54 protein-coding genes are annotated in these 54,888 nt (G+C 71.7%); 26 read left to right on the plus strand and 28 right to left on the minus strand.

Annotation, left to right across the window (positions count from 1 at the left end):
- Window positions 1-373: 373 nt before the first annotated feature.
- From Air01nite_RS29505 to Air01nite_RS29515, 3 genes are all read right to left on the minus strand, one after another.
- A complete protein-coding gene (locus tag Air01nite_RS29505) occupies window positions 374-745 on the minus strand; it encodes a WhiB family transcriptional regulator (RefSeq protein ID WP_203706611.1) in 372 nt (123 codons plus the stop codon).
- A gap of 129 nt (window positions 746-874) precedes the next feature.
- Window positions 875-1,126, minus strand: coding sequence for a hypothetical protein (locus Air01nite_RS29510; protein ID WP_239091055.1), 252 nt, complete (start codon window positions 1,124-1,126; stop codon window positions 875-877).
- A gap of 124 nt (window positions 1,127-1,250) precedes the next feature.
- Window positions 1,251-3,422: an ATP-dependent DNA helicase UvrD2 gene (locus tag Air01nite_RS29515; protein WP_203706613.1), complete on the minus strand. Its 2,172-nt coding sequence runs from the start codon at window positions 3,420-3,422 to the stop codon at window positions 1,251-1,253.
- Window positions 3,423-3,495: 73 nt separating this feature from the next.
- Between Air01nite_RS29515 and Air01nite_RS29520 the strand changes: the two genes are divergently transcribed.
- The gene (locus Air01nite_RS29520; RefSeq protein WP_203706614.1) at window positions 3,496-3,741 is read left to right on the plus strand and encodes a mycoredoxin; all 246 of its coding nucleotides are present in this window, start codon (window positions 3,496-3,498) and stop codon (window positions 3,739-3,741) included.
- Between the two features lie 106 nt (window positions 3,742-3,847).
- On the opposite strand, the gene nudC is transcribed toward Air01nite_RS29520, so the two are convergent.
- The 4 genes from nudC to Air01nite_RS29540 are packed head-to-tail and all read right to left on the minus strand — an operon-like array spanning window position 3,848 to window position 8,311.
- On the minus strand, window positions 3,848-4,813 hold the full coding sequence (nudC, locus tag Air01nite_RS29525) for an NAD(+) diphosphatase (RefSeq protein ID WP_203706615.1): 966 nt from the start codon (window positions 4,811-4,813) through the stop codon (window positions 3,848-3,850).
- Window positions 4,810-6,129 (minus strand): M16 family metallopeptidase, encoded by a 1,320-nt coding sequence (locus Air01nite_RS29530; protein ID WP_203706616.1) that lies wholly within the window; start codon window positions 6,127-6,129, stop codon window positions 4,810-4,812. Before Air01nite_RS29530 ends, nudC begins: the two co-directional genes overlap by 4 nt.
- Window positions 6,126-7,421 carry a M16 family metallopeptidase gene (locus Air01nite_RS29535; protein ID WP_203706661.1) on the minus strand — a complete coding sequence of 432 codons (1,296 nt, stop codon included), beginning with the start codon at window positions 7,419-7,421 and terminating at the stop codon, window positions 6,126-6,128. Before Air01nite_RS29535 ends, Air01nite_RS29530 begins: the two co-directional genes overlap by 4 nt.
- Before the next feature lie 50 nt (window positions 7,422-7,471).
- Window positions 7,472-8,311 carry a hypothetical protein gene (locus Air01nite_RS29540; RefSeq protein WP_203706617.1) on the minus strand — a complete coding sequence of 280 codons (840 nt, stop codon included), beginning with the start codon at window positions 8,309-8,311 and terminating at the stop codon, window positions 7,472-7,474.
- Between the two features lie 35 nt (window positions 8,312-8,346).
- Here Air01nite_RS29540 and Air01nite_RS29545 point away from each other — a divergent pair, with 35 nt between their 5' ends.
- Together Air01nite_RS29545 and Air01nite_RS29550 are read left to right on the plus strand one after the other, a co-directional pair.
- The gene (locus tag Air01nite_RS29545; protein WP_203706618.1) at window positions 8,347-8,754 is read left to right on the plus strand and encodes a pilus assembly protein CpaE; all 408 of its coding nucleotides are present in this window, start codon (window positions 8,347-8,349) and stop codon (window positions 8,752-8,754) included.
- Entirely contained in the window at window positions 8,754-9,947 is a 1,194-nt protein-coding gene (locus Air01nite_RS29550; protein WP_203706619.1) for a M20 metallopeptidase family protein, read from the plus strand. Before Air01nite_RS29545 ends, Air01nite_RS29550 begins: the two co-directional genes overlap by 1 nt.
- Here Air01nite_RS29550 and Air01nite_RS29555 read toward each other — a convergent pair.
- Together Air01nite_RS29555 and Air01nite_RS29560 are read right to left on the minus strand one after the other, a co-directional pair.
- Window positions 9,930-13,238: an ATP-dependent helicase gene (locus tag Air01nite_RS29555; RefSeq protein WP_203706620.1), complete on the minus strand. Its 3,309-nt coding sequence runs from the start codon at window positions 13,236-13,238 to the stop codon at window positions 9,930-9,932. The two genes, Air01nite_RS29550 and Air01nite_RS29555, sit on opposite strands and share 18 nt — an antisense overlap.
- Window positions 13,235-16,648, minus strand: coding sequence for an ATP-dependent helicase (locus tag Air01nite_RS29560; RefSeq protein ID WP_203706621.1), 3,414 nt, complete (start codon window positions 16,646-16,648; stop codon window positions 13,235-13,237). Before Air01nite_RS29560 ends, Air01nite_RS29555 begins: the two co-directional genes overlap by 4 nt.
- Before the next feature lie 181 nt (window positions 16,649-16,829).
- Between Air01nite_RS29560 and Air01nite_RS29565 the strand changes: the two genes are divergently transcribed.
- Window positions 16,830-17,642 (plus strand): Fic family protein, encoded by an 813-nt coding sequence (locus Air01nite_RS29565; protein WP_203706622.1) that lies wholly within the window; start codon window positions 16,830-16,832, stop codon window positions 17,640-17,642.
- Here the strand turns inward: Air01nite_RS29565 and Air01nite_RS29570 are convergent.
- Both Air01nite_RS29570 and Air01nite_RS29575 read right to left on the minus strand, forming a co-directional pair.
- On the minus strand, window positions 17,639-18,175 hold the full coding sequence (locus tag Air01nite_RS29570; protein ID WP_203706623.1) for an LOG family protein: 537 nt from the start codon (window positions 18,173-18,175) through the stop codon (window positions 17,639-17,641). The two genes, Air01nite_RS29565 and Air01nite_RS29570, sit on opposite strands and share 4 nt — an antisense overlap.
- Before the next feature lie 4 nt (window positions 18,176-18,179).
- Window positions 18,180-19,001 (minus strand): LOG family protein, encoded by an 822-nt coding sequence (locus Air01nite_RS29575; protein WP_203706624.1) that lies wholly within the window; start codon window positions 18,999-19,001, stop codon window positions 18,180-18,182.
- 219 nt (window positions 19,002-19,220) lie between these two features.
- Here Air01nite_RS29575 and Air01nite_RS29580 point away from each other — a divergent pair, with 219 nt between their 5' ends.
- Window positions 19,221-19,382: a hypothetical protein gene (locus Air01nite_RS29580; RefSeq protein ID WP_203706625.1), complete on the plus strand. Its 162-nt coding sequence runs from the start codon at window positions 19,221-19,223 to the stop codon at window positions 19,380-19,382.
- On the opposite strand, the gene dapE is transcribed toward Air01nite_RS29580, so the two are convergent.
- Entirely contained in the window at window positions 19,379-20,449 is a 1,071-nt protein-coding gene (dapE, locus tag Air01nite_RS29585; RefSeq protein WP_203706626.1) for a succinyl-diaminopimelate desuccinylase, read from the minus strand. The two genes, Air01nite_RS29580 and dapE, sit on opposite strands and share 4 nt — an antisense overlap.
- A 24-nt stretch (window positions 20,450-20,473) precedes the next feature.
- Here dapE and dapD point away from each other — a divergent pair, with 24 nt between their 5' ends.
- Entirely contained in the window at window positions 20,474-21,424 is a 951-nt protein-coding gene (gene dapD / locus Air01nite_RS29590; RefSeq protein ID WP_203706627.1) for a 2,3,4,5-tetrahydropyridine-2,6-dicarboxylate N-succinyltransferase, read from the plus strand.
- A 14-nt stretch (window positions 21,425-21,438) separates the two neighbouring features.
- Here dapD and Air01nite_RS29595 read toward each other — a convergent pair whose 3' ends face one another.
- Window positions 21,439-22,047 carry a nucleoside/nucleotide kinase family protein gene (locus tag Air01nite_RS29595; protein WP_203706662.1) on the minus strand — a complete coding sequence of 203 codons (609 nt, stop codon included), beginning with the start codon at window positions 22,045-22,047 and terminating at the stop codon, window positions 21,439-21,441.
- 114 nt (window positions 22,048-22,161) lie between these two features.
- Here Air01nite_RS29595 and Air01nite_RS29600 point away from each other — a divergent pair, with 114 nt between their 5' ends.
- Window positions 22,162-22,482, plus strand: coding sequence for a nitroreductase/quinone reductase family protein (locus Air01nite_RS29600; protein ID WP_203706628.1), 321 nt, complete (start codon window positions 22,162-22,164; stop codon window positions 22,480-22,482).
- The gene (locus Air01nite_RS29605; protein ID WP_203706629.1) at window positions 22,479-23,117 is read left to right on the plus strand and encodes a DNA-3-methyladenine glycosylase family protein; all 639 of its coding nucleotides are present in this window, start codon (window positions 22,479-22,481) and stop codon (window positions 23,115-23,117) included. Before Air01nite_RS29600 ends, Air01nite_RS29605 begins: the two co-directional genes overlap by 4 nt.
- On the opposite strand, the gene Air01nite_RS29610 is transcribed toward Air01nite_RS29605, so the two are convergent.
- From Air01nite_RS29610 to fdxA, 3 genes are read right to left on the minus strand one after another with little or no spacing between them, the layout of a single operon-like run.
- Window positions 23,100-23,744: an SIMPL domain-containing protein gene (locus Air01nite_RS29610; RefSeq protein WP_203706630.1), complete on the minus strand. Its 645-nt coding sequence runs from the start codon at window positions 23,742-23,744 to the stop codon at window positions 23,100-23,102. The two genes, Air01nite_RS29605 and Air01nite_RS29610, sit on opposite strands and share 18 nt — an antisense overlap.
- Window positions 23,737-24,840 (minus strand): succinyldiaminopimelate transaminase, encoded by a 1,104-nt coding sequence (gene dapC, locus Air01nite_RS29615; protein WP_275408316.1) that lies wholly within the window; start codon window positions 24,838-24,840, stop codon window positions 23,737-23,739. Before dapC ends, Air01nite_RS29610 begins: the two co-directional genes overlap by 8 nt.
- 5 nt (window positions 24,841-24,845) lie before the next feature.
- Window positions 24,846-25,172 carry a ferredoxin gene (gene fdxA / locus Air01nite_RS29620; RefSeq protein WP_239091056.1) on the minus strand — a complete coding sequence of 109 codons (327 nt, stop codon included), beginning with the start codon at window positions 25,170-25,172 and terminating at the stop codon, window positions 24,846-24,848.
- A gap of 81 nt (window positions 25,173-25,253) precedes the next feature.
- Here fdxA and Air01nite_RS29625 point away from each other — a divergent pair, with 81 nt between their 5' ends.
- Window positions 25,254-26,225 carry a GNAT family N-acetyltransferase gene (locus Air01nite_RS29625; protein WP_203706632.1) on the plus strand — a complete coding sequence of 324 codons (972 nt, stop codon included), beginning with the start codon at window positions 25,254-25,256 and terminating at the stop codon, window positions 26,223-26,225.
- On the opposite strand, the gene Air01nite_RS29630 is transcribed toward Air01nite_RS29625, so the two are convergent.
- The 4 genes from Air01nite_RS29630 to mshB form a co-directional block, all read right to left on the minus strand.
- On the minus strand, window positions 26,194-26,658 hold the full coding sequence (locus Air01nite_RS29630) for a hypothetical protein (protein ID WP_203706633.1): 465 nt from the start codon (window positions 26,656-26,658) through the stop codon (window positions 26,194-26,196). The two genes, Air01nite_RS29625 and Air01nite_RS29630, sit on opposite strands and share 32 nt — an antisense overlap.
- Window positions 26,659-26,699: 41 nt before the next feature.
- On the minus strand, window positions 26,700-28,589 hold the full coding sequence (locus Air01nite_RS29635) for a VanW family protein (RefSeq protein WP_203706634.1): 1,890 nt from the start codon (window positions 28,587-28,589) through the stop codon (window positions 26,700-26,702).
- A 114-nt stretch (window positions 28,590-28,703) separates the two neighbouring features.
- Window positions 28,704-29,180, minus strand: a complete 477-nt coding sequence (locus Air01nite_RS29640; RefSeq protein WP_203706635.1) for a hypothetical protein — start codon at window positions 29,178-29,180, stop codon at window positions 28,704-28,706.
- 5 nt (window positions 29,181-29,185) lie between these two features.
- Window positions 29,186-30,079 carry an N-acetyl-1-D-myo-inositol-2-amino-2-deoxy-alpha-D-glucopyranoside deacetylase gene (mshB, locus tag Air01nite_RS29645; protein WP_203706636.1) on the minus strand — a complete coding sequence of 298 codons (894 nt, stop codon included), beginning with the start codon at window positions 30,077-30,079 and terminating at the stop codon, window positions 29,186-29,188.
- 77 nt (window positions 30,080-30,156) lie between these two features.
- Here mshB and Air01nite_RS29650 point away from each other — a divergent pair, with 77 nt between their 5' ends.
- Together Air01nite_RS29650 and Air01nite_RS29655 are read left to right on the plus strand one after the other, a co-directional pair.
- Entirely contained in the window at window positions 30,157-32,157 is a 2,001-nt protein-coding gene (locus Air01nite_RS29650; RefSeq protein WP_203706637.1) for a S9 family peptidase, read from the plus strand.
- Between the two features lie 3 nt (window positions 32,158-32,160).
- On the plus strand, window positions 32,161-32,970 hold the full coding sequence (locus Air01nite_RS29655; RefSeq protein WP_203706638.1) for an Fpg/Nei family DNA glycosylase: 810 nt from the start codon (window positions 32,161-32,163) through the stop codon (window positions 32,968-32,970).
- A gap of 18 nt (window positions 32,971-32,988) precedes the next feature.
- On the opposite strand, the gene Air01nite_RS29660 is transcribed toward Air01nite_RS29655, so the two are convergent.
- From Air01nite_RS29660 to Air01nite_RS29670, 3 genes are all read right to left on the minus strand, one after another.
- On the minus strand, window positions 32,989-34,752 hold the full coding sequence (locus Air01nite_RS29660; protein ID WP_203706639.1) for an ABC transporter substrate-binding protein: 1,764 nt from the start codon (window positions 34,750-34,752) through the stop codon (window positions 32,989-32,991).
- 126 nt (window positions 34,753-34,878) lie between these two features.
- Entirely contained in the window at window positions 34,879-35,874 is a 996-nt protein-coding gene (locus Air01nite_RS29665) for an ABC transporter permease (RefSeq protein WP_203706640.1), read from the minus strand.
- 12 nt (window positions 35,875-35,886) lie between these two features.
- On the minus strand, window positions 35,887-36,906 hold the full coding sequence (locus Air01nite_RS29670) for an ABC transporter permease (RefSeq protein WP_203706641.1): 1,020 nt from the start codon (window positions 36,904-36,906) through the stop codon (window positions 35,887-35,889).
- A 204-nt stretch (window positions 36,907-37,110) separates the two neighbouring features.
- Here Air01nite_RS29670 and Air01nite_RS29675 point away from each other — a divergent pair, with 204 nt between their 5' ends.
- From Air01nite_RS29675 to Air01nite_RS29700, 6 genes are all read left to right on the plus strand, one after another.
- The gene (locus Air01nite_RS29675) at window positions 37,111-38,538 is read left to right on the plus strand and encodes a TldD/PmbA family protein (RefSeq protein WP_203706642.1); all 1,428 of its coding nucleotides are present in this window, start codon (window positions 37,111-37,113) and stop codon (window positions 38,536-38,538) included.
- Window positions 38,538-39,920 (plus strand): TldD/PmbA family protein, encoded by a 1,383-nt coding sequence (locus Air01nite_RS29680; protein ID WP_203706643.1) that lies wholly within the window; start codon window positions 38,538-38,540, stop codon window positions 39,918-39,920. Before Air01nite_RS29675 ends, Air01nite_RS29680 begins: the two co-directional genes overlap by 1 nt.
- A 10-nt stretch (window positions 39,921-39,930) precedes the next feature.
- Window positions 39,931-40,506, plus strand: a complete 576-nt coding sequence (locus Air01nite_RS29685) for a hypothetical protein (protein WP_203706644.1) — start codon at window positions 39,931-39,933, stop codon at window positions 40,504-40,506.
- A 120-nt stretch (window positions 40,507-40,626) separates the two neighbouring features.
- Window positions 40,627-41,430, plus strand: coding sequence for a succinate dehydrogenase subunit SdhC (gene sdhC, locus Air01nite_RS29690; RefSeq protein ID WP_203706645.1), 804 nt, complete (start codon window positions 40,627-40,629; stop codon window positions 41,428-41,430).
- Between the two features lie 10 nt (window positions 41,431-41,440).
- The gene (locus tag Air01nite_RS29695; protein WP_203706646.1) at window positions 41,441-43,351 is read left to right on the plus strand and encodes a fumarate reductase/succinate dehydrogenase flavoprotein subunit; all 1,911 of its coding nucleotides are present in this window, start codon (window positions 41,441-41,443) and stop codon (window positions 43,349-43,351) included.
- Window positions 43,351-44,400: a succinate dehydrogenase/fumarate reductase iron-sulfur subunit gene (locus tag Air01nite_RS29700; protein WP_203706647.1), complete on the plus strand. Its 1,050-nt coding sequence runs from the start codon at window positions 43,351-43,353 to the stop codon at window positions 44,398-44,400. The genes Air01nite_RS29695 and Air01nite_RS29700 overlap by 1 nt, the downstream gene beginning before the upstream one ends.
- A 49-nt stretch (window positions 44,401-44,449) precedes the next feature.
- Here Air01nite_RS29700 and Air01nite_RS29705 read toward each other — a convergent pair whose 3' ends face one another.
- Window positions 44,450-44,887 (minus strand): (deoxy)nucleoside triphosphate pyrophosphohydrolase, encoded by a 438-nt coding sequence (locus Air01nite_RS29705; protein WP_203706648.1) that lies wholly within the window; start codon window positions 44,885-44,887, stop codon window positions 44,450-44,452.
- Window positions 44,888-45,067: 180 nt separating this feature from the next.
- Here Air01nite_RS29705 and Air01nite_RS29710 point away from each other — a divergent pair, with 180 nt between their 5' ends.
- Entirely contained in the window at window positions 45,068-45,379 is a 312-nt protein-coding gene (locus tag Air01nite_RS29710; protein WP_203706663.1) for a 4a-hydroxytetrahydrobiopterin dehydratase, read from the plus strand.
- An 8-nt stretch (window positions 45,380-45,387) separates the two neighbouring features.
- Here the strand turns inward: Air01nite_RS29710 and Air01nite_RS29715 are convergent, their stop codons facing one another.
- Window positions 45,388-46,149, minus strand: a complete 762-nt coding sequence (locus Air01nite_RS29715) for an SDR family NAD(P)-dependent oxidoreductase (RefSeq protein WP_203706649.1) — start codon at window positions 46,147-46,149, stop codon at window positions 45,388-45,390.
- A 45-nt stretch (window positions 46,150-46,194) separates the two neighbouring features.
- On the opposite strand from Air01nite_RS29715, the gene Air01nite_RS29720 reads away from it, so the two are divergent.
- A complete protein-coding gene (locus Air01nite_RS29720) occupies window positions 46,195-46,563 on the plus strand; it encodes a PH domain-containing protein (RefSeq protein WP_203706650.1) in 369 nt (122 codons plus the stop codon).
- Here Air01nite_RS29720 and Air01nite_RS29725 read toward each other — a convergent pair.
- From Air01nite_RS29725 to Air01nite_RS29735, 3 genes are read right to left on the minus strand one after another with little or no spacing between them, the layout of a single operon-like run.
- Window positions 46,560-49,769 (minus strand): NACHT domain-containing protein, encoded by a 3,210-nt coding sequence (locus Air01nite_RS29725; RefSeq protein ID WP_203706651.1) that lies wholly within the window; start codon window positions 49,767-49,769, stop codon window positions 46,560-46,562. The two genes, Air01nite_RS29720 and Air01nite_RS29725, sit on opposite strands and share 4 nt — an antisense overlap.
- A complete protein-coding gene (locus Air01nite_RS29730) occupies window positions 49,766-50,152 on the minus strand; it encodes a toll/interleukin-1 receptor domain-containing protein (protein WP_203706652.1) in 387 nt (128 codons plus the stop codon). Before Air01nite_RS29730 ends, Air01nite_RS29725 begins: the two co-directional genes overlap by 4 nt.
- Before the next feature lie 57 nt (window positions 50,153-50,209).
- Window positions 50,210-50,470 (minus strand): YciI family protein, encoded by a 261-nt coding sequence (locus tag Air01nite_RS29735; protein WP_203706653.1) that lies wholly within the window; start codon window positions 50,468-50,470, stop codon window positions 50,210-50,212.
- 72 nt (window positions 50,471-50,542) lie between these two features.
- On the opposite strand from Air01nite_RS29735, the gene Air01nite_RS29740 reads away from it, so the two are divergent.
- From Air01nite_RS29740 to Air01nite_RS29770, 7 genes are all read left to right on the plus strand, one after another.
- The gene (locus Air01nite_RS29740) at window positions 50,543-51,964 is read left to right on the plus strand and encodes a recombinase family protein (protein WP_203706654.1); all 1,422 of its coding nucleotides are present in this window, start codon (window positions 50,543-50,545) and stop codon (window positions 51,962-51,964) included.
- A 218-nt stretch (window positions 51,965-52,182) separates the two neighbouring features.
- A complete protein-coding gene (locus tag Air01nite_RS29745; protein ID WP_203706655.1) occupies window positions 52,183-52,353 on the plus strand; it encodes a hypothetical protein in 171 nt (56 codons plus the stop codon).
- A gap of 172 nt (window positions 52,354-52,525) precedes the next feature.
- Window positions 52,526-52,801: a hypothetical protein gene (locus Air01nite_RS29750; RefSeq protein WP_203706656.1), complete on the plus strand. Its 276-nt coding sequence runs from the start codon at window positions 52,526-52,528 to the stop codon at window positions 52,799-52,801.
- Window positions 52,798-53,871, plus strand: a complete 1,074-nt coding sequence (locus Air01nite_RS29755) for a helix-turn-helix domain-containing protein (RefSeq protein WP_203706657.1) — start codon at window positions 52,798-52,800, stop codon at window positions 53,869-53,871. Before Air01nite_RS29750 ends, Air01nite_RS29755 begins: the two co-directional genes overlap by 4 nt.
- Window positions 53,864-54,064, plus strand: a complete 201-nt coding sequence (locus tag Air01nite_RS29760; protein ID WP_203706658.1) for a hypothetical protein — start codon at window positions 53,864-53,866, stop codon at window positions 54,062-54,064. The genes Air01nite_RS29755 and Air01nite_RS29760 overlap by 8 nt, the downstream gene beginning before the upstream one ends.
- Before the next feature lie 124 nt (window positions 54,065-54,188).
- Entirely contained in the window at window positions 54,189-54,524 is a 336-nt protein-coding gene (locus tag Air01nite_RS29765; RefSeq protein ID WP_203706659.1) for a hypothetical protein, read from the plus strand.
- Window positions 54,521-54,888, plus strand: a 368-nt coding sequence (locus Air01nite_RS29770; protein WP_203706660.1) for an HK97 family phage prohead protease, incomplete at its 3' end; no start/stop codon positions are given. The genes Air01nite_RS29765 and Air01nite_RS29770, both read left to right, overlap by 4 nt.

Consider the following 54,888-nt stretch of genomic DNA (forward strand, 5'->3'; position numbering starts at 1 on the left):
TGGCAGCGACGCGGAGCGAGCGGTGTCCGGCGGGAGCGACGGTCCGGACCACCGCGGACCCGGGACATCGGTCTTCAGATCAAAAGGAAGCGGCCCGCTCCCCCGAAGGGAGCGGGCCGCGGTAGTTAGAAAGCGATCGACGATCTACCAGCCACCCATCTGGCGGGCCGACTCACGACGGGCCTGCATGGCGATGGATCGGGCGGATCGGGTGGCCTCAGAGCGCATCTTCCTGCCGGTCTGAGGCAGTCGCATTCGCGCTCGGGACAACGCTTCTTGGATGAGATTCATCTCCGTGGCTCCGTTCACACTGTTCATGGCGGGGTTCTTCGTTCTCTCGGTGGTGGTGGGGGTTACGCGGACCGTCGGCATGTCAGGCCGCCAGCCGGACTGCGACGCGCGGCTGCTCGGCAAGCCCCTCGGCTGCCAGCCGCGCCTCGACCTCGACGCGCAGGACGGCGTCGCGGGCGACGTCCTCCTTGCGCGGGCGGCCACGGGGCCGCTTGCGGGGCACGACCGCGCCACGCTCGAAGATCTCGCCGCCCCAGACGCCCCACGGCTCGGCACGCTCGACCGCACCCGACAGGCACTCGACGCGCAGCGGGCAGTCCCCGCAGAGCGACTTGGCCAGCTCGAGCTCGGTCGGTGCGTCGGCGAACCACAGGTCCGGGTCGAACTTCCGACAGGGCAGTTCCGCGTCCAACCCGACGCTCTGCGCGTCCAGGTTGGCCAAGGCCAGGCTCATCGCCCGGTCACCTCTCTCTCGCGTTCGGTCTCTTGGACCGGCTTCCAAAACTGGTGGTGCAAAAAAACTGAGGCCGCGGATCCCGGGTTGCGGGTTCCGCGGCCTCGAAGCGAGCCGGAGGTCTGTTTGCTAGACCGGCCTACTTCGAGGTGGAACGCCGCGGACATCCATGCCGCCCTTGACCTGAATGCCCTTGACCGTGGACCCATTGGTCCCCTTGAACGCGACGGCAGTGGGCACCAGGAGCAGCTCGGCCTGAGCCTGGGCCTGATAGGCCGGCGCGATCGGAGCCTGGGCGTGCGCGTGGAAGCGGGCGGCTTCCACTGGGCACACGGCAGCGCTCGGCGACCACGGTCGGGTCGTGTTGATGATCGTCGCCACCGGGGCCACCTCCTTCTGCTGACTCGTCATGCGACCGGATATCTCTGCCTGACCAGGGTTGAGCAGGGCTCTCTCCTGGTGTGCTCTGAGGCTATGCCTCCCCCTCTCGGGAGGGCAAACGGTTTTACGGGTCATTCGCAGAAGTTTTTTCTGGCTCAAGATCATCGACCGCCGCACCGGCCACGAGAGCCAGGGCGGCATCGCCGTAGAGGGCCAGCTTCCGGGGACCGATGCCCGCGATGGCGATCAGGTCGGATCGCTGGGCCGGCTTGCGCTCGGCGATCGCGACCAGCGTCGCGTCAGTGAAGACGACGTATGCCGGAACCCGCTGACCTGCGGAAACACGCGCCCGCCAGGTTTGCAGCCGCTCGAGCAGCTCCTCGTCCAAATCGGACGGACAGGTCGCGCACCGGCCCAGCTTGCGGTCGGCGCCGCCCAGCAGCGTGGCGCCGCAGACCCGGCACGAGACGATCCGCGGCGGCCGGCTGTCGGGTTTGCGACTGAGCCGCGCCATCCCGGAGCCCGCACCGGAGCCCCCGCCGGACCGCCCGTCGAACTGCGGCAGGAACCGGCACGGCCGCCGCGGCCGCCCGCCGGGCGAGCGCGAGATCGCGTAGGAGAGCCAGAGCCACTCCCGCGCCCGGGTCACACCGACGTAGAGCAGCCGCCGCTCCTCCTCGACCTGTTCGGCCGTTTTGGCGTAGGTCGTCGGCAGGGTGCCGTCGGACAGCCCCACCACGAACACGGCGTCCCATTCGAGCCCCTTGGCCGAATGCAGGGACGCCAGCGTGACGCCCTCGACGGTCGGCGCGTGCTGCGCCGCCGCCCGCCGCCCCAGCTCGTCGACGAACTCGGAGAGCGTCGGCGGGCGCGACGACACCGCGCCCTCACCGATCGGCAACAGCGTCGGCGTGGCGGCGAACTCCTCGGCGAGCTGCACGAGCGCGGCCAGCGCCTCCCACCGCTCGCGCGCCGCACCGCCGGGCGGCCGCTGCTCGGGCGCCCAGCCGACCGCCTCCAGCGCGGCCACCACGGACCGTGCCAACGGCTCGCCCGGATCTGCCGACCGCGTCGCCGCGCGCAACGCCACCAGCGCCTGCCGGATCTCGGCGCGCTCGAAGAAGCGCTCCGCACCCTGCACGACGTAGGGCACCTCGGCCTCGGTCAACGCCTTCTCGTAGGTCTCCGACTGCGCGTTGGTGCGGAACAGGATCGCGATCTCGCGCGCCGGTGTCCCACCCGCGATCAGCTGCCGGCAGCGCGCGGCCACCGCGGCCGCCTCGCCCGGCTCGTCCTGGAAGATCCGCAGCTCGGGCTCGGCACCCGACGGACGCTGCCCGACCAACTCGAGCCGCAACCGCGCCTCGGAACCCCGCGCCTGCCGGATCACCGCGTTGGCCAGACCCACCACCTGCGGCGTCGACCGGTAGTCGCGGACCAGCCGGACCACCACCGCCGAGCGCCGCAGCCGCGGGAAGTCGATCAGGTAGGCGGAGGTCGCCCCGGTGAACGAGTAGATCGTCTGCGACGCGTCGCCGACCACGGTCAGGTCGTCGCGGCCGCCGAGCCAGGCGTCGAGCAGCCGTTGCTGCAACGGGTTGACGTCCTGGTATTCGTCGACCACGAAGTGCCGGTATTGCGCCCGCACCTGCTCGGCGACGTCGGAGTGGTCCTCGATCCCCCAGACGGCCGCGCGCAGCAGGTCTTCGAAGTCGATCACCCCGTTGCCACGCTTGAGCTGCTCGTAGGCCGCGAACACCTCGGCCACCTTGCCCGCCTCGAACGGCGTGTCGCGAGTCGCCTTGGCCGCGGCCACCACGTATTCGCCGGGCTCGACCAGCGACGACTTGGCCCACTCGATCTCGCCGGCCAGGTCGCGCGCGCCGGTGCGATCGGTGCGCACGCCGACCCGGGCCGCGGCGAGCCCGACCAGCCGGGCCTTGCTCTCGATCAGCTCGGGCAGCTCGCGCCCGGCCAGCAGCCGCGGCGCGAAGTAACGGACCTGGCGCAACGCCGCCGCGTGGAACGTGCGGGCCTGCACGCCGGCGACGCCGAGCGCCGCGAGCCGCGCCCGCATCTCGGCCGCGGCCCGCGCGGTGAACGTGACGGCCAGGACGTGCCGCCCCGCGGTCTCGCCACGCAACGACCGGTAGGCGATGCGGTGGGTGATCGCCCTGGTCTTGCCCGTGCCCGCGCCGGCGAGGATGCAGACGGGCCCGGCGGGCGCGGTCACGGCGGTGCGCTGCTCGGGATCAAGGCCCGAGAGGACCTGCTCCGCCGGAGAGTCAACCGCCACAGTCAGGAATCATGACAGCCAGGTCTGACGTTCTTCCGAACGGAGACCCCCAACTCCCCCCGGAGGAAGCTCGATGCTGACCATGTACTCGACCTCGTGGTGTGGCTACTGCCACCGCCTGAAGTCCCAACTCGACCGCGAGGGCATCGCATACGAGGTGATCGACATCGAGCGCGACCCGGCCTCGGCCGCATTCGTCGAGAGCGTCAACGGCGGCAACCAGACCGTCCCGACCCTGCGCTTCGACGACGGCACCGCCCTCACGAACCCCTCGATCACCCAGGTCAAGCAGCATCTCGCTTCGCTCGAAGCGGCATAGGACCACTGTTTACGCGCGTCCGTCGGGCGCACGACCGCTCGCTCCCGCGCGCAAAGGGCAGGGGCCACAGACCGGCCCCTGCCCAGCCGGGTCCGCGGCACACGACCTAGACCCCGGCCCACGTCCTGATCAGGTAATGGGCGATCGAGACCTGCATCGGCAGGGTCGTCAGCTCCGGATCTCCCGGCGTGCCGAGGTCGACGCTCCCGCCGGCCAACAGTTCGTGGATCTCGCGGCGGCTGAACCAGCGCGCTTCGGTGATCTCCGCCGGGTCGACCTTCAACGGCTGCGAAGGGTCCGCCACGGCCGTGTAGCCCAGCATCAGTGAGCCCGGGAACGGCCACGACTGGCTGGCCACGTAGTCGATGCGGTCGAGCGTGATGCCGACCTCCTCCTCGACCTCACGCGCCACGGCAGCCTCGGCGGACTCCCCCGGCTCGACATAGCCGGCCAGGCACGAGAAGCGCCGGAAGCCCGGCTGGCGAGGCCAGGTCGCGTTGTTGCCGAGCAGGCAGCGCCCCTCCGGGCCGGCGACCCCGTCGTGCACCAGCACGATCATCGCCGGGTCGGTGCGCGGCCACGTCTGGTTGCCCGACGCGTCCACCCGCGACCAGCCGGCGTCGCCCACCGTCGTCGGCTGACCGGTCGCCGGCGAGTACGGGCTCCGGGCGTGCCAGTTGAGGATCGCCAGCGCGGTGGTGACCAGGCCGGCGTCCCGGTCGTCCAGGCGGTGCCCGACGTCGCGCAGGCTCGCCGGACGGGCGCCCGCCACCGCGGGCAGCGGCCCGTCGACCGCGAACACCGCCACCCCGTCGGGCTCGATGCCGAGGAAGACGGCTGACGAACGATCGGACCCTGACGTCTCGGCGAGCACCAGCGACAGCACCGCGCCCACCGCGGCGTCGGCGGCGTCGCCGGTCACCACGTCGCGGAACAGCGCGGTGCCGGCCGACGAGTCGACCCGCAGCAGCCGGGCGACCGGCCACGCGGCTTCGAGCCAGTGCGGGTCCGAGCGCCGGTGCCCCGCCCGGTCGAGCGTGGCCCGGGCGAGGGGCGGCGGCGCACCTGTCATTCCAGCTCCACCTCGCGCAGCGTGGCCACCGGCGCCTCGATCTTCGACGCGTCGCCGAGGATCACGGTCACCGCGCCGGACGGCGCCAGGTATTTCGCCGCCGCGGCCGCCACGTCGTCGCGGGTCGCGCCGCGCAGCTGCTCGGTGTACGACGTGAGGAAGTCCAGCCGCAGCCCGGCACCCGCGTACGTGCTGGCCAGCGAGGCCAACCCGCCCTGGGTCGAGACACCGAGCATCAGCGTGCCCAGCACGTACTGCCGGGCCTGCTCAAGCTCCTCCTCGCCCGGCGGCACCGTGGCGAGCCGGCCCAGCTCGTAGAGCGTCTCCAGCAGCGCGGGCCCGGTCACCTCCGTGGCCACCTCGGCCGAGACGTTCACGACCGACCCGGCTGCCGAGTGCTCGACCGACGAGTGCGGCCCGTACGTGTAGCCCTTGTCCTCGCGGATGTTCTCCACCCAGCGGGACGAGAAGTAGCCGCCGAAGATCAGGTTGGCGAGCTGCAGCGCCGCGTGGTCCTCGTGCGTCCGCGGCACGGCGGGCAGCGCCATCCGCAGCGACGACTGCACGGAGTCGGGCCGGTCGACCAGCAGCACCGGGCCGGCTTCCGGCGAAGGGGCAGCAGGCAGCGTGACGTCCTTGCCGCCGCCGTTCCACGCGCCGAGCACCGCCTCCGCGGTGTCCAGCGCGCGCTTGGGCTGGAAGTCGCCGACCAGCACGAGCGTCGCGCCGGCCGGGTGCACCCGCTCGGCGTGCAGGGCCCGCAGCTGCGCCGGGCGGACCGCGCGCACCTGCTCGGGCTCCGGCGTCTGCACCGCGTACGGGTGCCGCCCGTAGAGCCGGCGCAACAGCGCCTCGCGGGCCAGGTGGGCGGGCTGGCTCTTGGCGACCTGGATGTTGTCGACCAGGCGGTCGCGCTCGACGCCCACCTCGTCGCTCGGGTACGCGGCGCCGTCCAGCACCTCGGCCATGATCTCCAGGGTCCGGCCGAGCCCGGCGGCCAGGCTGTTGCCGGCGATCAGCAACCGGTCGGGGTCGACCGAGGCGGACAGCCCGCCGCCGACCGACTGCAGCTCGGCGGCGATGTCGACGGTGGACAGCTCCGCGGTGCCGGAGAACAGCGTCTGCGACAGCATCGCGCCGCGGGCCAGGTTGGCCCGGGCGAACGGCACCCGCAGCCGGACCTCGACCAGCGGCACCGCCGGGCGGCGGATCGCGATCACGGTCAGGCCGTTGGTCAGTCGCCGCTCCGACTCGGTCGGCAGCTTGATCGGTGCCGCCGGCAGGAGGGCGGGCAACGCCCGCTTCGTCTCGCTCACTGTCCGCCTCCGGGGATGACCTCGATCGACGCCCGGCGCGCCGGGGTCAGACTGGCCGCGGCCGCTTGGATCTGCGCCGCGGTGACCTCGCCGATCAGCCGCGGCAGGTCGTTGATCAGCTCGGGCTCGCCGCGCTGCTCCTCGAGGACGGCGATCCGCAGCGCCCGGCCGAGCACCGCGTCGGTGTCGCGGAGCAGGTGGGTGGCCATCCGGGCCTGCACCCGGCCCAGCTCGGCGGCGTCCAGGCCGTCGGTCGCCAGGCGCTCGAGCTCCTCGTCGGCCGTGCGCAGCACCTTGTCGACGTCGCCGCCGGGCGGCAGGTGGAACTGCAGCAGGGCGGCCGTCGGGTCGCGCACCTCGAACGGCTCGCCCATGAAACCGATGTAGCCGCCGAGGCTGGTGACCGTGCGGTCGCGCAGCACCAGGCGCTCGACCAGCCGGGACGCGTCGCCGTCGGTGAGCACCTCGGCCAGCACCACGTAGGGCAGGTACGCGGCGAAGTCGTCGATCGGGTTCGGCACCCGCCAGGCGGAGGCGACCGCGGGCAGCGGGGCCAGGCGGTCGGTGTACGACTCGCGCCGCTCGGCGGTCAGGTCGGGCTCGTCGAAGTCGGGGCGGGCCGGCGCCGGGCGGGCGGGCACGTCACCGAAGTGCCGCTTGATCATCTCGGTGGCCTCGGCGACGTCGAGGTCGCCCGCCACCGAGAGGACCGCGTTGCCGCAGGCGTAGTAGCGCGAGAAGAACTCGGCCGCGTCGGCGACCGTGGCGCTCTCCAGGTCCTCGAACGAGCCGTACCCGTCGTGCGCGTTGGGGAACGTGTCGAACATGACCGGCGGGAGTTTCAGCCAGGGAAAGCCGCCGTACGGCCGGTTGAGCACGTTGACCCGGATCTCCTCCTTGACCACGTCGACCTGGTTGCGCAGGTTCTCCTCGGTCAGCCGGGGGCCGCGCATGCGGTCGGCCTCGAGGAACAGCGCCCGTTCGAGCGCGCCGGACGGCAGCGTCTCGAAGTAGTCGGTGTAGTCGAGGTGGGTGGAGCCGTTGAAGGTGCCGCCGGCACCCTGGACGTGCCGGAAGTGGGCGAGCTTCTCGAGGTTCTCGGAGCCTTGGAACATCAGGTGCTCGAAGAGGTGCGCGAAGCCGGTGCGCCCCTCGGGCTCGCTGCGGATGCCGACGTCGTAAACCACCGCGACGCCGACCACGGGCGCGCTGCGGTCGGGCGCCAGCACCACCCGCAAGCCGTTGTCGAGCGTGAACCGCTCGACCGGATATTTGGTCGCCGGGATCTTCATTTTGCGGGCCACACGGCCGAGGTTAGCGCGCTGCGCCGGGTGCGTAACCGTCAGACCGGCCGCATTCCGGCCAGCGCGTCGTCGGCCACCCAGTTCCACTGCGCGTGCGTGCCCGGTATCGAGACGTAGAGCACGGCGGCGGTCGGCCGGCCCACATCGATGCAGGCCAGCGCCACCAACTCGTCGCTCGCCCGCAGCCCCGGCGACCGGAAGTGCAACCGGAACACCGTCACCCAGGCCGGACGTCCACCCAGGACGGTGCGTTCGTCGCGGATCAGCTCCTGCTCGTTGGGTTGCGGGTAGTAGTTGGCGCGGGCGTCGGCGGCCACCTGCCGGCCGACGCACTCCAGGTCGAAGGTGAAGGCGTCGTTGGTCGCGGCGGGCACGGCACCGGAGAGCACCGAGGCGTGGTAGTCGCTGACGCCGTCGTACGCGCGCTCGGTCACGAAGTGCTGCCCCACCCGGTAGGGCACCTCCAGGTCGCCGGCGTTCCAGACGGTGTTCCAGGTCTCCCACGGCGCGCCGTAGGCCGGGTAGGAGATGCCGGTTCTCTCGTCGACCGTCCGGGTGCCGGTCGGCGCGGGCGCGGGCACGCTCGGCGCCGCGCTGCCGCCGGGCACGTCCGGCGGTGGCGGGCAGGCCCGGGCGAGCGGCGGCCGCGCGTCGACCGGCGCCTCCGGCCGGCTGTCGAACAACCCGGGGCCGGGCCGTCCGGCGATCACCGCGACCAGGCCGGTCAGCAGGACCAAGGCCGCCGCGCCGGCGAACCACCAGAGCCGCCGCCGGGGACCGCGCGGGTCGTCGGGCGTTTCCGGCGGAGCGGGCAGATCAGGCGGCGGCGGGCCGAGCCGGGTCACCGCACCCGCGGGAAACCCTTCGGCGTTCGGCATACGACCAGTGAAGCATCCGAGGCACCATGGAGGGCGTGCTGCCCGTGCCGCTCGCCCTTTCGTTGCGCGAAGCCGGTCTGCGCTGGAAACCCGCGCCCGGCGACCGCTTCGCGATACCCGACCGCGACCTCGACGACGAGGTCTTCGTGCTCAGCAACATGGTCATCGCGGTGCACGAGCTGCCCGAGGGGCCGGTGATCGGCTTCAACGGCACGACCGAGTGGGCGATGGACGACGTCGAGCAGAGCGAGGCGATCTGGCTGCCGCGCGAGGACCAACTCCGCGATCTGCTCGGTGGGACGTTCCACATGCTGGAACACACGGGCACGGGTTATCGCGCGGAGCTGTCCGTCGCCGACCGCCGGCTCACCTTCGAGGCGGCCACGGCGGAGGAGGCGTACGGCGCCGCCCTGCTGGAGCTGATCCGTCTGGGGGTCGACTGATGAATTTCCGGGAGTCCGCCGCGCACCTCGGCGACGAGCTGGTCGCGTTCCGCCGCGAGCTGCACCAGCGCCCCGAGGTCGGCCTGCACCTGCCGGAGACGCAGGCGGCGGTGCTGGCCGCGCTGGACGGGCTGCCGCTGGAGATCACCACCGGGCGGGCGCTGAGCTCGGTGGTGGCGGTCCTGCGCTGCGCCGGCGGTGGGCAGTCGGTGTTGCTGCGCGGCGACATGGACGCGCTGCCGGTGACCGAGCGGACCGATCTGCCGTACGCGTCGACGATCCCCGGCGCGATGCACGCCTGCGGCCACGACCTGCACACGGCCATCCTGGTCGGCGCGGCCCGGCTGCTGAGCGCCGTGCGCGACGAGCTGGCCGGCGACGTGATCTTCATGTTCCAGCCGGGCGAGGAGGGCCCGGGCGGCGCGGAGCCGATGCTCGCCGAAGGGCTGCTCTCGGCGGCCGGCGACCCGCCCGCGGCCGCGTACTGCCTGCATGTGTCCGCCGTCTTTCCCCGCGGGTTGTTCTTCGGCCGCCGTGGCGTGTTCGGCGCGGCACACGACACCGTCAAGGTGCGGGTGCGCGGCACCGGCGGGCACGGTTCGACGCCGTTCCGCGCCCGCGACCCGATCCCCGCGGCGTGCGAGATGGTGCTGGCCCTGCAGACGATGGTGACCCGCGGGTTCGACGTGTTCGACCCGGTGGTGCTGACCGTCGGCCGGTTCCACGCGGGCACGGTCGACAACGTCATCCCGGCGACGGCCGAGTTCGCGGCGTCGCTGCGCTCGTTCTCGACGCCGGCCCGGGAGAAGCTGGTCGAGCGCACGGCCGACGTGGTCCGCGGCATCGCCGGCGCACACGGGCTGGAGGTCGACGTGGACTTCGAGCGCGGCTACCCGGCGGTGGTCAACGACGTCGCGGAGGCGGAGTTCGCGGCGGCGACCGCGGCGCAGGTGTTCGGCGACCAGCGCTACCAGTGGCTGCGCAACCCGAAGACCGGCTCCGAGGACATGTCGTTCGTGCTGGAGAAGGTCCCCGGCGCGTACCTGAACCTGGGCGCCTGCCCGCCGGACCGCGACCCGGCCACGGCACCGAGCAACCACTCGGCGGAAGCCGTCTTCGACGACGCGGTGATCGCCGACGGCAGCGCCCTGCTCGCGGAGCTGGCTTTCCGGCGGCTAGCCGCGGGTCGGTAGCGCCGTGACCAGAGCGGCCAGGCCCGCCGCGTCGAGCAGGTCGGCCGGGCGGACGGTCTCGCCGTCGCGCACGTAGTGGAACGCCGCGCGGACCCGGTCGACCGGGACGCCGGCCAGGTCGGCCCAGGCCAGCCGGTAGGCGGCGAGCTGGATCGCGGCCGCGCGCTCGTCGGCGCCGGTCGGGCGGCGGCCGGTCTTCCAGTCGACCACGTCGTAGCGGTCGCCCGGCTCCGCGAACACCGCGTCCATGCGGCCGCGCAGCACCACGCCGCCGACCGCCGTGGCGAACGGCACCTCGACCTCGACCGGGGTGCGGTCGGCCCACTCGCTGGCCAGGAACAGCTCCTGCAGCTCGGCGAGGGCCTCGTCGGGCGCGGCGTCCTCGTCGGCGGCACCTGGCAGCTCGTCGACGTCGAGCAGGCGGACCGCGCCGAACCGCTGCTCCAGCCACGTGTGGAAGGCGGTGCCCCGGCGGGCGTACGGGTCGGGCCGGGACGGCATCGGCCGGCGCAGCGAGCGGGCCAGCGCCTGCGGGTCGCGCTGCAGCAGCACGAGCTGCGAGACGGTCAGGTGGCCGGGCAGCACGACCTCGAGCGGGCCGGGCCCGCGGACCAACTGGTCGCGCTCGGCGAGCAGCAGGTCGACCTCGCGCCGCCAGCGGTCGGCATCGTCGGCGGCTTCCGGGTCGAGCAGGGCGTCCACTTCGGGGTCGGCCATCAGCCGCCGGACCAGGGTGGCGGCCTCGGTCATCGGGGGCCGGCGGGCGCCGAGGGGGTCGCCCGGCCACTCGGCGCGCGGCGTCTCGTCGACCATCGGGTTGGCCTCGCCGGCCGGCTCCGGCGCCCAGGCGTCGACCTCGCCGCCGCCCGCCACGCAGGCGTCGTGCACCTCGACGAGGAACCGGGACGGGCCGCGGGGCCGCTTGACACCCTCGCCCCACCAGTAGCCCGAGCAGAGCAGCAGCCGGCGCGGCCGGGTCACCGCGACATAGGCCAGGCGCCGCTCCTCGCGCTCGTCGTGCGCCTTCCACTCGTCGTTGAACTCGGTCAGCGCGGCCATCACCTCGCGCTGGTCGCCGGTGTCGTCGAGCGGGAACCTGGGCAGCCCGCCGGCGTCGCCGCGCAGCGGGAACGGCAGCACGCCGAGGCCGTGCAGGTAGTGGTCGGAGGCGCGGGCCGTGCCGGGCCAGCCGCCGCGGGTCAGGCCGGCGACCGCGACCACGTCCCACTCGAGGCCCTTGGCCGCGTGCGCGGTGAGCACCTGGACCGCGCCCTCGACCACCTCGACCTCGCCCGGCTCCAGGCCGCGCTCCTCGTCCTCGGCCGCGGCGAGGTAGGCGAGGAAGCCGGGCAGCGCGCCGCCGTCGCTGTCGCGGGCGAACCGGGCCGCCACGTCGCCGAGCGCGTCGAGATGGCCGCGGGCCAGGCCGGCGTCGCCGCCCCGGCCGCCGGTGCCGGCGCGGACCGCGACCTCCACGTCGAGCCCGATCGTCCGCTCGACGTCGGCGATCAGATCGGGCAGCGGCTGGTCGATCCGGTAGCGGAGCAGGGCCAGCTCGTGCCCGTAGGCGCGTAGCCGGGCGAAGCCCTCGGCCGAGTAGAGCTGCGCCGGGCCGAGGTCGGCCAGCGCCTCGACCAGCGTCGCCTCGTCGAGCGCGTCCGCGACGACGGGATCCTCGCCCGGCTGGGCCAGATCGCGGCGCGCGGCCGCGATCGACCGGGCCCGGCGGTGCAGGGCCACCAGGTCGCGCGGGCCGATCCGCCAGCGGGCGCCGGTGAGCAGGCGCAGCAGCGAGGCGCCGTCGGTGGGGTCGGCGAGCACCCGCAGCGTGCAGACCACGTCGCGGACCTCGGGGGTGTCGAGCAGCCCGCCGAGGCCGACCACCTCGACCGGCAGGCCGCGCTCGCGGAGGGCGTTCTCGATGGCCGGGATCTGGCTGCGCACCCGGACCAGCACGGCGGTGGTCGGGCGGCGGTCCAGCGGGATGTGCTCGGGCAGCGCGTCCGGCATCCGGGCCGCGCCACGCCAGGCGCCGAGCAGGCTGTCGGCGATCCAGCCGGCCTCGTCGGCGACGGTCGGCAACAGCGCACAGTGGACGGTGGCCCGGCCGCGGATCGGCTCGTCGACGCTGTGCGCCGGTGCCAGCTCGGCGACCTGCGCCCCGGCCGCGCGCAGCGGCGCGGAGAGCTGGTTGGCGATGCCGAGGATCTCGGGGCGGTTGCGCCAGCTCGTGGTCAGCGTCAGCGACCGGGCGGCCCGGCCGTCGGCGCGGGCGAACTCGTGCGGGAACCGCTCCAGGGTGCCGGCGCTGGCGCCGCGCCAGCCGTAGATGGACTGGCAGGGGTCGCCGACCGCGGTCACCGGGTGGCCGTCGCCGAACAGCGAGCGCAGCAGCACCACCTGGGCGTGGCTGGTGTCCTGGAACTCGTCGAGCAGCACGATCGGGTAACGGGCCCGCTCGATCGCGCCCACGTCCGGATGGTCGCGGGCCACCCGGGCCGCGCGGGCCATCTGGTCGCCGAAGTCCATCGCCTCGAAGTCGAGCTTGCGCTTCTCGAACGCGCGGACCATCGGCAGCAACGCGAGCCGGGCCTGCTGGGTGCCCAGTGCCTTCTTGACGTCCGCGTAGACCCGGCCCGGTCGGCCCTGTACCTCGGCGAAGAACCGGCCCGTCCAGCCGGCCAGCTCGTCGGGCGTGACCAGGTGCTCGGCCAGCTCGGCGGCCAGCGCTAGGACCGCGTCGGTGACCGTGCTGGCCGCCCGGTCGACGTCGGACATGTCGCCGTCGTAGTTGCGCACGATCAGGTCGACGATCTGCCAGCGGGACGCCTCGGTGAGCAGGCGGCTCGAGGGCTCGTAGCCCGAGCGCAGGCCGTGCTCGGTGACGACGCGGGCGGCGTACGAGTGGTAGGTCGAGATCGTCGCCTCGCCGGACAGGTCACCGGCCCGGCCGAGCCGGCGGACGAGCTGCCCGAGCCGCATCCGGACCCGGTGGGCCAGCTCGCCGGCCGCCTTGCGGGTGAAGGTCAGGCCGAGGATCTGGTCGGGCGTGGCGTAGCCGTTGGCGACGAGCCAGACCACCCGGGCCGCCATCGTCTCGGTCTTGCCGGAGCCCGCGCCGGCGACGACCAGCAACGGCTCGACCGGCGCGGCGATGATCGCGGACTGCTCGGGAGTCGGCGCGTACCGCATGCCGAGCAGCCGGGCCAGCTCGACGGGCGTGTAGCGGGGACCCGCCGAGGCCGCGCGACGCGGGGCCGGTGCGGCGGTGAACAACGACGGCTGTGTCACGACCGCGGCTCCACGACCTGGCGTCCCTTGCCCGAGATCGGGCAGCTCGTGCGCACCGGGCAGACCCGGCAGCGGCTGTTGGCGACCGCGTGGAACGTCGAAGCGGCCATCGTCTCGGCGGTGCGCCGCACGAGCGCCTGGGCCCAGCCCGGGTCGTCGTGCTCGGCCAGCGAGGGCTGCGCCTGCTCCTTGGCGGCCTTGGCGGTGGTGCCGAGTTGCAGCAGGGCGGCGCCGCCGGACTCGTCGCCGTGCGCGCCGAAGGCACCGGCCTGCACTGCCGCCTGGTAGGCCGCCAGCTGCGGGTGCTCGGCGAGGTCGTCGGCGGTCGAGGTGGTGCGCCCGGTCTTGAGGTCGACCACGACCAGCCGCCCGTCGGCGTCGAGCTCGAGCCGGTCGACGCGGCCGCGCAGCTCGATGTCGTGCGCCGGGTCCTCGAGCCGCACCGCGAACTCCTGCTCGATCGCGAGCAGCCGGCGCGGGTTGGCGGCGAGCCAGACGAGCAGCTTGTCGACCATCGCCTCGGCCCGCTCGCGCTCGGGACCGGCCAGCCAGCGGGCGGCGAGGTCGATCGCGTCGAACCGGGCCGACACGTACTCGATCAGTCGTTCGCGGTCGGCCGCCGCGTCCTCGGCGAGCATCGCCGCCGCGTGCACGAGGTTGCCCACGCCCTGCGCGGCGGTCGCCGGCGCCGCGCCGCCGTGGCGTTCGAGCAGCCAGCGCAGGCTGCACCGCAGCGCGCTCTCCATGGTGGACGGTGTGACCCGGACGGTCTCGCCGGCCTCGGCGAGCGGGCGGTCGTCGGAGAGCGGTCGCAGGCCCCACCAGTCGTCGGGGTGCGCGCCCGGCACGCCGGCGGCGGCCAGGCGGGCCAGCTCACGCGCCGCCGCGTGCCGCCGGGTGGGTGTCGCCGCCGGGTCGGTCGCGGCGGTACGCAGCTCGGCCACCAGCGCGGGCAGCGTCATCGCCCGGGGCGGTCGGGACAGCGGCAGGTCGTCGGTCTCTTCGCGGGGTGCCGCCGGCTCCGGCCCCGCGGGTGCGGCCTCGGGCCAGTCGTCCGGCCAGATCACCCGGCCGTCCTCGTCGACCGGCAGGTCGTCGGGGTCGGGCGGCACGTCGTCGTCCGGCTCCGCGGGGGGCTCGTCGGGCTCCTCGCCTCCGCCGGGCCCGAGCAGCTCGTGCAGGAAGCGGCTGGGCTGCTCCTCGTGGTCGGCACCACCGACCGCCGACGAGTTGACCGCCGAGACCAGGAGCCGCCGGCGGGCCCGGGTGACCGCCACGTAGAACAGCCGGCGCTCCTCGTCGAGCAGCGCGGACGCCTGGCCGACCAGCGAGGCGGCGACCCCGGTCTCGTCGGCCCGCCCGGAGACCACGTCGACCAGCCGCTCCGAGCCCAGCAGCGTGCCGCGCAGCCGCAGGTCGGGCCAGACACCCTCCTGCACGCCGGCCACCGCCACCAGGTCCCACTCGAGACCCTTGGCGGCGTGCGCGGTGAGCAGCCGGACCGCCTCACCCCGGTCGGCGCTCGGCGCGATCGTGTCGGCGGGCAGCTGCTGGCCCAGCACGTGGTCGAGGAACACCTCGGTGCGCGCGCCGGGCAGCCGGTCGACGAACCGGGCCGCGGCGTCGAACAGCACGACGGCGGCGTCGAGGTCGCGGTCGGCCGCCGCGGCCCGCCAGCGCGGCCCGTTGTCGGGCTCACCGGTGGCGCGGCCGGCGCGGACGATCGCGCCGTACCAGCGGTCGCCCAGCCCGGTGGCCCGCCACAGCGCCCAGAGCACGTCCTCGGCGGTGCTGGCCGGCTCGGCGGCCGCCTCCCGGGCGACGGCCAGCAGCCGGGCGACGGACTTGGCCGGCGCGGCCCAGCGCCGCTCGACCGCGGCCAGCTCGGCCGGGTCGCGCAGCGCGTCGACCAGCAGCTCGCCGGAGGGCCGCCGGTCGCCCGCGGCCAGCGCGAGCGTGCGCAGCCCCTGCCGCAGGCGCCGCTCGGCGAGCGGGTCGGCGCCACCCAGCGGCGAGTGCAGCAGCGCGACCGCCGCCTCCTCGTCGAGCCAGGCCGGCTCGAGCGCGCAGCGCAGCAGCAACAGCAGCGGCGCGACCGCGGGCTGCTGATGCAACGGCAGGTCTTCGGCGTGCACGACGGTCGGCACGCCGGACGAGTGCAACGCTCGCTGCAGGGCCGGGAGCTGCAGCGTGGTGGAGCGCATCAGCACGGCCATCCGCGACCAGGGCACGCCGTCGAGCAGGTGCGCCTCGCGCAGCGCGTGCGCGAGGTAGGCGGCCTCGCTGGTGCGAGACCGGAAGGTGCGCACCTCGACCGTGCCCGGCGTCGCGTCGGGTGCGTGCAGCGCGCGGCGGTGGCTCACCGGGCCGCGCAGGCGCCGCGCCACCCGACCGGTGGCGGCGAACAACGGCCCCGCCGAGCGGTAGTCGGTGCGCAGCGTCAAGGACCGCGCCACGGCACCGGACGCGGTGCGGAACCGGTGCGGGAAGGCGGTGACACCGCCGCGATCGGCACCGCGGAACGCGAACGTCGACGAGTCGGGGTCGGCGAACGCCACCAGCGGCAGGCCGCCACCGGCGACGCGGTGCAGCAGGTCGAGCTGGGCCGGGTCGGTGTCGGCCAGCTCGTCGACGTAGACGGCGTCGAGCCGGCCACGCTCGGCGGCGAGCAGCTCGGGGTCGTCGTCGAGCAGCCCGGTCGCGGCCCGCACCAGCTCGGCGGCGTCGTAGGCGACCGAACCCCGGGTGGTCACGTCACGCAGGGCCAGGACCGCGACGTATTCGCGCAGGAACCGGGCGGCGGCCGGCCAGTCGTCGCGGCCGAGCCGCTCGCCGAGCCGGGCGAGCTCGACGGGCCCGATCCCCCGCTCCGCGGCGCGCATCAGCAGGTCACGCAGCTGCTCGGCGAACGCCCGCGTGCGCAGGGCCGGCCGCAGGTGCTCGGGCCAGCCGATCGGGTCGTCGGCCTCGCCGTCGGGACCGACCACGCCGAGCAGCTCGCGGATCACCAGATCCTGCTCGGGCCCGGTGAGCAGCCGCGGCGACGGCTCGCCACGCAGGGCCGCGGCGCGGCGCAGGATGCCGAACGCGTACGCCGCGAAGGTCCGCACCAGCGGCTCGTGCACGACCCGCCCGTCGTCGCCGGCGACCCGCGCCTCGATCCGCTCCCGCAACGCGGTGGCGCCGCGCCGGCTGAAGGTGAGCACGAGCACCCGCTCGGGATCCACTCCGGACGCCACGCGTGCGGCGACGGCCTCGACGAGCGTGCTGGTCTTGCCGGTGCCGGGCCCGCCGAACACGAGCAAGGGCCCGTCGGTGTGCGCGACCACGTTGGCCTGCAAGGGGTCGAGCCGGTCACCCCGAGGCTCCTCCGGCGCGGGCGCCCGGCGAACCAGCCGGTACGCCTGCATGCCGCCCATCGAACCACGAGGGCCCGACAACCCACACAGGCACCACCAGTCACCCTGGACGGTCCATGCTGGCGAGTTTCATTTGGGCGGGTAGAAATAAACTTTGAAGCGAGATAGTTTAATTTGTGCTCGCGGACGCCTTCGAATCATCCCCTGTTGGGGAGCTCGTCCGGATTAGCGGTTGGGATCCGCGCTACGACGAGCAGTACGAACACGTCGCCTTCCTTCCGCGCCCCTGCTCGAGAGTCTTCAACGCGTCCTCGTACGCGGAACGCGCGCGGAGACCGGCGAAGCCGGGCGGATCCGCACCACCCAGGTGTTCATCGGCACGGGCGGCGGCCGGGTCACCGAGGCGCGGTTCGTGCCGCCGCCACCCGGTGACCAACTGCGTGCGGGCGTAGACGCCTGGGCGGAGTGGATAAACCAGAGCGACAGCTACCCGCTCATCATCAAAATGGCTCTCGGCCACTACCAGTTCGAGACGTTGCACCCCTTCAACGACGGCAACGGCCGTCTTGGCAGGCTGGTCTGCGTTCTACAGCTCGCCAGGGCCAAAGAGCTGCGATTTCCGCTGCTGAACCTGTCTCCCTGGCTGGAGCGCCGACGCCGCGAGTATCAGGATCACCTGCTTCAGTGCAGCGTCACCGGCGAGTTCGACGCGTGGATCCGCTTCTTCAGCGAAGCCGCGCGAGCCCAGGCAACCCGCGCGGTGGCGAAGATCGAGGCACTCCACGACTGGCGCGACCACGCGTTGGCGCTCATCCGGGGTTCCGGCGCGTCGGGGCGGCTCATCTCCGCGATCACCGAGGATTTGATCGGCTACCCCCTGCTGACGCCGAAGACCGCTGCCAACAGATACGACGCGACCTATCCAGGCGCCAACAAGGCCATCGACCGCCTGGTGCAACTCGGCATCCTGCGCGAACGCACAGGCCGCCGGTACGGTCGCGTGTTCGCCGCTCCGGAGGTGCTCCGCATCATCGAGTCGGACTAGCGGGGCAGGGCGGCCAGGGCGGTTTCGACGGTGGGCACGACGGTCAGGTGGTCCAGTGCCTCGCGGCGGACGAAGCCCGTCGGGGCCAGGGTGTTCAGCCAGGTCAGCAGGTCCGTGTAGAAGCCGTCCGTGTTGAGCAGGACCACTGGTTTGTCGTGGGTGCGCAGCGCGGCCGTGGTCCAGACCTCGAAGAGCTCGTCCAGCGTGCCGATCCCACCCGGGAGGGTGAGGAACGCGTCCGACTTTTCGATCATCAGGTTCTTGCGGCTGGCCAGGCCGTCGGTGATGACCAGCTCGCCGGCCTTGGTGTCGGCGACCTCCCGGTCCACCAGCGACTGCGGGATGATGCCGATCGTGTGGCCGCCGGCGCTGCGGGCACCCTCGGCGACCGCCCCCATCATGCCGGCCCGGCCGCCGCCCGAGACCAGCACGTGGCCCTGGCGGGCCAGTGCCACGCCGACCTCCCACGCGAGGTCGGTCCAGCGTCGGTCCAGCGTCTGCGACGAGGCGCAGAACACGCAGATGGCGGCCACGTGCTCAGTCGTCGGCGCCGCGCCGGGCGGCCGCCGCCTCGTGGAGGGCCTCCTGCTCGGCGGCCAGTGCCGCGTCGGCGTCCACGATGTAGCGGACCGCCGCGTCCACGTCGTCGGTGACGAGGACCAGGTCGAGGTCGGACTCGCCGATCTTCCCGTCGGCCACCAGCGTCGTGCGCATCCATTCCAGCAGGCCGCGCCAGTACGCCTCGCCCATCAGCACCACCGGGAACCGGGTGACCTTCCCGGTCTGCACCAGCGTCAGCGCCTCGAACAGCTCGTCCATCGTGCCGAAGCCGCCCGGCAGCACGACGAACGCCTGCGCGTACTTCACGAACATGGTCTTCCGCGCGAAGAAGTACCGGAAGTCGATGCCCATGTCGACCCAGTCGTTGATGCCCTGCTCGAACGGCAACTCGATGCCCAACCCGACGGAGAGCCCGCCGGCCTCGGTCGCGCCGCGGTTGGCCGCCTCCATCACGCCCGGCCCGCCGCCCGTGATCACCGCGTAGCCGGCCCGGGCCAGCCCCGCGCCGACCTGCTCGGCCATCACGCATTCCTCGCTCTGTGGTTTGCTCCGGGCCGAGCCGAAAACGCTGACCGCCGGCGGCAGGTCGGCGAGGGTGTCGAAACCCTCGACGAACTCCGAAAGGATGCGCAAAGCGCGCCAGGCGTCCTTGGTCTTCCAGTCGGCCCGTGTACGCGAGTCCAGCAGCCGCTGGTCCGCGGTGCTGATCGGGATCGCGTCCCGGCGCAGCGTGACCGCGCCGCGGTGGCGCTCGGGTCCGCGTAGCCGGTCGTGGTTGCGGCCGTTTCCGTGGGTCATGGTCACCACGGTAGCCAAATCGGGACCCCGCGCAGAGTTGCGGCCCGCACTCAGATTCCCACCGGACGATTAGGCCATCCGGCCAACAATCCACCGGAACAAGAAATTAACCCGGATGTAGCCGCAACCGAAATCACTTGTGCGGCGTCTTATCTTTCGAATACCGGGTATGCAGGCACGCCCGGCACTGCCGGGCACCTTGGGGGGAGGAGAGCCACGATGACCCGCTTCGACCAGATCCGCCAGCGCCGTGAAATGCACCGCCGCATCCGTGCGGTCGTGGCCGAGCGCCGGCTCGGCCGCATCGCCCCGATCGCCGACGAGGACGACGAGCCCACCGTCGAGCTCCACCCCGATGACGCGGTGCCCACCGGTTCCTAGGTCGCGAGCCAGCGGTGCAGGGTCGCCGCGCCCTGCCTGATCAACGGGATCTCCACCCGCTCGTCGACCGCGTGCGCCACGTTGGGGTCGCCCGGGCCGAAGTTGAGCGCCGGGATGCCCATCGCCGCGAATCGTGACACGTCCGTCCAGCCCAGCTTGCCGATCGGGTCGGCGCCGACCGCCGCGACGAACTCCTGCGCGGGTGCCGCGCCGAGGCCCGGCAGGGCGCCTGGAGCGGCGTCGACCAGCGTCACCTCGTACCCGTCGAAAAGCTCGCGGAGGTGGGCCTCCGCCTGCTCGACCGACCGGTCCGGCGCGAACCGGTAGTTGATCTCGATCTCGCAGCGGTCCGGGATCACGTTGCCCGCGATGCCGCCGTTGATCCGCACCGCGTTGAGGCCCTCGCGGTAGGCGCAGCCGTCGATCACCACCTGGCGGGCCTCGTAGGCGGCCAGCCGGTCGAGCACGCCGGCCGCCGCGTGGATCGCGTTGACACCCCGCCACGACCGGGCCGAGTGCGCCCGCTTGCCGCTGGTGCTGACGAGCACCCGCATGGTGCCCTGGCATCCCGCCTCGACCACGCCGTGGGTCGGCTCCAGCAGCACCGCGAAGTCGGCGGCGAGCCAATCCGGGTGGCTCTTGGAGACGAGGTTGAGGCCGTTGTAGACGGAGTCGATCTCCTCGGCCTCGTAGAAGAAGTACGTCACGTCGTAGCGCGGCTCCGGCAGCGCGACCGCCAACTGGAGGGCGAGCGCGACGCCGGACTTCATGTCGGACGTGCCGCAGCCGTACATGATCTCGCCGTCGACCCGGGCCGGCAGGTTGTCGGCGATCGGCACGGTGTCGAGGTGGCCGGCGAGCACCACCCGCTGCGCCCGGCCCAGCTCGGTGCGGGCCATGACCGTGTTGCCCAGCCGCTCGACCCGCAGGTGTGGCACCGCCCGCAGGACCTGCTCCACGCAGTCCGTGATGTCCTTCTCGTGCAGCGACACCGACTCGATGTCGACCAGCACGCGGGTCAGCTCGACCGGGTCCGACAACACGGCGGGGGTAAGCGGGTTGGTCATAGCTCGCACGCTACCGTCATAACTGTGACGAGCGAGCAGCCTGCCTGGGGAATCGGCCTGTCGACCAGCACCGCGGAAGGCCAGGTGCTCGACGCCTGGTTCCCGGCGGAGAACCTCGGGCTCGGCGCCCGCCCGGCCGGGGAACCAGCCGCCCTGCTCGGCGCCGCGGCCGGCGCCGTCGGCGAGCGCGCCCTGCCCGGCCTGCGCAGCGAGATCGTGGTCGTGGAGATCGGCTCGCTGGCCGACCCGATCAAGGACGCCGCCGACGCGTACCTGCGGCTGCACCTGCTCTCCCACCGCATCGTCCGGCCCAACGAGCTGAACCTCGACGGGATCTTCGGGATGCTGGCCAACGTCGCCTGGACCTCGGCCGGCCCGTGCCCGCCGGACCGGGTCGACGAGCTGCGGGTCCGCGAGCGGCTGGCCGGGCGACAGCTCACGGTGCACGGGATCGACAAGTTCCCCCGCATGATCGACTACGTGGTGCCCTCCGGGGTCCGGATCGCCGACGCCGACCGGGTGCGGCTCGGCGCGCACCTGGCCAGCGGCACCACCGTCATGCACGAGGGCTTCGTCAACTTCAACGCCGGCACGCTGGGCACGTCGATGGTCGAGGGCCGGATCGTGGCCGGCGTGGTGGTCGGTGACGGCTCCGACATCGGCGGCGGCGCCTCGATCCTCGGCACGCTCTCCGGCGGCGGCAAGGACAAACTGCGCATCGGCGAGCGCTGCCTGCTCGGCGCGAACGCGGGCATCGGCATCTCGCTCGGCGACGACTGCGTGGTCGAGGCCGGCTGCTACATCACCGCCGGCTCCAAGATCACGCTGCCGGACGGCCGGGTGGTCAAGGCCCGCGAGCTGGCCGGCGTCGACAACCTGCTGTTCTGGCGCAACTCGGTGACCGGCGCCCTCGAGGCGAAGCCCCGCTCGGGCAAGGGCATCGAGCTCAACGCGGCGCTGCACGCCAACGACTAGGCCGAGGGCCTGTCCTAGACGAGGCGGACCACCAGGTCGGCGCGCGAGCGGGTCGTCGCGATCAGCTCGGCGTTGACCTGGTCGCTGCCGAACGAGCGCGCCTTCGCCTCGGCCTGGCTGCGGCCGTAGGCCATGTGCCGGGCAACCAGCCGGCGCAGCCGCTCCTCCTCGTCGAGGTCGAGATACCAGACCTCGTCGAGCAGCAAGCGTACGCCCGACCACGGCTCCTCAGGGACCAGCAGGTAGTTGCCCTCGGTCACGACCAGCCGCACCTCCGGCGGCACCGGGATGGACCCCGCGACCGGCTCCTCGATCTCCCGGTGGAACGCCGGCGCGTAGACGGTCTCCGGTCCCCCGGCGGCCAGCCGGCCGAGTATCGAGGCGTAGCCGGCCGCGTCGAACGTGTCGATCGCGCCCTTGCGGTCGTGCCGGCCGAGCCGGTGCAGCTCGGCCTCGGCCAGGTGGTAGCCGTCCATCGGGACCAGCACCGCGGACGGCCCGACGGCCTCGACGATCCGCTCGGCCAAGGTCGACTTGCCCGCACCGGGTGGCCCGACGATCCCCAGCAGCCGGCGCGGCCCGAGGTCGGCCAGCGCGGCCGCCCGGGCCGCCAGCACATCCATGGGGTACGTGGTCACGCGAGGAACTATCGCATGCTCCTTACCTGGCGGCCGGGATGCGTGATCGGACCCTGGCTGGCTGGTCCCCCGCCTACCGTGGTGAGCAGGGGGTGTGCGATGGCACAGGAATCGACGGAAATCGAGATCACCACCATCGGCCGGCGGAGCGGGCGGAACCACTCGCACCCGGTGTGGTTCGTCCGCGAGGGCAAGTCGACGTTTCTGCTGCCGATCACCGGCCATGGCAGCCAGTGGTACCGAAACCTGGAGAACAACCCGACGATCAAGCTCGGCTCCGCCTCGGCGAAGGCCAGGCTGATCACCGACCAGAAGCGGGTCGCCCAGGTGTTCGACGAGTTCGCCAGCAAGTACGGCGCGGACGACATGCGCCGGTTCTACCCGCGGGTCGAGGTGGCGGTGGAGGTGCGGGACTCTTGACGGTCGGCCTCGCCGAGGCGACCGACCGGGTGGCGGCGGTCGACCCGGCCCTGGCCGACGTGATCCGCCGGGCCGGGCCGATCCACCACCGCAAACGGGACCCCGACGGGCCGTTCGGCGCGCTCGTCCGGGCGATCACGTTCCAGCAGCTCTCCGGGCGGTCCGCGATCGCCATCCACGGCCGGCTGCGGGCGTCGGTCGACGGACCGCTCACCCCGGAGGCGCTGCTGGCGCTCTCCGACGCGCAGATGCGGGCGGCGGGGCTGTCGGGTGCGAAGACGGCCGCGCTGCGCGACCTGGCCACCAAGGTCCTCGACGGCACCGTCGTGCTCAAGGCGGGCGCCCGGATGCCGGACGACGAGATCATGGGGCGGCTGGTCACCGTGCGCGGCATCGGGCCCTGGACCGCCGAGATGTTCCTGATCTTCGAGCTGCGCCGGCTCGACGTGTGGCCCGTCGACGACCTCGGCGTGCGCCAGGGCTTCACGCAGATCTGGCAGCGGGACGAGGTGCCGACGCCCAAGCAGTTGGAGCCGGAGGGCGAGCGGTTCCGCCCGTACCGGACGGTGCTGGCCCGCTACTGCTGGGCCGCGACCGCCCTGGAACCCGGCGACACCTCAGTCGACCTGCGATAACACCGTGGGCGTGCTGATCGTGAACCGCGCCTCGATCGCGGCGTGGACGCTCTGCACCTGGGGGTCCAGGTCGACGCTCGGCATGCTGAGCGCGGCGTCGCGCTCCATGCCGGCGCGCGCGAACATCGGCTGGGGCCGCATCCCCGCGTCGGCGACCTCGACCAGCGCGGTGATCCGGGCGCCCAGCGCGGCGGCGTAGTCGCGGGCCACCGCGATCGCGTCGTCGATCGCGGCCCGGCGCACCTCGCGCTGGGCCGGGCTGTCGGGCCGCAGCTCCCACCACGGCCCGGCCACCGACGTCTGCTCCTGGTCGGCGAGCCGCAGCATCAGCTCGCCCAGCGTGGCGAAGTCGGCCAGCGTGACCGTGGTGGTCACGCTGCCCACGTAGGCGGCGACCTTCTCGCCCGACCGCTTGTGCTCGGGGAAGACCTGGAGGTTGCCGGACTCCCGGCGCTCGACCGAGTAGCTGTCGATCACCGCCCGGGTCTGCTCCGCCCGCTCGGAGAGCCGGCGCAGCGCGGTCGGCCGGTCCTTGTCGCGCGCGGTGACCGTGACAGCGAACCGGGCGATCTCGGGCGGCACCTCGCGCACCGCCTCGCCGCGCACCGCGACGACGGGGTCAGCCATCCACTGAGGATAGGCGCTCGGCGGCCGCGGCGATGCGTTCGTCGGTCGCCGTGAGGGCGAACCGGACGTGCCGTTCGCCGGTGGGACCGTAGAACGCGCCGGGCGCGACCAGGATGCCGAGCCGGGCCAGGTGCTCCACCGTGGACCAGCAGTCCTCGTCGCGGGAGGCCCACAGGTAGAGGCCCGCCTCCGAGTGGGAGACCGCGAAGCCGGCCTTCTCCAGCGCCTCGCGGAGCACGCCGCGCCGGGCGGCGTACCGGGTGCGCTGCTCGGTCGCGGAGGTCTCGTCGTCGAGGGCGGCCACCATCGCGGCCTGCACCGGGTCGGGAACGATCAGGCCGGCGTGCTTGCGCACCGCCAACAGCTCCCGGACCAGCGCCGGGTCGCCGGCGACGAAGCCGGCCCGGTAGCCCGCGAGGTTGGACCGCTTCGACAGCGAGTGCACGGCGAGCAGGCCGTCCAGCGAGCCGCCGTTGACCGACGGCGACAGGATCGACGTCGGCTCGACCTCCCAGCCCAGCGTCAGGTAGCACTCGTCGCTGGCGACCACCGCGCCCCGCTCGCGCGCCCAGTCGACCACCTTGCGCAGGTGGGCCGGCGGCAGCACGCGGCCGCTCGGGTTGGCGGGCGAGTTGACCCAGATCAGCTTGACGTCCGTCGCCGGGCCCAGGGAGACCAGCGAGTCCGCGCGCATCACCTTCGCGCCGGCCAGCCGGGCACCGACCTCGTAGGTCGGGTAGCAGACCGGCGGGATCACGACCACGTCACCCGCGCCGAGGCCGAGCTGCGCCGGCAGGCCGGCGACCAGCTCCTTGGAGCCGATCGTCGGCAGGACGCCGATCTCCTCGAAGGTGGCACCGCAGGCGCGGGCCACCCACCGCCGGACCGCCGAGCGCAGCTCGGGCGTGCCGGCGGTCAGCGGGTAACCGGGTGCGTCGGCCGCCGCGACGAGCGCAGCGCGGATCGCGGCGGGCACCGGGTCGACCGGCGTGCCGATCGACAGGTCGACGATGCCGTCCGGGTGCCCCGCCGCGACCGCCTTGGCGGGCTCGAGCAGGTCCCACGGGAAGTCCGGCAGGGTTGCCGACACCCGCACGCCGGTCAGTGCTCCGCTTCGCGCGGCGGTTGTGCGGCGACCACGGCGTGGTCCTTCTCGATCTTGCCGACCTTGGACGCGCCACCGGGCGAACCGAGATCCTCGAAGAACTCGTAGTTCGCGGTGGTGTAGTCCTTCCACTGCTCCGGGACGTCGTCTTCGTAGAAGATCGCCTCGACCGGGCAGACCGGTTCACAGGCCCCGCAGTCGACGCACTCATCGGGGTGGATGTAGAGCATCCGGTTGCCCTCGTAGATGCAGTCGACGGGGCACTCCTCGATGCACGCCTTGTCGAGCACATCGACGCACGGCTCCGCGATGATGTAGGTCACGGGTTTCTCTCCTCCGCAAGCCACGCCGCGATCACCCGCGGCGGTCAAGAGCCTAGTATCTCGCGTGGAGGGGGGTCGATCGTGCTCCGACGGCAGGATGTAGGACACCGTGTGGTGATCCGGCGGATTGTCGGTGTTCGTAACGGTCGCACGCTCTATTCCGACGCGCTGGGCGAGCTGGTCGCGGTGGACGAGACAAAGCTCACGGTCGCCACGACGAAAGGCACGATCGTCGTGCCCCTGTCGGAGGTGCACCGGGCCAAGCGGGTGCCGCCGCAGCGCCGCCCGACCGCCGCGGACGTGATCGCGCTGGAGCTGGCCGCCGACGCGGCCTGGCCCGCGCCCACCCGCGGCCGGCTGGGCGACTGGCTGCTGCGCAGCGCCGACGGGTGGACGGGGCGGGCCAACTCGGCGCTGCCGATCGGCGACCCCGACCGGCCGCTGGAGGCGGCGATCGACGCGATCGAGGCCTGGTACGCCCAGCACGGGCAGCCGGCCATGGTCAACACGCCGTTGCCGCTGGCGGCGCCGGTCGGCGCGGCCCTGGACGCCCGCGGCTGGACCGCCCGCCCGCTGGTCCTGGTGCAGACCGCCCCGCTGCCGCCGCTGACCGCCGACGCCCCGGGCGTGTCGCTGACGAAGACACCCGGCGACGACTGGCTGGCGATCTACGAGGCGCGCAAGAAGAGCCTCCCGCCCGCCGCGCGGCACGTGCTCAGCGCGCCGCCCGAGGTGCGGTTCGCCGGCGTGTACGACGGCGACACGCTGATCGCCGCGGGCCGGGGTGCCGTCGTCGGCGAGCAGAACCGCTGGCTGCACCTCGGGTCGATCGAGGTGGTCCCGGCCTACCGCCGCACGGGCCTGGCCCGCGCGGTCACCGCGGCGCTCGCCAACTGGGGCGCCGAGCTAGGGGCGACCGGCGCGTTCCTGCAGGTCGAGGAGCGCAACACGGCCGCGGTCGCGCTCTACGGCGGGCTGGGCTTCACCACCCACCACAGCTATCTGACCCGCGAACAGCCGCTCAGCGGCGGACGACCCGACGCGGCTTGCTGAGCTTGGCCTTCGAGTAGGCCGCGAGCTGGCGCGACCGGTAGTCCTTGGCGAGCACGACGAGCAGCAGGTAGCCCACGAGGAAGCCGCCGGCACTGAACCCGGCGTAGAGCCAGATCTGGGCGAAGAACTCCCCCGCACCGCCGCCGACCGGGTTGGCGCCGAACACCGCCGGCCCGAGCAGCACCGTGGCCAGGCAGGCGACCAGCACCGCACCGGCCATGTCGGCCAGCAGCACGCCGACGGGCCGGTCACGCCCCCAGCGGAACGCGACGATCGCGAGCGTCAGCGCGACGACCCCGAAGAAGATCAGCGACACGCGGTCCTGCATGTCCGTGTCGTCGCCGTACGCGAAGTTCGCGACCCCCCGGGCAACCAGGTTGATCGCGAACAGCGCGCCGGCCAGTGCACCGATCCGCAGCCAGCGGTTTTTCAATTCACGCCTCCTCCGCGCGGTCCTGCCGCGTTAGTCGGCGCTCATCGCCCCCAGCCGCCGTAGCTCGACTGCGGCGTGACCGGCGCGACCGGCTCGTCGGTCGGCTGCTGCTCCGGCTGGCTGCCGGGCGCGGCGGTCGTGGCCTGATCGGTCGTGGCCGGGTCGGCGGCCTTGGGCTTTTCGCACGTGTAACGCGGTTCAGCATCGTAACGCCAGCTGAACTTCTCGCGCTGCACCTCTTTGCCGTCCTTGGTGATGACCCGGTAGGCGTCCTGCGTGAAGCCGTCGCTGCCGGTGGTCGCGATGCACTCCGGGCCGGCCGGCAGACTCTTGCTCTCCGGCTTGGTCACGTCGTGCTTCGGCGCCCATTCGGTCTTGACGCTGTCGTAGACCTTCGTGCTCCACATCGACACCGTGATCGAGTCATTGGTGTACGACGTGTCGATGACCATCCCGTACGGCGTGGTGTTCTGGAACTTCAGGTCCAGGTTCGGCCAGAAGATCGTCGACTCGATCACCGACGGGTAGCGCGAGATGTAGAAGGAGTGCGGCTTGTGCTCCACGTCCTTGAGGCCCGCGTAGTAGCTCGCGTTGAACAGCGTGGTGGTGAACTGCGAGATGCCGCCACCCACGGCCGGCACGAGCTTGTTGTTGTCGATCACCGGCGCGTCGACGTAGCCCTGCTCGTAGCCGCGCCAGCCGGTGTAGCCGTTCAGGGAGAACGTCTCGCCGGGCTTCACGACCGCGCCGTCGACCTTCTTGGCCACGGTCACGATGTTCTTGACCCGCGGCTCGTTCAGCCCGCCGGTGAACTTCGTGGTGAAGGTCGAGACCTTCTCCTTGACGCCCAGCTTCTGCAGGTTGGCGTCGGCGACGAAGGGCTGTGCCGGGCTCAGCACGGCGTCGACCGTGCGCGGGCCCTGCTTCGGCAGCACGCCGAGCACGTCGGTGGCCAGCTTGTTGCCGTCCACGTACTCGCCGCCGGCCTCGCTGACCAGCACCTGCTGGGTGGCGCCCTCACCCTTGACCGCCGACGGCGGTGACGACTCGATCTTGGAAATCGCGGAACCCATGGCGGTACGCAGCGCGGCCGGGTCGACCGACGGCGTGACGGTGCCGTCCGCGGCACCGCTGATCTTCAGGCTCTTGGCGATCATGTCGGGCGTGATGGTCACGTCGCCCTTGGCGGAGTGCACCGTCACCGGGGCCGACACGGCCGGCTTGGCCAGCGAGTCCATCAGCGCGTCGACCGCGGCGCGGCCCTTGGCGTTGTCGACGTCGACCAGCGGCACCGACACGCTGGCGGCGCCGGGCTGACCCGGGCTCGGCACGGTGCCACCGGCGGCGACACCCGCGGCGGAGATCGCGTTGACCCAGCCGGTCTTCACGGCGTCGGTGGCCTTGGGCAGGTCGACGCCCTTACCCGGCGTCGGGTAGGTGATCTTGGGGGTGACGCCGTCGAAGGTGATCGAGCCGGGGGTGGCGGCGTTGCCCGTCGCCTGCTGCACCGTGGGGCGCAGGGCGGCGTCGAGCTTGCTGGCGTCGAGGGTGACCTTCGGCGCGACGGTGTGGCCGCCCCACAGGTGCGGGCCGCCGCTCGCGGCGTCCGCGACGGTGGCGTCCACGTCCACGGCCAGGCCGATCTGGTCGGGGGTGACCTCGGCGTCGGCGGACTTCGCGGAGTCGCCGGTGACGTGCACCGTGATCGGCTTGTCCAGCGCCGGCTTGCCGTCGAGCCCGGCGTGCAGCCGGGAGACGGCGGCCGAGCGGCTCAGACCGCCGATGTCGATGCCGAGCACGGAGGTGCCGCGGGGGACGTCACCCTTGTACGCGAAACCGGCGAGGACACCGACGACGATCAGCAGCAGGGCGAGGAGGGCGCCGCCGACGGCGAACCGGCGGCGCTTCGTGCTCCGGGGGGCGGTCTGCATCGAATACCTTAAGTCCGGATTTATGTGGACCGCACCGACTGTAACGAACAGATCTCGGAACCGACACCCAGCGTGGCGGCCCTCACCCGGCGGCCAAGCGCCGCAGCGAGGGGCTCAGTAGAGCGTTTTCGCAGGTGGAGAAGACACAAGGCGGATGCCGACGATGGTCCAGCCCAGCGAGCCGAGACCGATCATCGCCCATCCCACCCAGTTATTGGCTGCGATCAGGTAGTCACCCTCTGTAGTCCGACCGGCGGCCAGAAGGGTGATCAGAAGCCAGATGAGGGCGGCCGGGAGGACGACCCACTTGCGCCGGGTGGACCGGTAGGCGAACCAGCCGACGAACAGGTTGCCGACGAGCGCCAGCACGGCCGACACGCCGATCAGCTGCCCGCCGACCCGCACGCTGATCAGCAGCAGCTCGAGGACGGCCGTGAGCACCGAGAGCAGCAGCGTGATCACCACGCCGGCGATGGTCAGCAGGACCGCCACCGCGCCGCGGTCGCGGCTGCGCCTGGGCTCGGGCGCGGAGGCCGCCGGGGGCTCGGGCGACTCCGGCGGCGGCGGGACGTGGTCGGTGGGGCTGGACACGCTGCTCACCTGGTTCCGGCCTCCGCCGGCTCGGGGTCGCCGGTGGCGAGGCCCGCGAACAGGTCGGTCTCCCAGCCGTTGGGTCCGCCGCCCGGGCCGCGCTCACCGGCCGCGAGCGTGTAGTACTCGACGCCCATGAACTCGCTGCCGAAGTCGCCGGCCAGCGCGTACAGCCAGGAGGAGTCGGGGATCTGGGTCGCGTGCGCCTTGAGCGCGGCGACCTTGGCCTCGTGCAGGTCGGTCGCGTCGATCCGGGCGGCGATGTCGCTGTCGGCGTTGCCGAACGGGAAGTCGTCGACGCTCTCGACGCCCTCGAAGGGGTTGCCCACGGAGTCGGCGAACGCGTGCAGGCCCGCCTCCAGCACGCTCTTGGGCAGCGCGGTCCAGTAGATCTTCGCGGGCCCGACGCCCTCGGCCCGGGCCAGCTCGGCCGCCCGCATCGCCACGCGGTGGGCCTGGATGTGGTCGGGATGCCCGTAGAAGCCGTGCTCGTCGTAGGTGATCATGACCTGCGGCCGGGTCTCCCGCATCACCTCGACCAGGTAGCCGGCGGCCACGTCGAGGTCGGCCCGCCAGAACGACCGCGGGTGCTGGTTGGTGTCGAGGCCCATCATCCCGGAGTCGCGGAAGCGGCCCGCACCGCCGAGGAAGCGCACGTCGCTGACGCCCAGCGCGGCGCAGGCGGCCCGCAGCTCGGCGATCCGGTAGCCGCCGAGCTGGTCGGCCTCCGCGGCGGCGAGCCGGGCCAGCTCGGGGACGTAGATCTCGCCCTCCTCGCCGAGGGTGCAGGTCACCAGCGTGACCTGTGCGCCCTGCGCCGCGTAGTGCGCCATCGTCGCGCCGGTGCTGATCGACTCGTCGTCCGGATGGGCGTGCACCAGCAGTAGTCGTCGAGCCACCGGGCCACTCTACGCGCGTCTCCGGCGGCCTCCCGGAACGACTCTCACCAGCCCCTTAGACCCCATACGATCCGGATGTGGAGTTTCCCGAGCTGGCCGCGCGGACTCACCTGTTCACTCGCGGCGCGCCGCACGAGGTCACCGTCGCCGCCGACGGCTCGCGGGCGCTGTTCCTGCGCTCCGCCGGCCCGGAAGATCCCACCGACTCGCTCTGGGCGCTCGACCTGCCCGCCGGTGGCGAGGCGACCGAGCGGCTGGTCGCCGAGGGACCGATCGACGCGTACGCGGCCGACCCGCTCGCCCGCGTCGCGGCGCTGGTCACGGACGGGCGGCTGCGCACGGTCGACGTGCGCACCGGCGCGGTCACCGAGGTCACGACGGACGGGCCCGTCACGGATGCCCGCCCGGACCCGACCGGCACCCGGATCGCCTACCTGAGCCCGTCCGGCGAGCTCCGGGTGATCAACCCGGGCGGCGCCGACGTGCTGCTGGCCGGCGAGGGCACCCACGTGAGCTGGGGACGCGCCGAGGAGGTCGCCGCGCGCGACTTCGACCGGCGCCGCGGCTACTGGTGGTCGCCGGACGGCCAGACCCTGCTCGCCACCCGGGTCGACGACGCCCGGGTGGCCCGCACCGAGATCGGCGAGCCACCGGTCACCGTGGCCCGCCCCCGGGCCGGCGGCACCAACGCGGAGGTCAGCCTGCACCTGCTCGACCTCGACGGCGGTTGGGTCGACGTGCACTGGGACCGCGAGACCTATCCCTACCTGGTCGCCGTCGACTGGGTCGAGGGTGGCCCACTGATCACCGTGCTGCGCCGGATGCAGCAGCACGGCCTCGTGCTCGCGGTCGACCCGCGCACGGGCGAGACCCAGGTGCACGCCGAGCTGGCCGACCCGCGCTGGGTCGAGCCGGTCGCCGGCACGCCCTGCCACCTGCCCGACGGCCGGGTGCTGGTGGGCGGCGAGCTGGCCCACGACGGTTACGACGCGCGGTGCCTGTTCGCCGACGGCACCCTGCTCACCCCGCCCTCGCTCTACCTGCGCCGGGTGGTCGGCCGGATGCCCGGCCCGGGCGGCTCGCCCGACCTGCTGGTCGAGGCCAGCGACGGCGAACCGAGCGAACAACATCTTTTCCGGGTACGCACGGCGATCGGCGGCGGCGGAGTCGAGTCCCGCCGGCTGACCACGGCGCCCGGCTGGCACACCGGCGCCGTCGGCGGCGACGTGCTGGTGATCGGCGCACGCTCGCTCGACCACACCGGCACCCGCTGGACGATCTGGCAGGGCGACACCCAGGTGGCGAAGCTCGAGCTGAAGTCGGCCGAGCCGCCGGTGACGCCGCGACCGACCCTGGAGCGGGTCACCGACCGGCGACTGCCGGCCGCGGTGGTCTACCCGGCCGGCCACGTCGCCGGGCGCCGGCTGCCGGTGCTGCTCGACATCGACGGCGGCCCCGGGCGCCAGGAGGTGCGCGCCGAGCGGTCCGCCTGGATCGAGCGGCAGTGGTGGGCCGACAACGGCTTCGCGGTGGTCACGGTCGACAACCGGGGCACGCCCGGCGTCGCGCCGTCGTTCGAGAAGGTGGTGCACCGCCGGCTCGCCGACGTGATGCTCAGCGACCAGGCCGACGCGCTCGCCGCGCTCAGCGGCAAGCACCCCGACCTGGACCTGGCCCGGGTCGCCGTGCGCGGCCGGCGGTTCGGCGGCTGGCTGGCCGCGCTGGCGGTGCTCCGCCGGCCGGAGACGTTCCGGTCCGCGGTCGCCGAGGGCCCGATCGTCGACTGGGCGCAGTGCGGCACGGCCTACGCCGAGCGCTACCTGGGTCAGCCGGTCGACGGTCCGGAGATCTACGCGCACCACTCGCTGCTGGAGCTGGCCGCCGAGCCGGTGCCGCCACGGTCGACCGTGCGCCCGCTGCTGATCGTCGCGGATCCCGCGGACCTGGAGGAGGCCGCGGAGGTCGCCCGCCTCTCGACCGAGCTGACCCGGACCAACCGCCCGCACGAGCTGCTCCGCGAGACGGACCCGGCCCGCCGGCTCCCCGCCGAGCTCGACTTTCTGCGTCGTAGCGTCTGAGGAGTGCCCGAACTACCTGAGGTCGAGAACGCCCGTGCCGTCATCGCCCGGGCCGCCCTGCGGCGGCGGGTCGTCGGCGTCGACGATCACGACACCTGGGTCTGCCGGCCGCATCCGCCCGGACAGATCCGGGACGCGCTGATCGACCGCGAGCTGACCGTCGCGCACCGGCGCGGCAAGAGCATGTGGTGCGAGACCTCGGAGGACGGGCCGATCCTGGGCATCCACCTCGGGATGTCCGGCAAGATCGTGGTGGCCGACCCGGACGGCGCCGAGGTCGACGGCGGCGACTACTGGGAGCGCGGCCGGGCGAAGGGCGACTACCGGTTCGCGCGCTTCGCGCTCACGTTCGCCGACGGTGGCCGGCTGATGCTGGTCGACCCGCGCCGGCTCGGCCGGATCCGGCTGGACCCGCCGATCGAGGTGCTCGGCCCGGACGCCACCGACATCACCGCGGCGCAGTTCCGGGCGGCGCTGCGGCGCGGCACCGCGCCGATCAAGGCCCGGCTGCTCGACCAGCACGCGGTCGCCGGGATCGGCAACCTGCTCGCCGACGACATCCTCTGGCGGGCCCGGGTGCACCCCGGCACGCCGGTCGACGACCTGACCCCGGACGAGGTCACCGCGCTGCTGCGGGCCACCCGGTACGCGATCCGCACCTCGGTGCGCGACGGCGGGGTGCACACCCTGCAGAGCCTGCGGCTGCGGGCCGAGGGCCGCTGCCCGCGGGACGGCACGCCGGCGGCACACGGCACCTTCGGCGGCCGGACGACCTGGTGGTGCCCACTGGAGCAGCGGGAGGGGCCCCGCTAGCGGGGCCCCTCCGTCAACTCACTGCTTGATGTAGGCGTTGTAGTAGACCATCGTGCCGATCGAGTCGGAGTGGAACACCCCGCCGACCTTGTCGCCCATGACCACGAAGGTCTTGGACTGGTAGATCGGGACGACCGGGTAGTACTTGTCGACGATGGTCTTCTCGATCGCGGACCAGTCGTCGCCCGCGTCACCGGCCGGCAGCGCCGAGGCCTTGTCGATGGCCTGGTTGACGTCGTCGCCGTTGAAGTAGGACACGTTGGAGTTGCCCTTGGGGCCGATCTTCCGGCCGTCGTACAGCACCGGGATCGTCGACGCGCCGCTCGGCCAGTCCGCGCCCCAGTTGCTGATGTAGATGTCGTACGGGTTGTCCTTCGTCCGCGCGGTCGGGTTGTGGTTCGGCTGCGCGACGTAGGAGACGACGACCTCGAAGCCCGCCTTCTCCAGGCTGTCCTTGACCACCGGCGCGGTCTGTTGGCCGAAGGCGGTGTCCCGCGACATGAAGGCCAGCTTGATCTTCTTGCCGGCGAGCAGCGTCTTGGCCTTCTCCGGGTCGCCGGCCGGGCCGCACCCGGTCGGGTCCGCGAACTCCTGGTAACCGATCGTGGTGTCGGCCTGGAGGTTGTTGGTCAGCCGGCCGGCCGCCTCGCCGCCCTGGGTCAGCAGGATGCCCTGCTTGTCGAGCGCGCAACCGATGGCCTTGCGGACGTTGAGGTCCGTGACCTTCTGGTTGTTGATCGCCAGGTACCAGACGAACAGGCTCGGGGTGTCGATCGTCCGCTCCTTGAGCGACGCGTCGCCCTGCACCTTGCTCACCAGCGACTGCGGCACGCCGTCCCAGGCGATCGCGTTGGCGTCGGCGCCGCCGGCGATCGTCCGCTCGGTCTGCGCGGCGTCGTCCGGACCCATCTCCACCTCGACGTTGTCGACGTAGTTGTGGCGGATCGGGTCGGTGTTGGGATCCCAGTTCGGGTTGCGCTCCAGGACCAGCTTGCTGTCCTTGGTGTATTCCTTGATCTTGTAGGGCCCGGACGAGAAGACCTTCCGGTCGTACTCGAGCTTCGCGTCCTTGGCCTGCGGCACCGGCGCCGAGGTGCCCATGCTCAGCGCGAACGGCAGGTCGCAGTGCGGGTTCTTGAACTCGAACTTGAGCCCGTAGTCACCGTTGACGGTCAGGCCGGGCACCGTGGTGTTGCCCGAGGTGTAGGGGCCCTTGTAGTCGGCGTTGTAGGTCGGGTTGTCGGCCAGCCACTCCTGGACGTAGGTCGGGCCGCCGTCGATGGTCTCCTCGAAGGAACGGGCGATGCCGTAGGCCACGTCCGCGGCCTTGACCTCGGAGCCGTCCTCGTACTTGACGCCCTTCTTGAGCGTGTACTCCCAGACCTTGCAGTCGCCGTTGACGTCCTTGCCCGGGTTCTCGGCCAGGTCGCCGACCAGCGTCAGCTTGCCCTTGCCGTCCTCGCGGAACTGGGTGAGGTTGCGGACCAGCAGGTGCTGCACGGCCATCGCGCCGACGGTGTAGGTGCGCTGCGGATCCATGTGCTCGAAGTCGGCCTGCTGAATGATCTTCAGCGTGCCGCCCTTGGTCGCGCCCGGCACCTCGGGCGCGGGGCCCTGCGAGTCCTTCGGATCGGTCGAGATCGCGCCGGTCTTCACGACGACCTCGTTGCCTTCCTCGGCGGACTCGCCGGTGTTCTTTGAACAGGCGGCCAGCGTCGCCGCCAGCAGCAGCGTGGCGCCGGTGGCGGCGGTCATCCGCCGCAACGTCCGTGTTGGACGCATCGGTCACTCCCTCCCTCATCCGTCGGAGGCTTGCAGGAAACCTCCGCCATCAGCCTGCTGATCGAACATTTCTTTCGGATCACGGGCGCGTGTCGGCACGGCCCACACCGACACGCGCCCGTGGGTCTATGCCAGTCGCACTCTGGGGTCGATGAACGAATAGAGGACGTCGACGACGAGGTTGGCCACGACGATGAACAACGCGGCGAGCAACACCGTCGCCATCACCAGCGGCATGTCGAGGTTGATCGCCGCGTTGAGCGATGCCTTGCCCAGCCCGGTGAAGCCGAAGATGGTCTCGGTCACCACCGTGCCGCCGAGGTAGGTGCCCAGGTCGAGACCCGCGATCGTCACGATCGGCGTGATCGCGGCGCGCAGCGCGTGTCGCCCGTACACCCGCATCTTGCTCATGCCCTTGGCCCGTGCGGTGCGCACGAAGTCCTCGGACAGGGTCTCCAGCATCTGCGCGCGGGCCAGCCGCGCGTAGCCGGCGGAGTTGATGAAGCCGAGCGCCAGCCAGGGCAGCACCATCGCGGCCGCCCATTTGAGCGGGTTCTCGGTGATCGGCACGTAGCTCGGATAGCTGAGCAGCCCCGTCTCGTACACGAAGATGATCAGCAGCAGCGGGCCGAACAGGAGGATCGGCATCGAGGCGCCGGTCAGCGAGAACCCGACCGCGCCCTTGTCGAAGATGGTGCCCCTGCGCAGCGCGGAGATCATGCCGACCGAGACGCCGATCAGCAGCCAGACCACCGCGGCGCCGAACACGATGGACAGCGTCACCGGCAACGTGCGGCCGATGACGTCGGTGACGGGCTCGTCGTTGCGGAACGAGTAGCCGAGGCACGGCGCCGGGCACTCGCGAGCCGCGTCGCCCTCGCCGAAGGTGCGGCCCTTGACGATGCCGGCCATGAAGTCCGCGTACTGCCGCACGACCGGCTTGTCGAGGCCCATCCGGCGGGCGATGCTCTCCTGCTGCTCGGCCGTGCAGGTCTTGCGGTTGCCGCACATCAGCTCGGCGGGGTTGTTCGGCGCCGCGAAGAACAGCCCGAAGGTCAGCACGCTGACCGTGAACAGCGTCGTGACCGCGAGGAGAGCCTTCTTGACGAAGAACCGGATCATCGTCGTCGTCTCCTACCGGTCGGACTTGGGGTCGAGGGCGTCCCGCAGCGAGTCGCCGAACAGGTTGAACGCGAGCACGAGCGCGAACAGCGTGATGCCGCCCGTCAGCGTGAACGCCGGGTCGTCGCGGATGTAGGTGACGCTGTCGCTGATCAGCCGGCCCAGGTCGGGTGTGGGCTCGAGGATGCCGATGCCCAGGAACGACAGGGCCGCCTCGGCGGTGATCAGCGCCGGCACGTTGAGCGAGAAGGTGACCAGGATCGGTGCCCAGAGGTTGGGCAGCAACTGCTTGAACAGGACGTGCCCGACCCGGGCGCCGGACGCGCGGGCCGCCTCGACGAACTCCCGCTCGCGCAGGGTGAGCACCTGGCCGCGGACCAGGCGCGCGCTGTAGGTCCAGTTGAACAGCACGAACACGATGACCAGCAGCATCGGTCTGAACCAGGACGCCTCCTGGTCGGTCGGGCCGTAGCGCTGCGCCACCGCGATCGGGACGAACGCGAAACAGAAGATGTAGAACGGGAACGCCAGTGTCAGGTCGGTCAGCCAGCTCAGCACCGCGTCGACCTTGCCGCCGAGGTAGCCGGCGACGATGCCGATGACCACGCCCAGCACGATGGTCAGCAGTGCGGCGGTGAGCGCGACGATCAGCGAGGTACGCATGCCGTACACGATCTGGATCAGGATGTCGCGGCCGAGCCGGGGCTGGATGCCCAGCCAGTGTTCGCCGCTGATGCCGCCGAGGTAGCCCAGCGGATTGCCGTTGCGGTCCAGCTTGTCGGTGAAGCGGTCGAGTGGTCCCTTGCCGTAGAGGCGTTCGATCAGCGGTGCGGCCAGTGCGATCAGGGCGAAGAACGCCAGCGCGATGCCGCTCGCCCAGGCGGTGCGGTCGCGCTTCAACCGGCGCCAGGCGAGCTGGCCGGGAGAACGCCCGACAATGGACTTGTCGGCGCCGGTCCCGGGTTGGTCGCCGAGGGGTTCGTCGGGCGAGGCGACCGCGAGACCGACCGGACCGGTGGCGCCATCGGTCATGGCGGTCACCCTCCTTCCGGGTCGTGCACTGTGCAGTGGACGCTTCGAACGCGAAAGGAAGTTGCATCCGACCGTTGGCGCTGAAAGTAAGCTACGGCCCTCCGCACTGTCAGCCGGGTCGGTGGTAACGACTCTGCATCGAGGACGCCGTATGCCCGGGGATGGTTCGCGGCCGCGACAGAATCGTGACTTAGGGTCGAGTGTGTGACCCATTTCGACGCGGCTGCTGCCGCTGTCCAGGCCGCTCTGGACGCCGGGGCGCGATATGCGGACGCGCGGGTGATGCACCGCCGCTCCGAGTCCATGTCGGCCCGCAACGGCGAGATCGAAGAGCTCAACCAGGACGAGGACGCCGGCGTCGGCGTGCGCGCGCTGGTCGGCTCCGGCTGGGGCTTCTACGCCCTGCCCGACATGTCGGACGCCGCCGCGCGCGCGGCCGGCACCCGCGCCGCGAAGATCGCCGCCGCGAGCGCGACCGTCCCCGGCCCGGCCACCGGGCTGGTCCCGCTGCCGCCGGCGTCCGGCTCGTGGTCGTCGCCGTGCGAGGTCGACCCGCTCGGCGTGCCGCTGACCGAGAAGGCCGACCTGATGGTCGGGCTCACCACCACGATGCGCGAGCACGGCGCCGACATCGCCGAGAGCCACTACCGCATCTGGGACACCGCCAAGTGGTTCGTCTCCAGCGAGGGCCACCGCATCGACCAGCGGTTCCGGGAGTGCGGCGGCGGCATCGCCGCGACCTCGATCGGCGAGGGCGAGTCGCAGCGCCGGTCCTATGGCAACCAGTACGGCACCCGCGGCTGGGAGCTGGTCACCGAGCTCGACCTGCCCGGCAACGCCGCGCGGGTGGCGATCGAGTCGCGCGAGCTGCTGAACGCGGCGCCGTGCCCGGCCGGCGAGACCACGCTGATCCTCGGCAGCGAGCAGATGGCGCTGCAGATCCACGAGTCGGTCGGGCACGCGATCGAGCTCGACCGGATCCTCGGTTGGGAGGCGGCGTACGCCGGCACGTCCTGGCTCGACCTCAACCAGCTCGGCTCGATGCGCTACGGCTCGGCGCTGATGAACATCGCGATCGACCCGACGATCCCGGGCGCGCTGGGCAGCTTCGGCTACGACGACGAGGGCACGCCCGCCGCCTCCCGTTACGCGGTGCACGAGGGCCTGTGGGTCGGCGTGCTGGCCGGGCGGGACTCGGCCTCGGTCGCCGGCCTCGACTACGCGGGCAGCGTGCGCGCCGACGGCTGGGCGCGGCTGCCGATGGTGCGGATGACCAACGTCGGGCTGGAGCCGGGCCCGCACACGCTCGAAGAGATCATCGCCAGCACCGACGACGGGATCTTCATGGACACCAACCGGTCCTGGTCGATCGACGACCGGCGGCTCAACTTCCAGTTCGGCTGTGAGATCGGCTGGGAGATCAAGAACGGCAGGATCGGCCGGATGTTGCGCAACCCGACCTACACCGGGATCGGCCCGACGTTCTGGCAGTCGATGGACATGCTCTCGTCGGAGGTCACCGCGTGGGGCATCCCGAACTGCGGCAAGGGCCAGCCGGGCCAGACCGGCCACACCGGCCATCCGGCGGCTCCGGCGCGGTTCACCGGCGTACGGGTGGGGGTGACGGGCTGATGTCGGCGGAGCTCGATCTCGCGGGCCGGGTCGTCGACCTGGTCCGCCGCCTGGCGGGCAGCGCCGCGCAGGCCGAGGTGCAGGCCGGCCACACCGCGCTGGCGCTGACCCGGTTCGCCAACTCCGGCATCCACCAGAACGTCGCGGACGCGACCACCTCGGTCTGGCTGCGCGTCAACCTCGACGGCCGAACGGTCGGCGGCTCGACCACCGTGGTCGACGAGGCCGGGCTCACCGCGCTGGTCGAGCGCACGATCGCCGCGGCCGCGCTGACCCCGGTCGACCCGGGCTGGCCCGGGCTCACGCCGCCGGCGCCGCTGGTCGGCGACGGCGCCTGGGACGAGGCCACCGCACAGGCCGGCCCCGAGGAGCGGGCCGCCCGGGTGCGCGCGTTCGTCGACGCGGCCGAGGGGCTGGAGACGGCCGGCTACTGCCGCACCGTGCACTGGTCCGGCGCGTTCGCCAACAGTGCCGGGCAGGCGGTGGCGGGTCGGGCGACCGAGGCGGCCATGGACGGCATCGCGCGGGTGCCCGGCGCCGACGGTGTCGCGCGGCTCGGGTCGCGCCGGCTCGCCGACATCGACGGCGTGGTGCTGGGCGGCCGGGCCGCGCTCAAGGCCCGCGCCGGCACCGACCCGGTCGAGCTGCCGCCGGGCCGCTACGAGGTCGTGCTGGAGCCCACGGCGGTGGCCGACCTGTTGGCCAACTTCGCGTTCTACGGCTTCAACGGCAAGCTGCACAACGAGCGCCAGTCGTTCGCCGAGATCGGCGCGGCGCAGTTCGACGCGGCCGTGACGATCGTCGACGACGTGACCGCCACGGCGGGCGCCGGCGTCCCGTTCGACGGTGAGGGCACGCCGAAGCGCCCGGTCACCTTCGTCGGCGACGGCATCACCACCGCCGTGGCGCACGACCGGCGGTCGGCGGCCGAGGCGGGCGCGGTTTCCACCGGGCACGCGTGGCCGGGCGGCAGCGCGTTCGGGCCGTTGGCGGCCAACCTGCGGCTGCAGCCCGACGAGGGCGCGCCGGCGGCGGCGGTCGCCGGGCCGGCCGCCGACGGGCACACCGCGGCACTGCTGTCCACGATGGAGCGCGGCCTGCTGGTCAGCGACTTCTGGTACACCCGGGTGCTCGACCCGAAGACGCTGGTGGTCACCGGGCTGACCCGCAACGGCGTGTGGCTGGTGGAAGACGGGGAGATCACGCGGCCGGTGCGCAACTTCCGGTTCACGCAGTCCTATCCGCTGGCGCTCGGGCCCGGCGCGGTGCTCGGCATCGGCGGCAACGCGATCACGCCGGCGGACAGCTGGGACATCTTCGGCTTCACCGGCCCGTCGCTGCGGCTGGCCTCGTGGAACTTCACGGGTGGCGCTTCGGGATAGATTCTCCTGCATGACGACCCCGCCACCCTCGCCGTCGTCGTCGACCACCGACGAACCGGACAATCTTGATGAATCGCCGACTGCGGCTCCCGTCGAGCCGGACAATGTGGACAATCGGCGCAAGCGCCGGCTGATCATCGGCGGGGTCGCCGCCGCCGCCGTCCTGCTGGTGGTCGCGGCCTGCGGCGCCGCGGTGGTCGGCGTGGTGCGGATCGCCGACGCGGCCGACGCCGGCGGGCGCGTCGCCGGCGCCTGCGAGGCCCTGGAGGTGCGGCTCAACCGCCTCGCGCCGCCGGGATCCACCTCCGGGCCGCGCGAGCGCGCGGTCGCGATCCGCAACGAGAACGAGGCGATCCGCCCCTTTCTCGACGAACTGCGCGGCGACGATGACGACGACCGCCTCGCGCGGCGGTGGACCGAGTTGGTGAACGCCCGCACCACCTACGCCGACGCGCTCGACCGGCAGGCCCGCAACGGTGCGCCGGCGTTCTTCGTCGCGCCGGACCGCGGCGGCGTGCAGCGCCTGGCGGGCCGCCACCACGACTGCGCGGCATCGATCCGCCGCCTCTCCGCACCCGATCTCTGACAGCAGCCAACCGGATTGATCACATCCGCTGGCACCTCCGCGAGCGGCCTGTTTTCCTGCGCGTAACGTGTGCACCGTCACGCGCCGGCCAGCGGCTATGAGAACCTTGCGGGAGACTTCATGACGACAACGGCGACGAGGCCGGTCGGGGCGCAGGCGCGCGCCTCGATAACGGCTCGGACGTTGCGCACGGATCGATGGTGGCTAGCGCCGCTCATCACGGTGATCGGGCTGTCGGCCTGGATCATCTACGCGACGGTCCGGGTTTACATGCACAAGTGGTTCTTCGTCGAGGACTACCACTACCTGACCCCGTTCTATTCACCGTGCCTCACCGATCGGTGCGGTAACGCGGCGGAGTTCGGCACCTTCCTGCCCAGTTGGTGGATCATCCCGGAGGCGGCCCTCACGCTGCCGTTCCTCCTGCTCTTCCGGCTGACGTGCTACTACTACCGCAAGGCGTACTACCGCTCGTTCTGGCTTTCGCCGCCGGCCTGCGCCGTGCCCGACGGGCACAAGACCTACTCCGGCGAAACGCGCTTCCCGCTGATTTTCCAGAACGCCCACCGGTACGCGTTCTACGCCGCCGGCATCATCTCGGTCATCAACACCTGGGACGCCATCAAGGCCTTCCACAGCCCCGAGGGATTCGGCTTCGGGCTCGGCAACCTCATTCTTATCGTGAATGTGGTCATGCTCTGGGCCTATACGCTCTCCTGCCACTCCTGCCGGCACATCGCGGGCGGGCGGCTGAAGCACTTCTCCAAGCACCCGGTGCGTTACCGCTTCTGGACCTTCGTGTCCAAGCTGAACACCCGGCACATGCAGCTGGCCTGGATCACACTCGCGACGCTCGCCATCACGGACTTCTACATCATGGCGGTGTCCGCGAACTGGTTCGGCGACGTGCGGTTCATCAACTGAGGCGACTGACATGACTGAGCGAATCGAACGACACCACTACGACGTCGTCGTGATCGGCGCCGGCGGCGCCGGCCTGCGCGCGGCGATCGAGGCACGGCTCGCCGGCAAGCGGGTCGCCATCATCTCCAAGTCGCTGTTCGGCAAGGCGCACACGGTCATGGCCGAGGGCGGCGCCGCCGCGGCCATGGGCAACGCGAACGCGCGCGACAACTGGCAGGTCCACTTCCGCGACACCATGCGCGGCGGCAAGTTCCTCAACAACTTCCGGATGGCCGAGCTGCACGCCAAGGAGGCGCCGGAGCGGATCTGGGAGCTGGAGACCTACGGCGCGCTGTTCGACCGCACGCCGGACGGCAAGATCTCGCAGCGGAACTTCGGCGGCCACGAGTACCCGCGACTCGCCCACGTCGGCGACCGCACCGGCCTGGAGCTGATCCGCACGCTGCAGCAGAAGATCGTGTCGCTGCAGCAGGACGACAAGCGCGAGTTCGGCGACTACGACGCCCGGATCCGGGTGTTCGCGGAGACCACGATCACCGAGCTGCTGCTCGACGGCGACAAGGTGGCCGGCGCGTTCGGCTACTATCGCGAGTCGGGCGAGTTCCTGCTGCTGCAGGCGCCCGCGGTGGTGCTGGCGACGGGCGGCGTAGGCCGCTCCTACAAGGTGACCTCGAACTCCTGGGAATACACCGGTGACGGCCACGCGCTCGCCCTGCGCGCCGGCGCGACGCTGATCAACATGGAGTTCCTGCAGTTCCACCCGACCGGCATGGTCTGGCCGCCCTCGGTCAAGGGCATCCTGGTCACCGAGTCGGTCCGCGGCGACGGCGGCGTCCTCAAGAACTCCGAGGGCAAGCGGTTCATGTTCGACTACGTCCCCGACGTCTTCCGCAAGCAGTACGCGGAGACCGAGGAGGAGGCGGACCGCTGGTACACCGACCCCGACAACAACCGGCGCCCGCCGGAGCTGCTGCCCCGTGACGAGGTCGCCCGCGCGATCAACAACGAGGTCAAGGAGGGTCGCGGCACTCCGGCCGGCGGCATCTACCTCGACATCGCGTCCCGGCGCTCGGCCGACTACATCCAGAAGCGCCTGCCGTCGATGTACCACCAGTTCAAGGAGCTGGCCGACGTCGACATCACCAAGGAGCCGATGGAGATCGGCCCGACCTGCCACTACGTGATGGGCGGGGTCGAGGTCGACCCCGACTCCGGCGCGGCGATGGGGCACGTGCAGGGCCTGTTCGCGGCCGGCGAGGTGTCCGGCGGCATGCACGGCTCCAACCGGCTCGGCGGCAACTCGCTCTCCGACCTGCTGGTGTTCGGCAAGCGCGCGGGTGAGTACGCCGCCCGCTACGTCGACGGCATCGGCAAGCGCCCGGCGGTGCCGGCCGGCACGGTGGAGGCGGCCGTCGACACGGCGCTCGCCCCGCTGTCGCGGGACACCGGCGAGAACCCGTACAAGCTGCAGCAGGACCTGCAGGCCGTGATGGGCGACCTGGTCGGCATCATCCGGCGCAAGGGTGAGCTGGAGGACGCGCTGACCCGCCTCGCCGAGCTGCGCGAGCGGGTCGCGAAGGTCAGCGCCGCCGGCGGCCGCCGCTACAACCCGGGCTGGCACCTGGCGCTGGACCTGCGCAACATGCTGGTGGTCTCGGAGTGCACCGCCAAGGCGGCGCTGGAGCGCGAGGAGTCGCGGGGCGGCCACACCCGCGAGGACTTCCCCGCGATGTCCGCGAAGTGGCGGACGGTCAACCTCGTCTGCTCCCTCGACGGCGACAAGGTGCGGCTCGAGCACAAGCCGCTGCCGAAGATGCGGTCCGAGCTGATCCAGCTCTTCGACCGGACCGAGCTTTCGAAGTACCTCACCGAGGACGAGCTGGCGGACTTCGACACGTCTGCCGAAGGGTCGGGCAAGTAATGGGAACCAAGCGCCAATTCAAGGTCTGGCGGGGTGACGAGACCGGCGGCGACCTGCAGGACTACCAGGTCGAGGTCAACGAGGGTGAGGTCGTGCTCGACATCATCCACCGGTTGCAGGCCACCGAGGCGCCCGACCTCGCGTGCCGGTGGAACTGCAAGGCCGGCAAGTGCGGCTCGTGCTCGATGGAGATCAACGGCATGCCGCGGCTCGGCTGCATGACCCGGATGTCGACATTCGAGGACGACGAGACCATCACGGTCACGCCGCTGCGCACGTTCCCGGTGATCCGGGACCTGGTCACGGACGTCTCCTTCAACTACGAGAAGGCCCGCGAGACCCCGGCGTTCGCGCCGCCTGCGGATCTGGCTCCGGGGCAATACCGGATGCAGCAGGTCGACGTCGAGCGCTCGCAGGAGTTCCGGAAGTGCATCGAGTGCTTCCTGTGCCAGAACACCTGTCACGTGGTGCGTGACCACGACGAGAACAAGAAGGCGTTCGCCGGCCCGCGGTACTTCATCCGGGCGGCGGAGCTGGATATGCATCCACTGGACGCGAAGGACGACCGGAAGACGTACGCTCAGCAGCATCAGGGTCTCGGATACTGCAACATCACCAAGTGCTGCACCGAGGTGTGCCCTGAGCACATCAAGATCACCGACAACGCGATCATTCCGATGAAGGAGCGCGTGGTGGACCGTAAGTACGATCCGCTGGTGTGGCTGGGCAGCAAGATCTTCCGTCGGCACCCTGGCGACGACGACTTGACCGAAGCCGGTGCTCGCCACTCGGTGGCGGCCGGGCCCGCGATGAGAGGCGAGGACTTGCCGGACGCACACGAGCGCACCGAGGAGCAGGAAGTCGAACGCGGCGTCAACTGGCACCGGCAGCTCGCGCCCGCGCAGCTTCCGGCTGTGGGCGCCAACGGCCGGCTGGGCGTCAGCGAGGCGGCGTTCGACCGCTCGGGCGCGGCGTCGCCGTTCGGCGACGACGTGGAGTTCCCGATGCCGGCGCGCAACCTCAACTACGCGCATCCCGACCAGGACTGAGCTTGGTCTGACAGGCCCCCGGCGTTCGGCGCCGGGGGCCTTCGCCTTTTCAGCTCAGCCACGGACCGGCGCGGAGGGCCGCCACGATCGGGGCGTCGGCCGGCAGCCAGGGCACCTCGTCGAGCTCGTCGCGGTCGAGCCAGCGGAGCGCGGCATGCTCCAGCGGCTGCGGCTGCCCGTCAACCAGTCGTGCGGCGAAAATCTTCAATACGGTGCGGCGATGCCCCAAAGGGATATCGTCGCCGATGCGGTCGCCGACCGCGATGCGCACACCCAGTTCTTCCTGGCATTCCCGCACGAGTGCACCGGTCTCGGACTCACCCGGCTCGACCTTGCCGCCGGGGAACTCCCACATGCCGGCTAATTCGGGAGGATGCGACCGGGCACAGGCCAAAACTTTACGCTCAGCAACGATAGCGGCACCGACGATAACGCGGATGGCCGCGTTCCCCCGGCCGTCGGGCGGGCTTGGACTTTCGGCGTGCACGAGCAACCAGCGTGCCAGACGAAATGCCGTTTCGGGTGCCGGAGCCGTCCCCTAGGTCACCACAAGGGGGAAATGTGGGCGTGGACACGGGGGCCGGTCAGCGAAAGACTGTGGGCACCGAACCATGACGAGATGGCGACGATTTGGCCACAAGCCGGCAACGACGCCTGGGAGGTGTGGATGCGAGCCCTCTGGAACGGGCGGAGCAGAGGCGACTACCTGTCCGACGCGCTCGCCCTGCTGGCCGGCTGGACACGTGAGGACAAGCAGCTCAAGCGGGTCTTCCTGCTCGACAATTCGCAGCACAGCGACCTCACCGAACGCGTGAAGGTCTGTGCCGACGCCCTCCACCTGCGGGCCGAAATCCGCCGTCTCGATGGTTACACACAGGTCAAGCTCGCCGCGGCCGACGGGGTGTCGATCACGGAACGCGAAGTGACGCTCGCGGCGCGTATAGAAGACGCGTACCGCCTCGTTCTCAACGACGAGTAACCAGCCCGTCACGTCCTCAGGTAGGACGCGCCGTTGACGTCGATGACCCCGCCGGTCATCGACTCGGTGCCCGGTGTCGCCAGGAACGTCACGAGCCGAGCCACCTCGTCGGGGTCGGCGATGCGCCCGATGGCGGTCTCGCCGCGGATCTCGTGCCCACGCGGCCCGTTGAGATAGGGCGCGGCCATGTCGGTCTCGACGTACCCGGGCGCGATCGCGGTGACGAAGATGTTGTGCCGGCCGAGCGCCTTGGCCAGCGACTGGCTGAGGCTGTTGAGCCCGGCCTTGCTGGCGCCGTAGGCCACATGGTTGGGCTCGCCGCGGAACGCGCCGCGCGAGGTGATGTTGATGATCCGCCCGCCGCCGGCGGCCACCATGTGCGGCACGACGGCGTGGATGAGGTTCGCCGGCCCGACCAGGTTGGTGTCGAGCGTGCGGCGCCAGATCTCCTGCCAGTCGGCGTAGGAGGTCTCGAGCACCGGCTGCGGCTCGTACGTCCCGGCGTTGTTGACCAGCACCCCCACGGTCCCGTGCCGGGTGACGACGCCGTCGACGAGGTCCGCGATCTGGTCAGGGTCCTTGAGGTCGGCCTGCCGCGCCTCGTGGTTTCCGTTGCTGGGAAGGCTGTCCAACGTCTCCTGCGCCGCGGCCTTGTTGCTGACGTAGTGCACCACGACTGTCGCCCCGGCCGCCGCGAGCTGCTGCGCGGTCGCCCGCCCGATGCCCCGCGAACCGCCCGTCACCAACGCCACCACACCGTCGAGAGCCATGGCGACAGCATGCCAGCCTTGACCGCGGTGCTTAACGTGAGATTCATGACCACCACGAACGCCAAGTACGACCGCAAAGAGCAGCTGCGCCAGATCGAGAGTGGACTCTTGCAGGGCGAGGAGGTGATCGCGGTCTACGACGCGATCGGCGCCGGGACGGGCTTCATCGGCGTGACCAACCGCCGGGTGATCGTGCAGGACAAGTCGTTCGTGGGCAAGAAGGTCGCGATCACCAGCATCCCGTACGGCAAGATCACCAGCGTCAGCGTGGTCAGCAACAAGTCGTGGGGCGGCTCGTTCTTCTCGACGGGCTCGATCGCCATCCACGTGGGCACGCACACCTACGAGGTGGAGTTCCGCGGCTCGGACAAGGCGCACCACGTCCACAACGTGGTGCTGCACTACATCTCCTAGGACCAGGCCAGCCGCAGGCCCCAGCGTTGCGCCAAGCGCTCGTATCGGCGCCTTGCCTCGTCCTCGCTGATCCGGACCCGATCCGCGCGTTCGCGGACCTGCTTCACGGAGATCCTTTCCATCGGGTCGAGCGGCCCCGGTTCGGATCTGCTCACCCCGACCAGGCGTCGGTCGGTCTCGTCGAAACGGGATTCCGCGACAACGGCCAAGGCGTTGCGCCTGCCGGCCGCGCCATGCTCACGGCCGTGCAGGCGCTGCATGAGACGTTTGCGCGCTTCGGCGTCGTCGAGGTCCGCCCGGATCAGGTCGAGATGGATCGCGGACTCCTCGGTGCCCGGGACGAACGTGTCGACGATGCGGTGGACCAGGTCGCGGTGACCGGTGAGCGGGGGCTCCGACCACTCCAGCGCCGCCAGCGAGGCGACCGCCGCGGCCCACACCGTCGGATCGTGCTCGTGAGCCAGATAGGCACACAGCTCCTGCAGCTCGGTCAGGTCCTGCACCTCCCGGAGTCGCACGAGCGCCGCGCGGACGCCGGCGTCGTCGACCTGGGAGCCGAGGTGGGCAAGCTTCCTGCGCGCCGATACGTTTCCCCACTCGACATCGGCCAGCGCCAACAGTGCGTCCGACGGTGCGGCTCGTCCGAACCAGGTGAGCATCGCGTCGTGCACGGCGTCCAGGTCGGCGGCGTCGGCGAAGCGAATCGTCCCGTGCGCGAACCAGAGCAGGAAACGGATGACGGCGGGTTCGGTCTGCTCGGCTCGGAACAGGTCGGCGAATCGGCTGGCGAGCCTCGTCGGCACGCCGTCGGAGCTTGGGCTCTGGTAGAGCCAGCCGAGGGCCCAGACCGCCATCATCGGCAGCGGTCGCCGCCCGTGGGTGAGTGCGACGAGGTCGTCCGTCAAACCGTCGAGGTCGGCGGCGAGAGCGTCCACGTTGCCGTGCGAGCCCAGCTGCATGATCGCGAAAGCGGTTCTCAAGCGGTCGGCGAAATCCGGACCGCTCAGCCTCCGCCGCAGGTCGCTCGGCGACATGGGCCCGGTCGGCGCGTAGTTGCACAGGTCCCACACGAGATCGGAATCCCGCTCCCAACTCCCGTCGCACTCGCCGGCCACGAAGTTCACGGAGTCGTCGCACCATCGGCTGCGCAACAGCTCGGTCATCTCGTTGCTCATGAAGCTGTTCATGCGGATCCGCGCGCCGAGCGCCTCGTGCAGGATCCCTGTGCTGACGTTCGGTTCGTCGGCGAGGCATTTCAGTGTGAGCCCGACGTACCAGTCCTGCCCCCGGAGGTCTTCCTCCGCCTGCGTGAGCAGTTGGCGCAGGATCGCTTCCGCGTCGGCGTCGTTGCAGCTCGCGACGCACAGCCGGACGGGCTCGTGCCAGCTCTCGCGCGTCTTGTGCGCCTCGGCGGAGTCGACGAGTGGCACGACCAGCTCGGCCAGGGACGCCTTCGGGTCGTGGCCCGGGTGGTGGCCCTCGACCAGGGCGCGGGCCGCGAGGTACTCCTGGAAGGTCAGGTGCCGGAACTCGTACACGGGAACGGGCCGGCCCTTGTGCTTGACCTCGCCGGACTCCATCAGCAGGCCGGTGCGCCTCTCCACCAGCTCGAGGAACCTCGTCGGCTCGTGGTTGCGCGCGGAGTGCACCTGCGGGAACTCGTCACGCATGGCGGCGAGGAGGTCCAGGACCTCGTCCTCGCGCAACCGCTGCACGCCGCGGGCGCACATCGCGTACGCGAGATATTCGAGCTGCGGCATCGCCTCCCGCGGGTCCAGCGGCACGTCGACCTCGCGACGCCAGTTGAGCAACACCTGCACGGCCTCCCAGTAGAGGTCGGCCCGGCGGCTCGGCAGCTTGCCGATCTTGCGCTTGACCAGCGCCATCGTGGTGAGCAACATCGGGTTGCCGGTCAGCGCCTCGATCTGCGGCGTGCTGTGCACGTCGGCGACCAGCTCCGCGGTCGCGGCGGCGCGGCGGTCCGGCGGTTCGACGAGCGCACACCAGCGGGCGGCGAAGTCGTCCTTGTCAGCCGGCTCCAGCTCGTCGACCACCACGTGTTCGAACCCCCGACCCATCCGGTAGTCCATCTCGCGGTAGCCGACGATCCGGCAGGTCGTGATGATCGGCGCCAGTGGGTACGCGCCGGCGACCCGCTCGATCTGCCGGCACAGCCGGATGCGCAGGCTCGGGTCGGTGATCTCGTCGAGGCCGTCGAGCAGCACGAGCGCCGTGCCCGCGGTCAGCCGGTCGCGGATGACGCCGCGCAGCGCGGAGCATTCCGCGTCGGTCATCTCCTGTTGCCGCAACGTGAGATTGAGGATCTCGTCGAACGCGCCGCCGATGTGCTCCGGCCGCAGGTCCCGGCAGCGGATCAGCACGGGCAGCAGGTCGGCGTCCGGCAGCGTGCCCACGTCGGGCAGGGCGCGCCAGTCGGGGTCCTCGGCGAGGCGCAGCAGGTAGGCGGTGGTGATCCAGCGCAACAGCGTGCTCTTGCCCGCACCCGGGTCGCCGAGCACGACCAACCGGCGGGCTTCACCGAGCCGCTGGCCGATCGAGGTGCGACCACCGTCCACCGGCCCGTGGGCCCCCGCGAGCTCGAGCCGCTCCAGCGACTCGCCGAGGGACTTCGCCGGCAGCGGGCGCACCCGCAGCGCGACGTACAGCCGCCGCAGCTCGAGTTGCCGCAACGCGATGTGCCGGTCGGTCTCGGGCAGGTTGGCGAGATCGACCAGGTCACACGACTCGAGCGCCAGGGCGCGGTAGCGGGCCTCGGCCGTGTCGGCGAGGCCACGGGCGACCGAACGCTGGTCGAGCGGGAAGTACCGGACCAGTGCGGCCACGAGGTCGCCCGCCGCCTTCTCCGGATTGCGCCACCAGGCGGCGACCTTGCCGTCGAGGCTGATCGCGTCGGTGTCGGCGTCCTCCTCCATCTGCACGACGAACACGCGGTTCTGCCGGTTCGCGTCCCGGGCCGCGTTGACCACCCGGCGCGCCCAGGAGGTGCCCATCGCCCGGATCGTGCCGCAGAGCACCACGGGACCGCCGGCGTTGAGCAGCTTCTGCGTCTCTCTGACGACGGAGTCGCCGACGAGCACGGTGTCGCCGTGGTGGACGGTGTAGCCGGCCGCCCGGATCGGACCGGCGAGCTCCTCGGCCCGGTCCTCCTCACCACGGGCGTGTGCGATCAGGACGGTGACGCTCACCGGATCGCCCGCAGAAGCTGCGCGACGCCGCGAGACCAGTCTTTGGTCAGATCGGCGGTCTTGAGGTCCGCGAGAATCGCCGGGGCATCACCGCCCGTGAGCACCACGGGCAGCAACTTGACTCCCGCACCCTGGAGCTGACGGGCGAGCGCGGACGCCCACTCCCGCATGATCCACTTTGACTCGACACCGTGCGCGGAGTAGCAGAGGACCACATAGTCCGCGTCGGCCAGCCCGGCGTTCATCCACTCCACGATGGAGTCGCCGACACGCAGGTCGGTCTCGTCCAGCCGGACGTCATGCCCGGCGGCGCGGATGTCGTCGGCGAGCTTCTCGGCGGGGGCGGCGTCGGCCACGCGGTGACTGACGAACACGACGGCCATCGCCGCATCGTAACGATGGCGGTACCGTTCACGGTACCGCCGATCACCCGGACCGGGTCAGCGGAAAATCGGGTTCCACTCCCGCTTGGCGGCGATGGTGACGCCCGGAGCACGGTAGTAGGGGTCCGCCGCGACCAGCGCCTCGAACTCCTCCTCGGTCGCGACATCGAAGACGAGCAGAGCACCGGACTCGTCGGCGTAGGGGCCCGCCATCGCGACGACGCCACGCTCCTTCAGCCCGGAGACGAGCTCCCGGTGCGCGGGCCGGTGCGCCAACCGCTCGGGGTTGCCGTCGAAGGAGAGCTCCAGCACGTACATCCACGACCTCCGAGGGGGTTAGACGTTGAAGCGGAACTCGACCGGATCACGTCATCATGCAACACTGGCGGCATGACCGCAACGCGCGCCGTGATCTACCTCCGGGTGTCGCTCGACGCGACCGGGGAAGAGCTGACCATCACCCGCCATCGTGAGGACTGCCAGCGCATCGCGAAGGTGCGCGGCTGGGCCGTGGTCGCGGAGTACGTCGACAACTCGATCAGCGCCGCCGGCAAGAAGCGCCGCCCGCAGTACGACGCGATGGTGGCCGCCTACGCGCGTGGAGAGTTCGACGCGATCCTGTGTTGGGACCTGGATCGGCTCACCCGCGTGCCGCGCCAGTTGGAAGACTGGATCGACGCGGCCACGGAGCGGGGGCTGTTGCTGGTGACCGCGAACGGTGAGGCCGACCTGAGCACCGACGCCGGCCGGTTGTTCGCCCGAATCAAGGCGTCCGTCGGTCGCAACGAGATCGAGCGCAAGGGGGCGCGTCAACGCTCCGCCGCGGCCCAGCGCGCCGAGCTGGGCCGACCCCCCAAGGGCACCCGCCTGACCGGATTCAGCGTCGACGGCAAGATCATCAGGGCTGAGGCGAAGGTGGTCCGCGAGCTGTTCGAGAAGTTTGCGGCCGGGGAGTCGATCAAGGGGCTTACCCGCGGGCTGACTGAGGCCGGTGTGCCGACCCGGCGCGGGGGCGCCTGGCACCCGTCCAGCGTGCGCGAGATCCTGACCAACCCCCGTTATGCCGGCCGCGCCGTTTACCGGGGAGACGTGAACGGGCGGACGCTCGCGGGTGCCGCCGGTAAGCGGCCGATCGTGCGGCCCGAGGTGTTCGACGTGGTGCAAGACCGGCTCGCGGACCCCCGACGCAGGCTCAACCGGGAAGGTACCGACCGTAAGCACCTCGGCGCCGGGCTGTTTCGCTGCGCGGAGTGCGATCGGCCATGCTCGAGCTTCAGCGGCCAGCGGTACCGGTGCCGGGACGCGCACGTGACGCGCGCCCGGACGGAGATCGACGCGTTCGTGGTCAGGATGGCTCGTGGTCGGCTGGCCGAGCCGGACCTCGCCGACCTGTTGCCGCGGACGGACAGTGCCGAGGTCAAGCGGCTGGCCGCCGAGGTCAAGCGGCTAGAGGGGCGGGTCGCGCGGATCGAGGCGGATTACGACGCTGAGTTGATCGACGGCCGGCGCTACCGCGTGGCCACCGACAAGGCCACGGCGGAGCTGTCCGCCGCACGGTCCGCGTACGCCCGCCTGGCGGTCCCCGGGGTCGCCGCGGCGGTGCTGTCGGCTGACGACCCGGTGGCCGCGTTCGACGCCGCTCCGCTCATGATCCGGCGGGCGGTGATCGAGGCTCTGTGCGTGGTGAGGATCGGGAAGGCGCCGCGCGGCCGGCGCACGTTCGACCCGTTCACACTCGGCGATTCGGCGTGGACCGGCGATACAGAGACGTGGGCCGACGCCTGGCGCGCCCGTGGGTTCCCTAGTCGCTGAGCGACTAGAAACCCTTGCTGTGTAAGGGATTCAGCCCTTAGTCGTGTAGTCTTATGACGCAATCCGGCCCACCCGCACCCGCGACCGCACCCCGTCACCGACCGCAGTCACCGACACCCCGCCGCATCCGCATCCGCATCCGTGCCGGACCGCGCGGGAGGCTCACGCCGACCCGCAGCGAATCGCCCTGATCGATACGAGCGTGCGGGAGTGCACCCATGAGAAACACCGGACCGGCGCGCGCCGTGGCCCTACGCCGCGCCGCTGAACGCGCCGCCGACGACCCTGCCAAGCTGTCCAAGGCGGTTCGCATCGTGCGGGCCGCGATCGAGCGCCAGCAACTCACACTGTCCGACCTGACCGCGCCGGCCGACGGGCGGGCGGCATGAGCGCCGCCGGAGAAGCACGTCCGTCCGTTGACGACTACATCCGAGCCGCGGTGGAGGCGGCGCCGCCGCTGAACGAAGACCAGCGCGCGAGGCTGGCTGGACTGCTCGCACCCACCCGCCGTGCCGACCGGACCACCCGCCCGCCGGCACGCAAGGGCAGGGGCGACCGGCCGTGAGCAAAGCAGAACGCCGCCCCGAGACGACTGGCGGGGCGGCGCCCAATGCGTTCCTGCTGGACCTGTCGATGCGATCGTACAGCGCCGCGCCGCGCCCGCCAGGCTGCTCCTGCGGCGGGCTCGCGGTCATGGCCCTCAACCGTCGCGACCGACGCCACTACGAGCGCAAGCACGGGGCGTCGCCCGACGGGATCGCCATACACGACCCCGGATGCCCGGCGATCGTGCCCGGCGCCGAGCGCCGCCAGCCGCGGAAGTGGGGGCGGACGTGACCGCCTACCTGGCGGGGCTCGCCATCGTGAGGTGCAAGGAGCACCCCCGCGCCGACGAGATCCGCGGCACGGCGCGTCTCGTGCTCGCCTCGATGGCCTGGTTCGCCAAGACGACAGACGACCCGCCCGTGTGTGTCGCATCGCAGGACGACATCGCCAGCACGGCCGGCGTCAGCATCCGTACCGTCCATGAGGCCCAAGGGTCGCTAGAGAGATTGGGGCTGATCGTCAGGGCGGGCGCAGGTGCCCGGCCGAAGAACTGGCGCCCCGGTTTCCGCTTCACGGTCCGCTGGCACCTGTCGCTGCTCTCTTCGGCAGATTCTGCCGAAGAGCAGTCGGTGGCGCGGGCGGGTCAACGCTCTTCGGAAGAATCTGCCGAAGAGCGCGCAGTGGGACGCACCGGCTCTCAGCGTGTGCGTCCCACTGTCCTACCGGCAAAATCTGCCGAAGAGCAGTCGGCAAAATCTGCCGAAGAGCAGTCTGCAGAATCTGCTGAATATCCTTCCGACTCCTCCCGACCCCTAGGGAGGGAGGAAGGAGGATCGGACGCTCACGCGCCCGCGCCCTCCGCTGGAGCTCCGGGCTTGGCGCCCGCGCCCTCGAACGGGCCGCTTGCCGGTGACGCGATTTCCGCCCTTGTCCGCGAGGTGATGGCGGCTCGCGGGGATTCCGCGGAGCAGGCACAGAAGTGGATCGATCGCCGGTTGGCCGCATCCGATCGTCCGGTCCGCAACGAGAAAGCATTCATCCGAGGGTGCCTGGCGAACGAGGCCGCGGCTAAGACCGCCAAGCCCGCGAAGAAGACGGCACCGAAGAAGGCCGCGGCGAAGAAGGCGGAACCTGCGGCACGGCAGACCGAGCCCCCATCCACGCCCGGATCCTCAGTCACGCTGCTGCTCATGTGTGAGGCCACCGGGCATGAGCAGTCCGCCACCCGTCCCGCCGGGTCCGTTGTCGCGGCGATCGATCCGTTGGGACCGGACGTGGCAACCTCTTGGGGCAGCCTGCGGCCGGGGCGGGACATCCGTGGGGTTGATCAGCGCGTGTGGACCGTGGTCAGCCGTGGATAGGACGCTGCCCGTCCGCGTGCTGTACGCGCTCGCGCGGATGCCCGACGGGGCGGACGCATTCGCTCTGGCGATCGAGCTGGACGAGCGGCCGGCCGACGTGCGCGCCGCCCTGGCGGTGCTGGCGGAGCGAGGATTGGCGGAGCGTGCGCGGCTCGTGGGGTCGTGGCACGCGACGGGTGGGACGGAGCGGTGACCGGCATGCCCATTTTCCCTTGATCGACTACCCCATACACCCGCCGCTCGATCCCTTTTTTCTTTGCGGTACGGCAACAGTTTTGTGGTGGATAGTTGCTCGACGTCATGTATATACTCCCACCATGGCGAATCGCAGGTTGATCTACGCGAGCGACGAAGAGCTGTACCGCGCCGCGCAGGCGCTGGCCGCCTCGCAGGGCCGCTCGATCTCCGAAGTGATCATGGAGGGGCTGGCCGCGTACGTGGAACAGCACTCCGTGGGCGCCGCGGTCTACGCCGACGCGCAGGCGCGTGCCCGTACCGCCCTGGCGGACCTCGGCGACCCGATCGACTGTGACCGCTGTGAGCGGCCGGTCGCGTCCGTGACGCGGGTCGTGTTCGACCTGACCGCGGCGGACCTCCCGATGACGATCACGCGGTTCTGTGCGGCGTGCGCGTCGGCGGTACCGGTCCTGTGAAGACCTTCGTGGCGGTGCCGGTCGCCGGTTTCGCCGTCGACTCCGCGGCCCGCACGATCGAGGGCATCGCGATGCCGTACGGGCAGACCGCCAACAAGTACGGCATTCAGTTCCGGTTCGCCCCTGGCTCGATCAAGTGGGGCGACGTCAACCGGGTCAAGCTCCTGCGCGACCACGACATCGCCAAGCCGGTTGGGAAGGCGCTCACGCTGACCGACACCGCCGAAGGTCTGAGCGTGCGCTTCCGGGTGGCGCGCGGCCCGGCCGGCGATGAGGCCTTGCAGCTCGCCGAAGACGGGGTACTCGACGGCCTGAGCGTCGGCGTGGACTTCGGCGAGACCGATTCCACAGTGGACAACGACGG

This window comes from Asanoa iriomotensis (assembly GCF_016862515.1).
Taxonomy (GTDB): Bacteria; Actinomycetota; Actinomycetes; order Mycobacteriales; family Micromonosporaceae; genus Asanoa; species Asanoa iriomotensis.

Bases quoted from the DNA above. Each gene is read 5' to 3' on its own strand.
- Air01nite_RS29735 (WP_203706653.1), bottom strand. From the start codon at position 50,470: ATGTACGTGCTGGAGCTCTCCTTCGACGGCAACCCCGAGCGGTTGGCG.
- Air01nite_RS29765 (WP_203706659.1), top strand. From the start codon at position 54,189: ATGGCGAATCGCAGGTTGATCTACGCGAGCGACGAAGAGCTGTACCGC.
- Air01nite_RS29535 (WP_203706661.1), bottom strand. From the start codon at position 7,421: ATGAAGATCCCGGCGACCAAATATCCGGTCGAGCGGTTCACGCTCGAC.
- Air01nite_RS29740 (WP_203706654.1), top strand. From the start codon at position 50,543: ATGACCGCAACGCGCGCCGTGATCTACCTCCGGGTGTCGCTCGACGCG.
- sdhC (WP_203706645.1), top strand. From the start codon at position 40,627: ATGACGACAACGGCGACGAGGCCGGTCGGGGCGCAGGCGCGCGCCTCG.
- Air01nite_RS29595 (WP_203706662.1), bottom strand. From the start codon at position 22,047: ATGGATGTGCTGGCGGCCCGGGCGGCCGCGCTGGCCGACCTCGGGCCG.
- Air01nite_RS29575 (WP_203706624.1), bottom strand. From the start codon at position 19,001: ATGACCCACGGAAACGGCCGCAACCACGACCGGCTACGCGGACCCGAG.
- Air01nite_RS29700 (WP_203706647.1), top strand. From the start codon at position 43,351: ATGGGAACCAAGCGCCAATTCAAGGTCTGGCGGGGTGACGAGACCGGC.
- Air01nite_RS29560 (WP_203706621.1), bottom strand. From the start codon at position 16,648: ATGCAGGCGTACCGGCTGGTTCGCCGGGCGCCCGCGCCGGAGGAGCCT.
- Air01nite_RS29600 (WP_203706628.1), top strand. From the start codon at position 22,162: ATGGCACAGGAATCGACGGAAATCGAGATCACCACCATCGGCCGGCGG.
- nudC (WP_203706615.1), bottom strand. From the start codon at position 4,813: ATGACAGGTGCGCCGCCGCCCCTCGCCCGGGCCACGCTCGACCGGGCG.
- Air01nite_RS29670 (WP_203706641.1), bottom strand. From the start codon at position 36,906: ATGACCGATGGCGCCACCGGTCCGGTCGGTCTCGCGGTCGCCTCGCCC.
- Air01nite_RS29550 (WP_203706619.1), top strand. From the start codon at position 8,754: ATGAATTTCCGGGAGTCCGCCGCGCACCTCGGCGACGAGCTGGTCGCG.
- Air01nite_RS29680 (WP_203706643.1), top strand. From the start codon at position 38,538: ATGTCGGCGGAGCTCGATCTCGCGGGCCGGGTCGTCGACCTGGTCCGC.
- Air01nite_RS29685 (WP_203706644.1), top strand. From the start codon at position 39,931: ATGACGACCCCGCCACCCTCGCCGTCGTCGTCGACCACCGACGAACCG.
- Air01nite_RS29695 (WP_203706646.1), top strand. From the start codon at position 41,441: ATGACTGAGCGAATCGAACGACACCACTACGACGTCGTCGTGATCGGC.
- Air01nite_RS29635 (WP_203706634.1), bottom strand. From the start codon at position 28,589: ATGCAGACCGCCCCCCGGAGCACGAAGCGCCGCCGGTTCGCCGTCGGC.
- Air01nite_RS29610 (WP_203706630.1), bottom strand. From the start codon at position 23,744: ATGGCTGACCCCGTCGTCGCGGTGCGCGGCGAGGCGGTGCGCGAGGTG.
- Air01nite_RS29660 (WP_203706639.1), bottom strand. From the start codon at position 34,752: ATGCGTCCAACACGGACGTTGCGGCGGATGACCGCCGCCACCGGCGCC.
- Air01nite_RS29540 (WP_203706617.1), bottom strand. From the start codon at position 8,311: ATGCCGAACGCCGAAGGGTTTCCCGCGGGTGCGGTGACCCGGCTCGGC.
- Air01nite_RS29665 (WP_203706640.1), bottom strand. From the start codon at position 35,874: ATGATCCGGTTCTTCGTCAAGAAGGCTCTCCTCGCGGTCACGACGCTG.
- Air01nite_RS29720 (WP_203706650.1), top strand. From the start codon at position 46,195: ATGACCACCACGAACGCCAAGTACGACCGCAAAGAGCAGCTGCGCCAG.
- Air01nite_RS29730 (WP_203706652.1), bottom strand. From the start codon at position 50,152: ATGGCCGTCGTGTTCGTCAGTCACCGCGTGGCCGACGCCGCCCCCGCC.
- Air01nite_RS29520 (WP_203706614.1), top strand. From the start codon at position 3,496: ATGCTGACCATGTACTCGACCTCGTGGTGTGGCTACTGCCACCGCCTG.
- Air01nite_RS29715 (WP_203706649.1), bottom strand. From the start codon at position 46,149: ATGGCTCTCGACGGTGTGGTGGCGTTGGTGACGGGCGGTTCGCGGGGC.
- Air01nite_RS29580 (WP_203706625.1), top strand. From the start codon at position 19,221: ATGACCCGCTTCGACCAGATCCGCCAGCGCCGTGAAATGCACCGCCGC.
- Air01nite_RS29710 (WP_203706663.1), top strand. From the start codon at position 45,068: ATGCGAGCCCTCTGGAACGGGCGGAGCAGAGGCGACTACCTGTCCGAC.
- Air01nite_RS29745 (WP_203706655.1), top strand. From the start codon at position 52,183: ATGAGAAACACCGGACCGGCGCGCGCCGTGGCCCTACGCCGCGCCGCT.
- Air01nite_RS29505 (WP_203706611.1), bottom strand. From the start codon at position 745: ATGAGCCTGGCCTTGGCCAACCTGGACGCGCAGAGCGTCGGGTTGGAC.
- dapE (WP_203706626.1), bottom strand. From the start codon at position 20,449: ATGACCAACCCGCTTACCCCCGCCGTGTTGTCGGACCCGGTCGAGCTG.